The sequence below is a fragment of the Arthrobacter sp. K4-10C genome (assembly GCF_059090085.1).
Genome location: NZ_JBNHFI010000008.1, coordinates 1 through 56849, shown reverse-complemented (window position 1 = coordinate 56849; position 56849 = coordinate 1). Strand labels below are relative to the sequence as shown.

The following is a 56849-nucleotide window of genomic DNA, read 5'->3' as shown; positions in this document are numbered from 1 at the left end:
GTCAGCCCGAAGCGTTCCAGCATCCTCGCATAACGCGGGTCAGGGGTGGTGTGGCTGTTCAAGCCCAGGGGCGAGGTGGCAAGTGCCGCGACGCGGGCGCCGTTCTTCTGCGCCGCCTGGTCAGCAAGCGTCCTCCCGGCCCTGATCTGTTCCAGCAGGTTGCCGTACTCCAGGCAGGGCCGTGTCTGGGTCTCAATCTGCTCAAGCTTCAGCTCGGCACTCAGGCCCATTTCGTCGTCGTCGTAAACCGTCCTGTCCTCGGTACCGAGCGCATGCGGATCCGGCGCGGAATCGTCGGAAGCAACGCGCCGCCCGGACAGCAGTGCATCGGCCAGGGCAAGCGGCTCCCCAGTCTCCGGATCAACGATCAGGAGCTCTTCTTCCACGCCGAATGTACGCATACTCACATTCTGCGACAGGGAAGGGGTATTTGAGGCGGCCCCGCGGTTCATGACGAACCGTTAATGCTCAGTCCTGGAAGTACTCCACCTTGGCGCCGATGGTGTTCAGCCTTTCAGCCAGGTCCTCGTAGCCGCGCTCAATGACGTAGATGTTCCGCAGCTCGGAAACCCCTCGGGCGGCGAGCATTGCCAGCAGCAGGCACGCTGCCGGCCGAAGTGCCGGCGGGCAACCGACCTCGGCGGCGCGCCACTTTGTTGGTCCGTTGACATAGATCCGGTGCGGATCCAGCAACTGCACCTGTGCCCCCAGCCGGTTCAGCTCCGTCAGGTAAATGGCCCGGTTCTCATAGACCCAGTCGTGGATCATGGTCTGGCCGGTGGCGTTGGCGGCGATGACCGCAAAGAACGGCAGGTTGTCGATATTTAGCCCGGGGAAAGGCATCGGGTGGATCTTGTCCTCCGGCGCCCGCAGCTCCGATGGCTTGGTGGTGACGTCCACCAGCCGGGTACGGCCGTTACGCGCCATGTACTCGCCCGAAATTTCCAGCTGCTGGCCCATCTGGCCCAACGTTGCCAACTCAATTTCCATGAACTCAATGGGCACGCGGCGGACCGTCACCTCGGAATTGGTGACGATCCCGGCGGTGATAAGGCTCATGGCCTCGATGGGGTCCTCGGACGGGAAGTATTCGATCTCGGCGTCGATGACGGGACGGCCGGTGATTTTCAGCGTTGTTGTGCCCACGCCGTCGATGGTCACGCCCAGCATCTGCAGATAGAAGCAGAGGTCCTGCACCATGTAATTGGGGCTGGCGTTGCGGATAACCGTGGTTCCCTCGCGGTGGGCAGCTGCCATAATCGCATTCTCGGTAACGGTATCCCCGCGCTCGGTGAGGACGAAGGAACGGTCCTGGGCGTCCGCGGGCGGTGCCTGGACGGTGTAGAAGCCGGCAGTCGCTTCCACCGAAAGTCCGAACTGGCGAAGGGCCTGCATGTGCGGCTCGACCGTGCGGGTCCCAAGGTCACAGCCTCCGGCATAGGGAAGCCGGTATTCCGCCGTCTCGTCCAGCAAGGGACCCAGCAGCATGATCACGCTGCGGGTCCTGCGGGCGGCATCCACATCCATTGCACCGAGGTCCAGGACGGCCGGGCGGCGCAGCCTCAGGTCCGTGTCATTCAGCCAGTTGCACTCCACGCCGATGCTGGTCAGCACCTCAACGATCCGGTTGACTTCCTCGATCCGGGCCAACCGGCGGAGTACCGTGGTTCCGCGGTTGATCAGGCTGGCACAGAGAAGTGCCACGCCGGCGTTCTTGCTGCTGTTTACATCAACGGCGCCGGACAGGGTTCGTCCGCCCTCCACACGCAGGTGCGTCATCTGGGGTTTGCCCACGTTGACGATGCTCCTCTCGAAGATGCTTTCCAGGCGCTGGATCATCTTCAAGCTCAGGTTTTGCTTCCCCTGCTCCATCCGGGCGACGGCGCTCTGGCTGGTTCCCAGCTCGGCTGCCAACTGGCCCTGGGTCCAGCCCTTCTCGTTCCGGGCATCCCGCAGCATGGCGGCAACGTGCTCAGTAGTTTCCTGCGTCATGCTGCAAATATATCATGAATGAGCTATTTTAGCCTGGCTCGAACACATTGTCGGGAAAATTACCCGCCTTTACCCACTACATGCGATAGAAGATTCTTGAGAATAAATCCCCATTCTTGAGCATCCGGTCCTTGTTCCGCCAGCGCCCCGGCAGGACACTGGAATTGAACGGTTCTCCCAGCAACAACGGAGCCAGCATGCCCCGGTCCCAGCCCCACTCCCACCCATCCCCGCTCAGGGTGGCCTGGCTGCTGCTGGCAGCAGTACTGCTGCTTGTCGCAGGGGGTCCTGCTTCCGCGGCACCGTCCCCGGGCGAGGGCGGCCAGTCGAGGCTCGGCAATGACGTCTCCTGGCCACAGTGCAACAAGGAACTGCCGAAGGGGCAGGCTTTCGGCATCGTCGGCGTCAACAACGGACTGGCCAACAACACCAACCCTTGCCTGAAGGAACAGCTCCACTGGGCAGCCGCCTCGCCAGGCCTCCCCACCCAGCCGGCCGTGTCGCTGTACGTCAACACGGCGAATCCGGGCAGCGCGGGATCCTGGTGGCCGGTGAGCGATGAGTACCCCATTGGGCGGACGGTCCAGAACCCCTACGGCCCCTGCAGCGAAGGGGATTACGGCGCGGCCTGCGCCTACATGTACGGCTACGCCAAGGCCTACGACGACGCCTACATCCGCGGGATCAGCAACCCCGCCGACTACGTCTGGTGGCTGGACGTGGAAACCGAAAACAGCTGGTCCGGCGACAAGGACGCGAACCGGGCAGTCCTGGAGGGCATGACCGACTTCTTCCATAGCATCGACGTCAAGGGCGTTGGCATCTACTCCACCTCGCTGCAGTGGGGCCGGATCGTCGGAACTGTCAGCAGCTCCAGCAACCTCTACCCGCTGCCGAGCTGGCTGGCCGGCTCCCGCAACGCCTACCGGGCCGCAAGCGCCTGCTCAAAGGCTCCGTTGACACGCGGCGGCAAGGTGGTCCTGACGCAGTTCGTGTCAGGTGGCTTCGACTACAACTACGCGTGCAAGTAGGAACTTAGCTCCCCAGCCACACCATGTTCCACGTGCCGGCAGAGACTGCTGCCACAACTGCGAGTCCTGCCATCAGCAAGCCGCCTGACAGCACCCACGCATCCAGCGCACTGTAGGTGGAGGCGCGGGCCCAGGTGCGGGTCCCGCCGCCGAAGCCACGGGCCTCCATGGTGACGGCCAGCCTGGACGCCCGGCGGATGGCCTGCACCAGGAGGCCGAAACTCTGCCCCAGCGTGGCTTTCACCCGCTGGACCGCGTTGCCCCGGGAGCCTACGCCCCGGGCGCGGCGTGCCATGCCGATGGTCTGCCATTCCTCCGCCATCAGGCCCACGAGGCGCATGGCGGCCAGGGTACCCAGGACGAACCGGTGGGGCAGGTGTGCTTTCTGCGCCAGCGCGTCGGCGAGGTCGGTGGGATCAGTACAACTCATCAGCAGGACCGCGGGCAGCGCGATGGCCAGGCCGCGGAGCATGAACCCCACCCCCATCTCCAGGGAACCTTCGCTCATGGTCCAGATGCCGGCGTCGATGAGCGTCCTCCCGCTGTCCGGCGCCAGGATGGAGGTGCTCCAGCCACCCACGGCGGCGGCGACGATCAGCGGCCACCCACGCTGCCAGAGCAGTGTGAGCGTGAGGCCGGCAAGGGGGAACAGCAAGAACTCGAAGGCCAACGCCACCGAGGCCGACACCCAGTCGATGGACAGCGCCAGTACAACGGTGATGAGGACGACGGCGGCCAGCTTGCTGAGCGGATTGGCGCGGGTCAGCAGGGCGTGGTTGCCGCGCAGGTTCAGTTCCTGCCTCACAGGGCCACCTTTTCCGTCGTTGCCAGCTTCAGCTCTGTCCCGCCCAGGGCGGCGGTGAACTCGGTGTCGTGGGTCACGGACACTACGGCGGTGCCGGAATCAAGCAGTTCGGAGAGGAAGGACGCCAGCTCGGCCCAGGTGTTGGCGTCCTGGCCAAACGTCGGCTCGTCCAGAACCAGCACCTGCGGGCTGGCCGCAAGGACGGTTGCCACGGAGAGCCGCCGCTTCTCCCCGCCGGAGAGGGTGTAGGGGTTGGCATCCACCAGGGATGTGAGCCGCAGCCGCTCCAGCAGTTCGTCGACGCGGTCCTCGCCGTGGCCCAGGTGCCGCGGTCCGAACAGCAGCTCATCCAGCACCCGGCCGGTGACGAACTGGTGCTCCGGCTCCTGGAACACCGTTCCCACCCGCTCGATCAGCTGCTCGGCCTTCCATTTGTAGGGGTCAATCCCCGCGCCCCGGCTCAGGTCGGTCGCTGCCGAGACCTTTCCGGCGACCGGCTCCAGCAGCCCCGCGAGGGTCAGAGCAAAGGTCGACTTCCCCGCGCCGTTGGGCCCGGTAATTGCGAGCGCCTGCCCGGCCCGGACCTGCGCGGAGATGCCCTCCTGCACGGGGACCGGCGGAATTTTCCGGAATCCGCTGCGGCGGGGACGTTCCCTGGACACGGCCACTTTCTCCGCGGCCAGCAGGAGGTTTCCCGTGCCGGGGGCAGGAACCGCGGCACGCGCACGCGTGGCCGGCAGGTAACCGGGCACCCATACCCCGGCTCCCACCAGCATGGCGCGAGCCTCGCCAAGCACCCGGTCCGGCGGTCCGTCAAGGAGCACGGCGGGATCAGCGGCCGAGCCTGGCTGCAAGACCACAATCCGGTCCACCAGGTCCTTCCACACCGACACCCGGTGCTCCACCACCACCAGCGTTGCCCCGGTTTTGTCCAGGCAGCGTTCCACGGCGGCACGGACCTCGAGCACTCCTGCCGGGTCGAGGTTCGCGGTTGGCTCGTCCAGCAGAATCAACCCGGGGCGCATGGCAAGGATGCCCGCCAGGGCAAGGCGCTGTTTCTGCCCGCCGGACAGCGCCGACGTGGGGTGGTCCAGTGGCAGGTGGGAAAGCCCGACGTCGGCCAGCGCCTCGTGGACGCGGGTCCAGATGGCGCCGCGGGGGACGGCGAGGTTCTCTGCGCCGAAGGCGACGTCGTCCCCAACCCTCGAGAGGACCACCTGCGTTTCGGGGTCCTGCTGCATCAGGCCAGCGCGGCCGCGCTGCCCCCGGGGGGACCCGCCGTCGACCAGCAGCGAACCCGACTCGTCGGAATCGCTGGCCTCGCCGTCGTCGTTCGCATCACCCAGGACTCCGGCCAGGGCATGGAGCAGCGTGGACTTGCCGGCGCCGGAGGGGCCCAGCAGGAGCACCCGCTCCCCCGGCCTGATGTCCAGGTCAAGGCCGTGGACGGCGGGCTTGGGGCGGCCGGCGTGCCGCCAGCCCCAGCCGCGGGCAGTGACGGCGGCGGGACGCACGGCCCCGGCCACGCCCTCGTGGATTGGCGCCTGCATCAGGAGAAGACGGGCTCCGTTGCCGCCTTCCGGGAAGCGAAGGAGCTCAGGACGCCGGTCCTGGCCAGGCCGCGGGTGGCAATCCAGGACAGGGCGCCGGCGATGACCGCGCCGGAAATCGCGGTGAAGATGATGTAAGCCAGCTTGTCGCCGGCCGGGTAGGCGATGTTCCAGCCCCACGGCGCGAAGGAGTCGTTCAGGCCGCAAAAGAGGCCGGCGGCGGCACCGGCGAGCAGCGCGACCGGCAAGTTGAACTTCTTGTAGACGAAGACCGCGAAGATGATCTCGGCGCCGAGGCCCTGGACGAGGCCGGAGAACAGGACCGACGCGCCGTACTGTGAGCCCATCAGGAGCTCACCAGTGGCTGCGACGGTCTCGCAGAACAAGGCGGCGCCGGGCTTGCGGATGATGAGCATGCCCAGCACTGCCGGGATCATCCAGCCACCGGCAATCAGGCCGGTGAGCGGCGGGTAAACGGCGTTCATGGGCCCGGATACTGCGGCTGCTCCCTGGGACCATGCCCAGAAAATGACGCCGCCAGCGATGGCGATCAGGGCCGCCACCACGATGTCCACGACCCGCCAGGACTTGCTGGTGGTCTTCTTGATTGCTGCAGTGCTCATGGAATCCTCCTGGGAAACAGGAGGGGAAAGCACGGCAAACGGCACTTCACCGCTGCCGGACTTCGAGAACTCGACTCCCTTGCGCCGGTACTAACCGGATCAGGTTCGAGGGTCTGCGGCTGTCCGCACTCTCAGCGCCCACCTGCGGTTCCTGGCCTTGCCAGTTCCGACGGCGGCGCTCCCCTGTCGTTGTGTGTTGCTTGATTTGGATGATGCATTGGATTGCCCTGTTGGGCGTGGTCCAGTTTACACCTGGACAGGGGTAGATTGTGGGCCATGACTGCCAATCCGCCGCATGTGACTGACTACGATCCGGACTCCGACGCCGTACAGCCGGAGGGCTCGCTGCAGGCCCTCATCGGCCGCATCGAAGGCGAAATCCACGAACTCCAGTTTCCAGGCTTCTCGCTGGACGACGCCCTGAACCTTGGCCTCCTCCTCGTGGAACTCGGGAAGGAACGCGGGCTGCCCATCGCGATCGACATCACCAAGGGTGAACAGGTCCTGTTCCACGTGGCCCTGCCCGGCGCCACCCCTGACAACGAACACTGGATCCGCGCGAAGCAACGGACAGCCGCCCGGTATGAGGTGCCTTCCCTCCTGGTGGGGCTGCGCGGCCGCCTCCGCGGGGGCCGGATCGAGGACCAGGGGTGGTTCGATCAAACGAAGTACGCGGCACATGGCGGTTCTTTCCCCGTCTACGTGGAGGGCGTGGGGTCGGTAGCCACCGTCACGGTTTCCGGACTCCCGCAGGTGCAGGACCACGACCTGGTGGTGGAGGCGATGCGTGAGGTGCTGCGGTCAACAGGGGCAGACGGCGCACCATGACCGGCTGGCCGGCTGAGAACCCCGTCCGGGCGGCGGTGGACAAGGCAGAGGACGAGATGATTTTCATTGGCCCGGACCATCCCTACTATCCCCTGCTGGCCGAACTGGTGTCCGCCGTCGGCAAGGCATGGCAACAGGGGTACGAGCACGGCCGCAACGGCGGACAGCACCCCAACCCCTACACCTGGACCGGCCCGGCATAAGGGGACTGCACAGTGTTGGCTTCCGGATACCCCGGCGCGGAAACAAAGCTTGCTTAGCTTTTGATAGTAATCATGCTTACTATATTGTTTCAACGCGTTTGAGGAGTATGGGAACATGGCAGTCAGCACCCGCCCCACGGGCGTCCGAACCGCCCTGCAGTGGTCTGCCCTGACTTCGGCTGCCGTATTCCTGCTCGCAGGCATCCTTGGATTCGTTCCGGGCATCACGAGCAACTACGGTTCCCTTGGCTTTGCGGGCCCCGGTTCGGAAGCGCTGCTGCTGGGTATCTTCCAGGTATCCGTCCTCCACAACCTCGTCCATCTTCTCTTCGGCATCGCAGGGGTTTTCATGGCAGGCACCCACCGGCAGGCGAGGAACTTCCTCATCTATGGCGGGGTCATCTACCTGGTCCTCTGGCTGTATGGCCTCCTAATCGGAGACACCACACCCGCCAACTTCATTCCCGAGAACTCTGCGGACAACTGGCTGCACCTCATCCTGGGCCTGGCCATGATCGCCCTGGCCGTCCTGCTCTCCCCCCGCACCACCCCGGCAGGCCGCCGGGAACGCTGACCACCCCCACTGCCGCCAGTGCAGACGGCAATGGCACACATTACCCAGATCAAGGAGCACCCATGGAAATTCCGAAGCCCAGAGGCCCCATCAGCAGCGCCCTGTTCGACGTTCTGGCGGACGGCCCGGACGGCTCCGGCGAAGCCCTTGCGGGGCTGTCGGAACTGGTCCCGCAGCGCCTGGCGGAAACGGGAGACATCATCGGCGATGATGATGCCCAGCTGGCCCTCTTCTGCCTCTACGAGCTCCACTACTCCGGCCTGGCAGGAGTATCGGACGAATGGGAATGGAGCCCGGGACTCATCCAGGTCCGGCAATTGCTGGAGAAGCCGTTCGAGACGGCCCTGCGCGCGGCTGCCAGGGAGGCCGCCGGCGACCTGGACCTTCCGGCTGCGGCCGACCTGACCAGCGACGCGGTGGCGGACATCCTTTTCGGTCTCGCCGGCAGGGATACCGGCCCCAGCGTCTCCCGGTACGTGGCCAGGAAGGCAAGCCTGGACCAGCTCAAGGAGTTCCTGATCCACAAGTCGGTGTACCAGCTGAAAGAGGCCGATCCGCATACGTGGGCAATCCCCCGGCTCAGCGGCCGCCCCAAGGCAGCATTGGTGGAGATCCAGGCGGACGAGTATGGCGGGGGCCGCCAGGACCGGATGCACAGCGCGCTCTTCGCCCGCACCATGCGCGGACTGGGGATGGATGACCATTACGGCGCGTACGTCAACGCCGTCCCCGCGGTCTCCCTTGCTGCCGTCAACCTGATGTCCCTCTGCGGGCTGAACCGGCGGCTCCGCGGCGCCATCACAGGCCACCTGGCCATCTATGAGATGACGTCCTCCCAGCCCAACCGCCTGTACGGCAACGGCTTCCGCCGGCACGGCTTCGATAGCGACGTCACCCACTACTTCGACGAGCATGTGGAAGCGGATGCGGTCCACGAGCAGATCGCGGGCCGGGACCTTGCCGGCGGCCTGGTGGAGGCCGAGCCCGGGCTGCTGGATGACGTTATTTTCGGTGCGACAGCTGTCATGGCCATCGACGCCAGGATCTCCGCCCACCTGCTCGAGTCCTGGGAGAACGGCCGCCCATCACTCAGGGCGGCCGTGCCGGCGGCAGCATGACCGCCCCTGCCATCGGGGCATCCGGAGCCCAGCTCCAGGCGGAGTACATCCTGCCCCTGCGCTGGACCGATGATGCCGGACTCGCCGACCTGGTGGACTATCTGCAGCGCCTGGTGGCCTGGATCCCGGTCACCGTTGTGGACGGGTCCGGCCCGGAGCTGTTCGGGCGCCACAAGGAGCAGTTTCCGCCGCAGGTGCGGCACATCCGCGCCACGGGCCTGGCGGAGCCGGGAAGCGGCACCCGGCAGGGCAACGGGAAGGTCGCGGGGGTCGTCACGGGCGTGCACGCCGCCAAGGCGGAACTGCTGGTGATAGCCGACGACGACGTCCGCTACACGCGTGAGTCCCTCGCCGCCGTCGTGGGTCACCTCAGCGGCGCCGACGTAGTGCGGCCGCAGAACTATTTCGACCCCCTGCCCTGGCACGCCTGGTGGGATACATCCCGATCGCTGATCAACCGCGCCTGGTCCGCGGACTTTCCCGGGACCCTTGCGGTGCGCCGCAGCGCCCTCCTGGCCACGGAAGGCTATGAGCCTGTCCTGTTCGAAAACCTTGAGCTCATCCGGACCGTCAAAGCCGCGGGCGGAAAGGAGCTGGCAGTTCCCAACCTCTTCGTTGCGCGCAGGCCGCCCAAGGCCGGGCATTTCCTGAAGCAGCGGCTTCGGCAGGCCTACGACGACTTCGCTCAGCCCCGGCGCCTGGCCGCGGAACTCGCCCTGCTGCCGGCAGCCATCGGAGCGGCCTCCCTTCCCCGGAAGGCCCGCCTCGCGGCCTTCGCGGGACTGGCGTCCGCGGCGGTGGCCGCAGCGGAAACCGGACGGCGCCGCCACGGCGGAGCGGCTGTTTTTCCCCTTCGCGCCGTGTGGTTTGCACCTTTGTGGGCGGTGGAGCGGGCCGTCTGCATCTGGGGCGCCCTCGCGTTCCGCCTGGCCGGCGGCGTTCCATATGCGGGCGCCAGGCTTCGAACTGCAGCCCATTCGGAGGCTGAGCTCCGGCGCCGGCACGGGGGGAAGCTGCAGGCCTTCCGGGAGCAGCAACCAGCACCAGCTATGAAGGAGCAGCCATGAACCAGGACCAGCCCGAAAGCTCGATTGTGGTGTGCCCCGATGGCCCCCTGATCGTGCGGGGAGACTTTGAAATCGTCACCCCGTCAGGTGATCCGGTGCCGCGCGCACGGCAGACGGTGGCGCTGTGCCGGTGCGGGGCGTCAGCCATCAAGCCGTACTGCGACGGGACCCACAAGATGATCAAGTTCCGCACGGAGCCACCCGCCTCCTGAGTGGTTGCGGGGCCCTGACCCGCTGCCGGGCCCGTTCACCGGAAATTGCGGCAGGACTGTTGACACGCGAAGGCCGGCCAACAAGGATTGACCTTCGGAAAACGTTTTCTGATCGAGGAGGCCTGCGCGTTGCACACCCAGCAGACCGTCATAGACCGGGAAGCCCTGGTCCACCGCCACAACGTGGAACAGCGCAACCTCGATTCCCGCAGCCCCGTCTCCGTGGGCAACGGCGAATTCTGTTTCACCATGGACCTCACCGGTTTGCAGTCCCTGCCCGGCGAGTATCCGGTCGCCGCCCGGGAAGCGCTGCCGCCCGGCACCCTGCTGGGGACGCAGTCACAGTGGGGCTGGCATTCCATTCCTCCTGGGCAGGACTACACCCTGGCCGGCTCCACCGTCCTCTACGATTCCCCCCGCGGGCCCGTGCCGTACGTCGACATGGTAGGTGGCATTGTGGACGGGAGGGAAACCGGGACGTCGGAAGGCGAAACCTGGCTGCGCGCCAACCCGCACCGGCTGGACCTGGGCCGGATCGCCTTCACCCTGCCGGAGCGGGAAGCGCCGGGGCTGGCGCGGGAAGACATCGCCAGTCCCAGCCAGGTCCTTGACCTCTGGACCGGGACGGCCATCAGCAACTTCACCCTGCATGGCCGCCCGGTCAGGGTGGCCACCGCCTGCCATCCGGACCGGGACGAGCTGGGCTTTCGGATTGAATCCGTTGCCCTTCAGCAGGGCCTGGCCGTCTCGCTGGCGTTCCCGTACGGTTCCGGAGCCTGGCACAACGCCGCCGACTGGGCCAGCCCCGAGGCCCACAGCACCCGACTGGAGGAACTGCCTGCCACCAGCAGCGGACGGCAGTGGAGGATCACCCGGCAACTCGACGGCACCGGCTATCAGGTGGCGGTCCGGGGCGACGGCCTGGAACTGACGCAGGCCGGCCCGCACAGCGTCCTGGTCCAGGCAGGGGAAGGGCAGGACGTCCTGGACTTCAGTGTCCATTTCATCAGCACCGGCACCGGCGACTGCCTGCGGCGCGGCACCGGCGGCATCGGGAGCAGCACTCCGCAGGACGGAGACCACGGCGGCACGGCACCGGAGGCGGCCGTCGCTGGGCATCAACTCCTGGAGCCGGGCACCGCTGTCATCGAGGCCTCCCGCACTGCGTGGCCGGCCTTCTGGAAGTCCGGCGCCGCCGTCGAACTCTCCGCACCAGATGACCCGCGCGCGGCGGAACTCGAGCGCCGGACTGTCCTGTCCCAGTACCTGACCGCCATCAACTGTTCCGGGTCGCTGCCGCCGCAGGAGACAGGCCTTGTCTGCAACTCCTGGCGCGGGCGTTTCCACCTCGAAATGCATTGGTGGCATGCCGCCCACTTCGCGGCCTGGAACCGGACACGCCTCCTGCTCCCTGCCCTGCGCTGGTATGCGTCCATCCTGGAGCCCGCCCGTCAAACAGCGAAGGCGCAAGGGTTCGACGGCGTCCGCTGGCCCAAGCAGGTGGGCCCGGACGGGCGGGAGAGCCCCAGCCCCATCGGCACCTTCCTCATCTGGCAGCAGCCGCACCCCATCCACCTGGCGGAACTGGCGTACCGGACGGAGCCCTCGCGGGAACTCCTGGAGGAATTCGCGGAGATCGTGTTCGAGAGCGCCGAGTTCATGGCGGGCTTCGCGCACGCCACTGCCCGCGGCTTCGAACTGGGCCCGCCGCTGGTTCCTGCCCAGGAGAGCTACGAAACCATCAGGGGCACCGCCAGCAACCCCACCTTCGAGCTCGCCTACTGGCAGTGGGCCCTGCGCACAGCCAGCGCCTGGCGGGACCGCCTGGGACTGCCGCCCCGGGAAAAGTGGGTGGCGGTCGCGGACGGAATGGTCCGCCCCAAGGTGGTGGACGGCATGTACGCAGCCATCGGCGTCGAACCATTCACCATCCGCACCGACCACCCCTCCATGCTCTGCGCGCTGGGTGTGCTGCCGCAGACGGACATCATCGATCCCGCAGTCATGCGGGCCACGCTGGCCGGCGTCCTCGCGGACTGGGACTGGGACAGCACCTGGGGCTGGGATTATCCCGTGATGGCCATGACGGCGGCCAGGCTGGAAGACCCGGAGACCGCAGTGGACGCACTCCTGCTGGATGCGGCGAAAAACCTGGTGCTGCCCAACGGGCACAACCGGCAGACCGAATCGCTGCCGCTGTACCTGCCGGGGAACGGCGGCCTGCTGGCAGCCATTGCCCTGATGGCAGCCGGGTGGGACGGCGGTCCGGACCGGCACGCGCCAGGGTTCCCCGCCCACTGGACGGTCAGGTGGGAAAACCTGGTGCAGGCCCCTTAGGACCGGCGCATGCCCCTTGGGACTCATGCAGGCCCTTTCGGAAGGTCGCTGTCCGCCGTACGGCGGAGCATGGCCCGATAGTCCGGACCGGACGGCTAGGCTGGGTACAGCCCGTTTTCCGCCCGCAAGGAGTACTAGGAATGAACCTCTTCATCAAGCTGCTCGGCACCGGCGTAAGCCTTGGCGCCGGCCTGGTCGGCACCAAGCTGGTCAACGCCATCTGGGAAAAGACCACCGGCCGCAAGCCCCCTACGGGCAAGGACGAGGACGTCCCCACCAGCCTGCACTCAGCACTGACGTTCGCGCTGATTTCGGCGTCCGTCAGCACCATCATCCAGGTGCTCGCCAACCGGGGCACCCAGCGGGCCATCACCCGGTTCGCCAAGAGCCAGGACATCGTTTAGCCCCGGAGATTTAGCGCCCAGGGCCGTCGCCGGAGCCGTCCTCGCGGGCGGCCCTGGCGGCGGCTTTTTGCACCACTTCCTCCAGATCATCAGCTGCCAGGAGCTCGCGGTGCAGGTGCTTGGTGCGGTAGCCCGCCCGGCCCACCATGTGCGCGGAAACGGGCACGGTGAGTAGCTGGAAGATCCAGGCGACCAGCAGCACCGGCCACACCCACCAGGTCCGCATTTGCAGCCCGATGGACGCCAGCAGCAGGAACAGGCCCAGCACCTGCGGCTTCGTAGCGGCGTGCATTCGGCTCAGCAGGTCAGGAAAACGCAGCAGGCCAATGGCGGCACCCAGGGACATCAGCGCCCCCACCACCATGAACACGGCCGACACCAGGTTGATCCACCCGTCCACGCTGGTCAGGTCAAAGCTCCACGTATCAGGGCTCATTGGGCTGCTCCCTCCGGTCCGCCACGAACCTTGCCACCGTCACAGAGCCAATGAAGCCGATGAAGGAGATGGCCACCACCAGCATGAGGTTGTTGAGGTGCCTGTTCACTGCCATGTCGACGCACAACGCTCCGCCCAGGATGGCGAGCAGCACATCGGACGCGAGGACGCGGTCCAGCAGCGAGGGGCCCCGGGCGATGCGGATGATTGCCCCGCCGGCGGCCAGCGAAAAGATGACGGCCGTGATGGCCAGGACTGCCTGCATCATGCGGCTGCCTCCATCCGGACTGCTTCCAGTTCTTCGCGCGTGCCCATGATGCGGATCAGGCCGGCCTCGATAGACCTGACTTCGTTGCGCAGGTTTTCCACGTCGTCCGGGGTACTGATGTTGATGGCGTGCAGGTAGAGGGTGGACGTTGACCGGTCCACCTCCACCACAAGCGATCCCGGAATCAGGGATATGACGTGCCCGGTGGCGGTGACCAGCAGGTCCTGGTGGCTGCGCAGGGTGACCGCGACGACGGCGTTGGTCACCTTTGGTCCCCTGGCGATGGCCAGGTAGAGGATCTGGGCGCTGGCGATGACCACCTTGGCCAGGAACACCAGGGCGAACGGGATGGCGTGGAGGATGTTGAAACGGCCGCTGAGCTCCACCGGCGGAAGGTAGAACAGCCGGGCGACGGCGATTGCCAGCAGCGCTCCGAACAGCAGGTTGCCGGGGCTGAAGTCCTGCCAGAGGGCACCCCAGACGATCACCAGCCACACAAGGAGCGGCAGTTCCTGGCGCAGCGAAATGCGTTGGCGGGTCATTGTCCCCCTCCCGGGGTTCCGATTGGCGGCACTACGGTGTCCTCACCCATGACGGCCTGGATGTACGGCGCCCGGTCCAGCATGTCCTCAGCGGCCCTGTCCGACAGTCCAAAGAGGGGCCCGGCGAAGACGGTGAGCGCAACACCCAGTACCACCAGGCCGAGCGTCGAGCCCACCATGGTCCGCGGCATGAGCGTGGCTGAGGGGGTGGCACCGGTGCGGGCGGTGAGCAGCCTCCCGGTACGGCCGGACCCGCCATCCAGGGCCGTTGCCCCCCGAACCTGCCCGTCTGCCTGTTCGTCTTCGTCCGGCTCGGCCAGCAGCACCGGGTCCGGATGCTCGGCATCCGAGGGCCGGCGCCAGAACGCGCGGTTCCAGACCCTGGCCACCGCCAGCAGCGTCAGCAGGCTGGTGAGGACACCGCCGACGACGAGTGCATAGGCGAGGGGCGTTCCCAGCTCGATGCCGGCCTGCAGCAGCCCCACCTTGCCCAGGAACCCGGAGAACGGCGGGATGCCCGCCAGGTTCATGCCGGGAATGAAGAACAGCAGCGCCAGGACGGGCGAAAGCTTGGCCAGCCCGCCCAGGCGGTCCACGGAGGAACTCCCGCCGCGCCGCTCTATGAGGCCGGTCACCAGGAACAGGCTGGTCTGGATGGTGATGTGGTGCGCAACGTAGAAGACGGCCGCACCGAGCCCTGCCACCGAGGACATTGCCAGCCCGAACACCATGTAGCCGATGTGGCTGACAAGGGTGAAGGACAGTAGACGCTTGATGTCGCTCTGCGCCAGGGCACCCAGGATTCCCACCACCATGGTCAGCAGCGCCGCCACCATCAGGGGTGTGTTCAGCGAGTCGCCGGGAAACAGCAGGGTTTCCGTGCGGACGATGGCGTAGACGCCCACTTTGGTCAGCAGGCCGGCGAACACGGCGGTGACCGGGGCCGGGGCCGTGGGGTAGGAGTCGGGGAGCCAGAAGGAGAGCGGGAAGACTGCCGCCTTGATGCCGAACGCCACCAGGAGCATCACGTGCAGGAGGGTTCTGGTGCCCTGGTCCAGTTCGCCCAGTTTGAGGGCAAGGTCGGCCATGGTCACGGTTCCGGTGGCTCCGTAGACCATTGCGATGGAGATCAGGAACAGCACCGATGACACCACCGACACCACCACGTACGTGACGCCTGCACGGATGCGCGGGCCCGTGCCGCCCAGGGTCATCAGCACATAGCTTGCCGTCAGCAGGATCTCGAAGCCGACGTACAGGTTGAAGAGGTCGCCGGAGAGGAACGCATTGGACACCCCGGCAACCAGGATCAGGTACGTGGGGTGGAAGATCGAGACCGGTGCGTCGTGGTCGCCGTCCGCCATGCCCTGGCCGGTGGCGTACACCAGCACGGCAAGGCTCACCGCGGACGAGACCACCAGCATCAGCGAGGAGAACTGGTCCACCACCATCACGATGCCCCACGGCGGCAGCCACCCTCCGATGGTCACCGCAACGGTCCCGCCGTCCCACACATGGGCCAGCAGGAGGCATTCGAGCAACAGGGTCAGGGACAGCAGTCCGATGCTCACCATACGCTGGGCACGGGAATGCCGGATCAGCAGGAAGGTCAGGGCAGCGCCCAGGATGGGAAGTACGACGGCGAGCGGGGCAAAGCTTGCGATGTTCACTTTCCGCCTCCTTCCGGGCCGGGGTTGACGTTTTGGGAGCCGGGCTTTTCTTCCGCGGCGGCCTGCTCGGCCGGCATTTCACGGCCGCCGGCCACGAGCGTCGCCGTGGCTGGGGCATGCCCCGTGTCGCCGGACGGGCGGTGGTCGGAGATGTCCCGGCCGTCGCCGCCCAGCATCGTGAGCGGAAACTCGGAGGTCTCCGCGGGGATCTCGGCGTCGTCCTCGGCATCGAAGCTGGGGGTTTCGGCGACGCGGAGGTCTTCCACGTCATCCTGGATCTCGTCGCGGCGGGCCAGTACCCAGGTGCGGTAGATGATGCCGAGCATAAAGGCCGTGACCGCAAAGGAGATGACGATCGAGGTCAGGATCAGCGCCTGCGGCAGGGGGTCGTTGTAGTCTTCGGCCGCGATGTCCCTGGAGTACAGCGGCGCCAGGCCGGCGTAGCCGCCGGTGGCGAGGAGCAGCAGGTTGGTGGCGTTGGCCAGGAGCATCAGCCCCAGCAACACGCGCGTGAGGCTGCGTTCCAGGATGAGGTAGATTCCGCAGGCGTACAGGGCACCCATGACAATCAGCAGGGCCAGGTTGACGCTCATGCTTTGCCCTTCACGGTGGTTTCTGCGGGGATGCCGTCCGGTTCCTCATCCTCGGCGGGGGCGGCCGCCCGTTCCTCGAAGTGTTCGTCGATTTCGGCGCCGAGGCTGCGCAGCACGTCAAGCACCAGCCCCACCACGACGATGTAGACGCCGATATCGAAAATGGTGGAGGTGACGAACTTGATGTCGCCGAACACCGGCAGCCAGAACTGGATGATGGCCGTCTGGAAGACCTGGCCGCCCAGCAGCAGCGGCACCGCGCCCGAGGCCGCAGCAACCGCCAGTCCGATGCCCAGCAGGGCACCGGCGCTCACGGGGGTTGCCTCCCGCAGTTCGAACCGGCCGCCTGCCAGGTAGCGGATGGTCAGTGCCAGTCCGGCCGTTAGGCCGCCGGCGAATCCCCCGCCCGGAAGGTTATGGCCGGCCAGCAGCAGGTACAGGGAGAAGATCACGAGGGAGTGGAAGACCAGGCGGGTGACCACTTCGAAGATGATGGACCGGCGCTCCGGCGCCAGGGTCCGCCCGGCTACCAGCCAGGCGTCGCGGGTGGCGGAAGCGAACTTGCGGCTGATGGCCAGCGCGGCGCCGTCCCGGGAGCCGGGGTCGATGCCGTGGTGGCGCCCTACCGAGCCCTCGGCCACGGAGGCGGATGCCAGGATGCGGTCGCCCCGCCCGCGGACGAAGATCAGGCTTGCCACACCGGTGGCGGCCAGCGCCAGCACGGTGATCTCCCCGAAGGTGTCCCACGCCCGGATGTCCACGAGCGTCACGTTGACGATGTTCAGTCCTCCTCCGCCCTCATAGGCCAGCTGCGGGAACTGCAGCGAGACGGGGGTTGCGATGCGGGCTCCCATGGCGAAGATAGCGGCGAACACCATGGTGACGCCGAATCCCAACCCGATCAGGACCCGCACCACCCGGTATTTTCCGCCGGTGCGGTCGCGGAGTTCGGGTGGCAGGCTGCGCATGGCGAGCACGAATGCCACCAGGATGATCGTTTCAACCAGCATCTGGGTGAGGGCCAGGTCCGGAGCGCCCTGCAGGGCGAACATCAGTGCGATTCCGTAGCCGGTGACGGAGACCATCAGCACGGCCAGGAAGCGCTTGTTCGCCTTGACCGCGGCCAGGGCACCGATCACGATGCCCGCCCCCACCACGAGCTGGAGTGGCGAGCCCGGATCCACGAGGTACAGGTTTTCCGGAAGTGGCTTGCCGGCCATCAGGATTGCGGTCAGGGGAAGCACGAACGCCACGCTGAGGATGACGGCAAGGTAGTAGTACAGGGAGCCGCGCTGTGTGCGGCCGGTCACCCATACGGCCACGTCGTCGAGCGCGCCGATGGTCAGCTGGTAGGCGCGGTCCGCGTCCACCCAGTCGGGCACGAGGGACTGCAGCCGCGAGACGGCGTTGCGGCCCAGGTACATGGCCAGGCCCAGGGCGAAGGTGAGGGCGGTCAAACCCAGGGCCGGGGTGAAACCATGCCACAGCGCCAGGTGGCCTGCCTGCTCAGCCGGGGTGCCGGCGTCGGGCGCGGTGGAAGCGAACAGTGCCGCGTAGGGCTGGGCCCATGCATCCACCGGGACGGGCCACAGCCCGTACACGATGGTGAGGAGGCTGAGGAAGGCCGGGGCGGCGAGGAACGACGGCCTGACTGCTTTGAACTGGGTGCGCTCCACACCGGGCTTGGTGGCGAACGCTCCCCACATGAACCGCGCACTGTAGGCGAACGTGAGGATGGACCCCACAACGATTCCGGCCAGGACCACCGTTCCCCACTGTCCGGCGGCAGGGTTTGCGGCGCGGTGCACGAAGGCTTCCAACACGGACTCCTTGGCAACGAATCCGGCCAGCAGCGGAACGCCGGCCATCGAGGCCGCGCCGATGCCCGCCACGATGCCCAGGGCCCGGGACGAGCGGAAGACACCGGACAGCTTCCGCACGTCGCGCGTGCCGGACTGGTGGTCGATGATGCCCACCACCAGGAACAGGGTGGCTTTGAACAGGCCGTGGGCCAGCAGCATCGCCACTCCGGCCAGGGCCGCCTCAGGGGTGCCCAGCCCCACCACCATGGTGAGGAAGCCCAGCTGGCTGACGGTTCCGTAGGCGAGGATGAGCTTGATGTCCGTCTGCCGGAGGGCGCGGTAGCCGCCCACCAGCATGGTGGCCAGGCCCAGGCCGAGCACCACGGGCTGCCAGTACGCGGTGTCGGAGAAGCCCGGGGCGAGCCTGGCCACAAGGTAGATGCCCGCCTTGACCATGGCTGCCGCATGCAGGTAGGCGCTGACGGGCGTGGGCGCCGCCATGGCGCCGGGAAGCCAGAAGTGGAACGGGACCAGCGCCGATTTGGTGATGGCACCCACCAGGATGAGCACGACGGCGGTGCTCACCATGGCGCCGGATGCTCCGCCCACCAGCGCGGTAGCCTGGTCAAGGATTGCTGAGATGCGGTAGGTACCCGCGGCGTGCCCCAGCATGATCAGGCCCACGAGCATCGCCAGGCCCCCTGCCGTGGTGACCATCAGCGCCTGCAGGGCGGACCGGCGTGCCGCCAGCCTGGTCCGGGCGAACCCGATCAGGAGGTAGGACAGGATGGTGGTCAGTTCCCAAAAGATGAACAACAGCAGGAGGTCGTCGGCGACCACCAGGCCGAACATGGCGCCTGCGAAGGCCAGGAGCTGGGCCCCGAACGCCCCGAGGTCCTGGTCCTTCCGTTTGAAGTACCGGCCGCAGTAGAGCAGAACCAGGGATCCTACGCCGAGCACCAGCAGTGACATCACCCAGGCCAGGGCATCCATCCGGAACGCGAACTCGAGGTGCAGGCCGGGGATCCACGGAAAAACCTCTGCTACAGCCCCCGGTGCCGAGTAAACGGGGGCGTGCTGGAAGAGAAGCCACACGAAGGATCCGGCAGGAACAACAGAGAGTGCGTAGAACGCGTTGCGGCCCCAGGCCCTGAAGAGGAGCGGCGCCAGGACAGCCACCGAAAAGTGCACGGCAAGGACTGTAATCACTGGTTTCTCCGCAACGTCAGGAATTCGATTGTCAAAGTTATGGCCGGCGGCAAATAAGTAAGTTTCGGGAGTGGACAGTTTATCAAGCCTCTTTTGCCCGACGCACCGCGTCAGGTAGCATGGCCGCCGCCCTCCCGCGGCGTTCCGGGGCAGGGTTCCCGTTCCTGTTCGCCATCGGCGGATACGATGCATCGTATGAACAGCGCCAGCGCTCCCGGAGCCATGCAGCCGGTTTCCGACCTTGAATCCGGCACGCACGCGTCAAGCAAGGGCAGGATCCTGGCCTGGGCCTCCTGGGACTGGGGTTCCGCCGCCTTCAACGCCGTGATGACCACTTTTGTCTTCACCGTCTATCTGACGTCCAGCTCCTTCGGCGGGGAGGACCAGGCGTCCGCAGTGCTGGGCGGCGCACTCACGGTGGCGGGCCTCGCCATTGCCCTGCTTGCCCCGGTCACCGGGCAGCGTTCGGATGCCGGCGGCCGGCGCAAGCTGTGGCTGGGAGTCAACACGGCCGCGGTCGCCATCCTGACCGCCCTGTGTTTCTTCGTATTTCCGCGGCCCGAATTCCTGCTCCTGGGAGTGTCGCTGATCGCCCTGGGCAATGTCTTCTTCGAATTCGCCGGCGTCAACTACAACGCCATGCTCGCCCAGATCTCCACGCCGCGGAACATCGGCAAGGTCAGCGGCTTTGGCTGGGGCGCGGGCTACCTTGGCGGCATCGTGGCGCTGCTGATCGTGCTGCAGCTGTTCGTCCAGCCCAGCTTCGAGTGGTTCGGCGCCTCAACCGAGGAGAGCCTGAACATCCGGCTGGTGGCCGTCTTCTCGGCCCTCTGGTTCTTCACCTTCGCCCTGCCGGTGCTGTTCGCCGTCCCCGAACTGCCGCGAACGGACCAGGCCGGGAAGTTGGGGGTCATCGCCAGCTACGGACTGCTGGTCCGGCGCATCAAGGCGATCTATGCCACCAGCCCCCACACCATCTACTTCCTGCTCGCCAGCGCGGTGTTCCGCGACGGGCTCGCCGCCGTCTTCACCTTCGGCGGGATCATCGCAGCGGGGACCTTTGGCTTCGAACTGTCCCAGGTCATCTTCTTCGCCATCTTCGGCAACGTCGTGGCGGCGGTGGGGGCCGTGATCGGCGGGTTCCTGGACGACCGGGTGGGGCCAAAAGCGGTCATCATCGGTTCCCTGATGGGCCTCCTGGCCGCGGGCACCGCCATCCTTGCCCTCGGCAACGGGGACTACGCCTTTTTTGGCGTGGCGTGGGCCGGCAGCACCACGTTCTGGGTGTTCGGCCTCTTCCTCTGCCTTTTCGTCGGCCCGGCCCAATCCTCCTCGCGGGCATACCTGGCCCGGCTGGCGCCGCACGGCGAATCGGGTGAGCTCTTTGGCCTGTACGCCACCACGGGGCGGGCGGTCAGCTTCCTGGCTCCGGCCCTGTTCACGCTCTGCATAGCCGTGGCCACGCCGCTGGTGCCCGCCGGCGAAGCGCAGCGCTGGGGAATCCTAGGCATCATGGTGGTCCTCCTGGCGGGCCTCCTGGTCCTGCTGCCGGTCAAGTCTCCGGACAGGGCCTCCATCGCGGTTGTTCCGGCGGACTGAGCAGGTGGTCTGACCCGCCCCACATACCTCCATGGAAGACTAGGCTTGGATCATGAACGTGGATGAGACCGACCTCCCGGGACTGGGCCGGCGTAAGGATTTCATGACAGCATCCGGCCGCCGGATCGGCGTGGTGGAGCTGCGGGAGGGCCAGACGGAACTCATCGTTTCCACCTGGGACGATCCCGATACCTGCCAGGCTTCCATTCCGCTGACCAGCGATGAAGCCGCCACCCTGGGCAACCTCCTTGGCGGGCAGCACCTGGCCATGAAGCTGACGGAAGAGCACAAGGACGTCCCGGGCATCGTGACCAGGCAGTTCTCGATCGCTCCGGACTCCCCGTTCCATAACCAGCCCATGGGCAAGGCATGCATCCGCACCCGCTGCGGCGTCTCCATCGTTGCCATCATGCGTGAAGGTGAGGTGCTCCCGTCGCCGGGACCCGACGTCGTCCTCCACACCGGTGACCTGCTGATCGCAGTAGGAACCCAGGAAGGCCTCGATACGGCGGCCGATATCCTGCGCCACGGCTGAGCCCTATGGACCCGCTGGCCCTGACCCTCATTGAACTGGGGGCCGTTGTGTTCTGCCTTGGCCTTTTGGCCAGGCTGGCCGGACGGATCGGAATGTCACCCATCCCGCTGTACCTCCTGGGCGGACTCGCCTTCGGTGCCGGCGGCATCATCAAGCTCGAGGGCATGCACGAGTTTGCGCACCTTTCCGGGGAGATCGGTGTAATCCTGCTGCTGCTTATGCTCGGATTGGAATATACGGCGGCGGAGCTGTTCACCGGGCTGCGCCGCTCGTGGCAGGCGGGCGTGCTTGACCTGGTCCTGAACTTCCTGCCGGGGGCGCTGCTGGCCCTGCTCCTCGGCTGGGGCACGGTGGGGGCAATGGTGATGGGCGGCGTCACCTACATATCTTCCTCAGGGATCGCAGCGAAAGTCATCACGGACCTGGGCCGCCTGGGCAACCGTGAAACGCCCGTAGTGCTGTCCATCCTGGTGTTCGAAGACCTGGCCATGGCGGTCTACCTCCCCATCCTCACGGCCACCCTGGCTGGCGTCAGTTTCCTGGGCGGCCTCACCACGGTGGGGATCGCACTGGCGGTGGTCAGCCTGGTCCTGATGGTTGCCCTGCGGCACGGGCACCGGGTCTCCAAGGCCGTCCACAGCGAGAATTCCGAGGTGTTCCTGCTTAACGTCCTGGGCGCCGCCCTGTTGGTGGCCGGAGTGGCGTCCGCCATGCAGGTTTCGGCTGCGGTGGGGGCCTTCATGCTCGGCATCGCCATCTCCGGCGCAACCGCCCATAACGCGACCCGGATCCTTGAGCCGCTGCGCGACCTGTTTGCCGCGATTTTCTTTGTGGCTTTCGGGCTCAACACGGACCCGTCATCGATCCCGCCTGTACTCGGGTGGGCCCTGGTGCTGGCGATCCTCACGGCCGCCACCAAGATGGTCACGGGCATCTGGGCCGCAAGGAGCGCCGGCATCGCCCGGCGCGGCCGCTTCCGCGCAGGAGCAACGCTCATCGCGCGCGGCGAATTCTCGATCGTGATCGCCGGACTGGCCGTAACCTCGGGAGCGGTACCCGACGAGCTGGCGGCCCTCGCCACCGCATACGTGCTCATCATGGCCGTCGTGGGACCGCTGGCTGCCCGCTACGTGGAGCCGCTGGTCACGAGGTCTGCGGGAACCGCCGGAATCCCTGCAAAGGCCTAGGACCCGGTACACCTGGACAACGTGACATCCAGCCGTCGCGCCGGCTAGATGCTGGTGCGGTGGAAGTTCAGGTGGCTCCGGCTGGCGGTGGGGCCGCGCTGGCCCTGGTAGCGGTTGCCGTACCCGCCCTGGCCGTAGGGGTACTCTGCGGAGGATGTCAGCCGGAAGAAACACAGCTGCCCGATCTTCATGCCCGGCCAGAGCTTGATGGGCAGCGTGGCCATGTTGGACAACTCCAAGGTGACGTGCCCTGAGAATCCGGGGTCGATGAATCCGGCTGTGGAGTGCGTCAGGAGGCCCAGCCGGCCCAGCGAGGACTTGCCCTCCAGCCGCGCGGCAATATCGTCCGGAAGCGTGACCGTTTCGTAGGTTGAGCCAAGGACGAACTCGCCCGGGTGCAGGATGAAGGCTTCGTCCTCTTCCACTTCCACCAGCCGCGTCAGCTCCGGCTGCTCCTGCGCGGGGTCAATGTGGGCGTACTTGTGGTTATCGAACAGCCGGAAAAACTTGTCGATCCGGACATCCACGGAGGAGGGCTGCACCATCGCGGGATCGTAGGGTTCCAGGACGATCCGCTGGGAGTCTATTTCGGCACGAATATCGCGGTCAGAGATGAGCACCGTCCCAAATTACCGTATGGCTTATCCACACCAATATTTTCCCGTTGTTGCTGTGACCTCATGGGGCTAGTGTTGCTTCAGATACTCAGGCGCCGGATGGTCTCCCGGATGGCCCAACAGAGCTGGGGATGTTGTGAATAAATTGGTCGCGCCCTCTTTTATTGGTGCGCTCTGCGCCCTGGTGCTGGCTTCTTCGTCGGCGGGCACACTGTCCGCCCCCCTGCCCGGCACCGAACCCGGGGTGGCCGGTGCACAGAGCATCTCGCTGGAGGCTGCACTCCACGACGGCGGCGCGAGCACTGCCGGGAATTCCTCCGGCGGGTCCGGGCTCTCCCCAGCCGTGGAACCGGACATCCGTCCGGCGTCCCCGCCCACCGCCTCACCCGCTCCTGACGGCGGCGCGGCCACGGCTGCCGCCGCCACCACAAACACCGGGTCCGTCGCCGTCAGCGTCCCGCCGGCGACCGAAGCGGGTACCTCAAGCGGAGCCGCCACAGCGCCGGAAGTCCCCTGGATTCCGCCGCTGTGGGCCCCGGACGAAGAACTTGGGCAGTCCGCGCCGGCCCGGCCGGCTCCCGAATCCGCCTTCGCGGCGCCGGGCCCCGAAGCCCTCGTCAGGGATGACAACACCGCCGCGATCCTCACGGTATTCAACAGGATCAACGAATACCGCGTTTCCAAGGGCCTGACTCCTGTGAAGTACCACCCCACGGTGGCCGGACTGGCGCAGGAATGGTCGGACAGCATTGCCTCACGCGAAGTTATTGAACACCGTGCCAGCTTCTGGACTGATCCCCGCGCCATGAATCCGAACAACGGCGCCGGCGAGGTCATCGCCATCCGCACAGACCGCGATGCCGCACAACTGGTGGAATGGTGGAAGGGTTCTCCCGGCCACAACGCGACGCTCCTCGATCCGCGCTTTAATGTCATGGGCGCCGGAATTTCCTACACCAACAGCACTTACACCATCTGGGGCGTGGTGAACTTCTTCGGCTACACCACGCTTCCCGCCGGAACCGTAAATTCGCCCGGTGGTGCATCCGGCGGAGGTGGTGGCGCCGCCCTGCCCCCTCCCGCCCCCAGCATGTGCGATGCCCCGGTGCGGCACATGCCGCCCACGCTTGACCTGTCCGCCGCTGCCATCAAGGGCCCCGCCGACCTGGTGGCCGTAGACGCCGCCGGGCAACTCCTCAACCGTGCTTCCACCGGCGCGCGGACGTACGCCCCGGCAAAGGTGGTCGGCTCCGGTTTCGCGGGCACCAAGGAAGTCTTCATCACCGACTGGGACCGCGACGGCGCCTATGACCTGCTCACCCAGTGGACCAACGGGAACCTGACTTTTCACCGCGGCATTACCTCCGGCGGATTCCAGGCGCCGGTCACCCTCGGCTCAGGCGGATGGGACACGCTGACACTCGCAGTGGGCGGCTGGTGCGCGAATAACCGGATGCCCCAAATCCTGGCCCGGGACGCCGCCGGAAACCTCTACCTTTACCCCAACAAGGGGACGGGCGACCTCTCCGCGCGGACCCTAGTGGCAAGCGGGATGCCGGCCGGCCGCCTGACCATGGTCGATTACGACGCGGATGGTTTCCAAGACCTCCTGGCGCTCCGGACCGACGGTGCGGTGTTGCTGTACCGCGGCTGGGGAACCACCACGCTGCGGGCCGAAGCGAGGCCAACAGTCGCCACGGGCTGGCAGGATGTCACGGGCTTGAAGGCACTGCGGGATGTGACCGGACTGAACTCCACGGGCCTGGCGCTCCGCCGCGCCTCGGACGTTGTGCAGTACTGGGACCTGACGGCCGGAAGCCTGGCGTCGGTGTCGAACATCGCCGGGCCCTGGGCCGGCCAACGGCTGGCCCAGTAAGGAAGGGCACAGCAGGAACGGTGCAGTAGGAACAGCGCAGCAACAACCTAGATGGCCGGCTGGAGCTCCAGGACGTCCTTGAGCCGTTCCAGCTGGGCTACCTCTGCGCGGACGCTTCGCTGGACCATCTTGTTGAGCAGGCCCAGCCGGTCAAAGAAGGCAAAGCGCCCCTCGGCCTGGGCTTCAACCGCAAACCGGACCCTGGTTCCCGAACTTTCCGTGCTGAGGTAGTAGCCGCCGCTACGGTTTGCGGGACCCGAAAGGACACGGAACTCTATTTCGGCACCGGGCCTGGCCTGGGTGATCTCAAGGTCAGCCGGGATGCTCAGTCCGGACCGGCCCGCCACCATCTGCCGGTATACCGCCCCCTTGGCCTCGGCAGGACCCTGAAGCAGCTTGACGCTGCGGACACCGTCGCGCCAGAACGGAAGGTTGGTGGCGTCGAGCAGGTACAGGTACACAGCCATGGCGTCACGCCGGATGAGGACCTCGTGTTCTGCGAATGCCATGTAAATCTTTCCGTGGTTGACGTCGGCCTGCCGCAGTAGCCGCCTCCCCCTGACGCCGCAGCTTCCGGTTCAGGTTAACCAGCGCTCCTGACCCGCACCTAGCCGAGGGCGGGGACGTTATTGAAGAGTTACTGGATGACGCCGCCGGAATCAGGACACGACCGCCTGCACCCCTGGTTGGGCGGCTTGCGCCTCCAACTGCGCTAAGCTAAGTTCTGCCCCGCGCGAGCGGCGGCAGCGCGGCTGTAGCTCAATGGTAGAGCGCTAGCTTCCCAAGCTTGATACGCGGGTTCGATTCCCGTCAGCCGCTCCATGTCCCCGCAGAACGTTTGTTGCGCGGCCTAAGTTGCCGCTGCCCTGTTCTCTATCCGTGCCGGATGGCGGCTCTCTATCCGTACCGGATGTCGGCGGTCCTTCAGGTCCACCCGCAGCGTAAGCGCACCCTTCCGGGCCAGCAGGACGGCGACGGTCAATGCCGCGAGCGCCGGAACCCCGCCTGAGACCAGGAGTGCGACGTGCGGGTCGGCGTGTTCGGCGATCCAGCCCAGCATGGGTCCGCCCAGGGCCTGGCCGCCGATCAGCACCATGATGTAGAGGCTCACCACCCGTCCCCGGATACCCATGTTGGAACTGACCTGGACCAGCTGGTTGGAGCCGGTGAGGAACATCAGGCACCAGAATCCGGACAGGACCATCACAGCCCCGAACCAGGCCATGGAGGGCGCCAGCGCAGCGAGGCACAGTGTGGCGCCGTACATGCCTGCGCAGGACACCACCGACCGCAGCCGGAGCTGTCGGCGCCGGGTGGAAGCCACTGCCCCCGCCAGTGCGCCGAGCGCCACCAGGGCGTTGAGCAGTCCGTAGCCGCCGGCCCCCACGTCGAACACCTGATCGGCGAAGGCTGCGAGCACCACGGGCAGGCTCATGGCGAACACTGCAATGAAGCCTGCCATCAGCCACGGCCAGTAGATGGTGGGCTTGCCCAGCGCGTAGCGAAGGCCTTCGCGCAACATCCCCTTGCTCTTGGGCGTGGGTGCGCTGACGTGCAACTGGTCCTTGCGGAGGATCAGCAGCATGGCCACCGTGGAGCAGCAAGCAACGGCATTGGCGGCGAACGCCCAGCCGGCACCCACCGCGGTCAGGAGCAGCCCCGCAAGTGCCGGGCCAATCAGGCCGCCCAGCTGGAACGTCGTGGAGTTCACGCTGATGGCGTTCCGCAGGTACTTCGGGCCCACCAGTTCGTTGACGAAAACCTGGCGCGCAGGCTGGTCAAGGACAGTGACCAGTCCCAGCATCAGGGCGATCACGTAGACAAGCCACACCTCGATGGTTCCGGTAAGGGCGAGCACCGCGAGCACTGCGGCCAGGATTGCGGCCAGGCTTTGGCTCAGGATGAGGATCCTGCGCTTTGCGAACCGGTCGGCCACCATTCCGCCCCACGGCCCCAGGAGGAGGGAGGGCAGGAACTGCAGCGCCACGGTGATTCCCACCGCTGTGACCGAGCCCGAAAGCTGCAGCACCAGCCAGTCCTGGGCGATCCGCTGCATCCAGAGTGCGATGACGGCGATGAAGTGCCCGATCGCGAAGATGCGGAAGTTGGGCACTTTCAGGGAGATGAAGGTGTGCCGCCAGGGCAGGTGTTCCGGGACGACGGGCACCGGCTGGGTCTGGGTTCCGGGCACCGGAGAGTCCGGAGGGGCCGATTGTGTGGAGTCGATGACGGGCTGGGTTACGGTTGCCGATGACGGCGGTGGGGGTGCCACAGTGGTGTCCTCAATGTAGCTGGCGGCGTGGGATGCCCTTAACGCTAGGCTGGGGCCAGCCGATTATGGGGGCGTATTGTCCCTATAACTCGTATTGCAGTCCGTAATGCCATCCCCGTGCTGAGAGCCTCAGGAGTCCATGATGTTTGAACCAGCCCAGTTGCGCTCCTTCCTGGCCGTGGCTGAAACGCTCAGCTTCACCAAGGCCGCCGAGCGTCTGGGACTGGCCCAGCCCACCATCAGCCAGCACATCCGGAAGCTGGAGACGGCGGCGAAGCGGGTGCTGATCACCAGGGACACCCGGGACGTCCGCCTCACGGACAATGGTGATGCCATGGCAGGATTCGCCCGGAACATCCTCTCGGCACATGACGCCGCGGCACGCTACTTTTCCGGCTCAGCGATGCGCGGCCGCCTCCGGTTCGGCACCGCAGACGATCTTGCCATCACCGGCCTGCCCCGGATCCTCCGTGAGTTCAGGCAGATCTATCCGCAGATCAACCTCGAACTCACCGTAGGTCAAAGCGACCAGCTGTACCGCAAACTCAACGCCGGCCAGCTGGACCTGGTGTTCGTGAAGTGGGTTGCGGGCGCCAAGGATGGCACCGTAGTGCAGCACGACTCGTTTTCCTGGGTGGGGCTTGAGCAGACCGCCCTGGAACCCGGCACTCCGGTCCCGCTGATCGCCTACCCATCGCCGAGCCTGAGCAGGAAACTGGCCATCGACGCGCTCGAAGCCCACGGCAGGACATGGCGCATCACCTGCACCACGCGCCAGATCAGCGGAGTACTCGCCGCCGTGCGGGCCGGAATCGGGGTGGCCGTGATGCCGACGTCCCTGGTTCCCGAGGACCTCAAGATCATCACACGGCGCTTCGACTTACCAGCCGTGGGGGACGTGGACTTCACCCTGATCCGCAATCCGCTGGCCAATTCCGAGGTCATTGATGCCCTCACGCAGTCGATTGTGGGCCGGACCATCAACCGGCAGGGCTAGGATCCGCCCGGGAGCAGTGTGTCCGCTGGGAGCAAAGTGACGCGCGGGAGCTGCTATCCATTGATGTCAGAACGTTACCTAATCTATGCTGGTCTCCCATGGTCAAGCAGCCGGCCGGTTCAGCAATTCGGGCGCGCCCTCCACAAACAGGTTTCTGCGTCCGGGACAGGCAGCCAATGAAGACAGCCAAGAACACCCATTTCAGTGCGGCCCATGTACACCCGCACACTCCCGCGCGTCCCTCAACGCGCCAATCCATCCTCGGCGCCGGCGTTGCAACCACGGATTCCGGCTACGTGGGCAAGCCAACATGCGACAAGTGCCGCACGGACGAATTCATCTACCTCGAGTCCTACATTCCACCGACGTACCGGCGCGACGGTGCAGTAGCCACCCTTGGGGAAGTGGCCTATACCTGCACCCGCTGCGAGGACTTCTCTGCACACAGCGTTCCTGTGACGTGGACGCCGCCCGGGTGGTACCTGGGCTGACACCTGCCGGTCTCAAGCCGCGGAGCCAGCGCGGACACCAGACAGCAAACAAGGCCGGGCGGCCACCGGAAAGGTGGCCGCCCGGCCTTGCGTTTGCCAACCCCCTTGCCTGCAGCAGGGACCCGGCGGGTCAGATCAATGCATCCGAGAGGTGGTTCGGAGTGCCGAAGCGGTGCGCGGTGATGCTCACGGCCTGCTCGTGCAGGAACGGCAGCAGTTCCACGCGGCCTGCCTCGGTGACCGGGTGGGCGTACACGGCCAGGTCCGGCCGGCCGCCGGTAGCTTCGGCGAGCGCGGAGGCATCCCCGCCGATCAGGCGGATGCGAGCACCGGACAGCTTGCCCGCGGAGGCGAGGCGTCCGGCGGAAGCCAGCCAGCCGGCGTCGGACTCCACCGTCACGTCGATGTCCAGCGCCGTCAGCACCGGGCGCAACTGGGTGGGAAGCTCGACGGCGGTGGACACCGTGAGCTCCGAACCAACCAGGACGCCCGCTGCCACGGTCCGGATGAGGTGCGCGAGCGGCGCACCCTCGGACAGGCGGATAGTGACCGGAAGGCTGCGGTAGCGGAAGATGTTCCGTTCCGCGCTCAGTCCGGACACGTCCTTGGCGTTGCCGAACTCTTCGGCCCAGGCTTCGGCGTCGGACGCGAGGGCGCGCTGGACGGACTCAAGCCCGGCCGGCTCCAGGAGTGCCCCGGCGGCGTTGATGATGCGGCGGACACCCGGGTGGGAGACAGACGCCGTGGCCATGCTGCGGGAGGAGGCCCAGCCGCCCAGGCCGGCCAGGTAGTTGGGCCCGCCGGCCTTGGTGCCGGCACCAACCGCGGACTTCTTCCAGCCGCCGAACGGCTGGCGCTGCACAATCGCGCCCGTGATGCCGCGGTTGACGTAGAGGTTTCCGGCCTGGATGGAGTCCAGCCAGATGCCCAGCTCGTCTGAGTTGAGGGAGTGCAGTCCTGCGGTCAGGCCGTACTCGATCTGGTTCTGGATGGCGATAGCCTCTTCGAGGGTGTCTGCGGTCATCACTCCCAGGACCGGGCCGAAGAATTCGGTCAGGTGGAAGTAGGAACCGCGCTTGACACCGTAGCGCACGCCCGGGCTCCACAGCTTTCCGGTGTTGTCCAGCTTCTTGGGCTCAACGGCCCAGTTTTCACCTTCGCCGAGGGTGGTGAGCGCGTTGAGGAGCTTGCCGTTGGCTGGCTCGATGATCGGGCCCATCTGGCTGGTGGGATCCTGCGGGTAGCCCACCTTCAGCGAGGTCACGGCATCAATCAGCTGGTTGCGGAAGCGCTTGGACTTGGCCACCGAGCCCACCAGGATCACCAGCGAGGCTGCGGAGCACTTCTGGCCGGCGTGGCCGAACGCGGAGTAGGCCACGTCCTTGGCTGCCAGGTCCAGGTCCGCACTGGGGGTGACGATGATGGCGTTCTTGCCGCTGGTCTCAGCGAGGAGCGGCAGGTCCTTGCGGAAGGAACGGAACAGTTCGGCGGTCTCATAGCCGCCGGTGAGGATGACACGGTCCACGGCCGGGTGGGAGATGAGCTGCTTGCCGAGCTCCCGCTCGCCCAGCTGCACCAGGGTCAGCACGTCGCGCGGCACGCCGGCCTCCCAGAGGGCTTCCACCATTACGGCGCCACTGCGGGCGGCCTGCTTGGCGGGCTTGATGACGACGGCGGAACCGGCGGCGAGTGCCGCCAGGGTGGACCCTGCCGGGATGGCAACCGGGAAGTTCCATGGCGGCGTGACAATGGTGAGCTTCGCCGGGACGAAAGTGGCGCCGTCGACCTCGTCCAGCTTCCGCGCAGACTCGGCGTAGTAGTGGGCAAAGTCCACTGCCTCGCTGACCTCGGGGTCGCCCTGGTCGATGGTCTTCCCGGTTTCGCTGGCCATGACCTCGAGCAGGTCCGCGCGGCGGGCCTCCAGGACATCACCGGCGCGGTGCAGGATCTCGGCGCGCTCGTCGCCGGACATCGCTCCCCAGGCCTTGCCCTTTTCCACGGCGGTTTCAATCACCATGTTCAGGGTGGCCTCGTCCCTGATCGATGCGGCCGCCACCGCCGCGTTTCCGAGGGAGGAGGACGGAATGCGGTCCAGGATGGCCCGGCCCCAGACGCGGTTCGCGGGCAGGGACGGGTCCGTGTCCGGGGTGTTCACGAAGCCGTTGTGCGGCATGGGAACGGGCGGCAGGTTGCGGTTCTGCTGGCGGTTGGCCGACGGAACGCTGTTGTCCAGTGCCTCGAGCGAGGAGAGGAAGCGCTGCTTCTCACGCTCGAACAATGATTCGTTTTCGCTGAGTTCGAAGACGGCGGACATGAAGTTGTCCTGGCTGGCGCCCTCTTCGAGGCGGCGGATCAAGTAGGCGATGGCGACGTCGAACTCGGCCGGGTGCACCACGGGGGTGTAGAGCAGCAGCGAGCCCACGTCCTTCTTCACGGCCTCGGCCTGGCCCTGGGCCATGCCCAGGAGCATTTCGAACTCGATGCCCGATTCCACGCCGCGCTGCTTGGCAAGGAGCCAGGCGAAGGCGATGTCGAACAGGTTGTGGCCGGCAACACCGATTCGGACGTTCTTGATCCGCTCCGGGTGCAGGGAGTAGTTGATGACGCTCTTGTAGCTGGTGTCGGAGTCCTGCTTGGTGCCCCAGGTGGCCAGCGGCCAGTCGTGCAGCGAGGATTCCACCTGCTCCATGGGCAGGTTGGCGCCCTTCACCACGCGGACCTTGATGCCCGCGCCGCCATTGGCGCGGCGCCCGGCTGCCCAGTCCTGCAGGCGGATCATCGCGGAGAGTGCGTCCGGCAGGTAGGCCTGGAGCACGATGCCGGCCTCAAGGTTCTTGAACTCGGGCTTGTCCAGGATCCGGGTGAAGACCGCGATGGTCATGTCCAGGTCCTTGTACTCCTCCATGTCCAGGTTGATGAACTTGGCTTTCCGGCCGCCGGTTGCGAAGGAGTTGGCCCGCTGGAACAGCGGGGTGAGCTTCTCGACGACATGTTCAACAGCTTCGTCGAAGGCCCAGGCGGAGTGCGGGGCCACGGTGGAGGAAACCTTGATGGAAACGTAGTCCACGTCGGGGCGGGCCAGCAGCGTGTGGGTGCCTTCGAGCCGGCGGGACGCCTCGTGCTCGCCAAGCACTGCCTCGCCGAGCAGGTTGACGTTGAGCTTGACGCCGTCCTTGCGGATCTTGGCGATTGCCGGGCCGAGCTTGGCGTCGGTGGCATCCACGATCAGGTGGCCGACCATTTCGCGGAGGACCTTGCGCGCGATGGGGATGACAACCTGCGGCATGACCGGGGCCATAGTGCCGCCCAGGGCTACGGCGCTGCGCATGTACCAGGGCAGGAACGCCGGAACCTTGGGGGCGAGCCTGGCGAGGTTGCGGGCGGCAACGTTCACGTCCTCGGGCCGGACCACGCCGTCCACGAAGCCGACCGTGAAGTCCAGGCCGTTGGGGTCCTTCAGGACACCGGCCAGCTGCGCGGCGGAAGCGTCAACGGGAACCTTGGATGCCTCGGTCAGCCAGCGGCGGACCAGGGCAACTGCATCGTTTGCCAGCGCCTTGGCCTGCGGGACATCGACGTCGACAGTCTTCGGCGCAACGTCGGTGGCAACTGCTGGCTCCATTGCTACGTGAGTCATGGCTTTTCTCGTTCTTTCCTGGGGTCTGGAGTGGTCTTATCAACCAGTATGAGCCTGCGCTCACATAAGATAAAGCGATGTTTTCTAAGCAATACAGGTTAGAAAACATAACGTTTCTGAGGATCCCGAAAGCATACCGGCACTCCCCCAAAACCCTCTCTCACCTCCTGCGCTCAAACCACAAACGCTCTCTCACCTTTGGCGGCATAACGACGAACCCTCCCGCACATGATGTGCAGGAGGGTTCGTCGAAAACGGGCCAAAAGCGAGAGAGCGTCGCGGAAAAACGCGCCAAAGCTGAGAGAGCGTCAGCCGATGGGGCGGTGCATCTCCACGATTTCCTCGTGCCGCGGGCTGTTCGGGTTCATCAGCGAGTTCCGGCGGCCGTAGAAGAAGTAGATGGCCAGGCCGATGACCAGCCAGACGCCGAACCGCAGCCAGGTTTCCCAGTGGAGCTGGAACATCAGGAACGCAGATGCCAGGACACCGAACGCGGGAATGACTGGCATCAGCGGCAGCCGGAAGGTGCGCGGCGCGTCAGGGCGCTTGTAGCGGAAGATAATCACCGAGAGGCAGACGACGACGAACGCGGCCAGGATGCCGATGTTGGTCAGGTCTGCCACTTCCTTGATGGGGAACACACCCGCCAGGAACGCGGAGGCGATGCCGGCGATCCACGTGACGCGCTGCGGGGTGCCGTGGCTGTCCACCTTCGAGAACCAGCCGGGCAGCAGCCCGTCGCGGCTCATGGCGAACCACACGCGGGTGACGCCCAGGAGGAAGGTCAGCATCACGGTCAGGATGGACAGCACAGCGAACACGGAGATGATGGTGGCGATGACGGGCAGTCCCACACCGGTGAAGGCTGAGGCAAAGCCGGCCGTGGGGTCGATGTCCCTGTAGTTCTGCATGCCCGTCAGGACCAGGGTGGCGGCAACGTAGAGCAGCATGGCGATGATGAGGGACAGGATGATGGCCTTGGGCATGTGCTTCTTGCCGTCGGTGGCCTCCTCGGCGGCAGTGCTCATGGCGTCATAGCCGAAGACGGCGAAGAAGACCGTTGCCGCGCCGGCCAGGACCGGACCGAAGCCGCTGGGCATGAACGGGTTGTAGTTGTTGGTGTCGATGTAGAAGACGCCCAGGCCGATGATGAAGAGGATCAGGACCACCTTGATGGCCACGGCCACCAGTTCGAACCGCCCGAAGGCCTTGGTGCCGCGGGAGAGAATCCAGGTGACCAGGAGGCAGACCAGGATGGCGGGGATGTTGACGATGCCGCCCTTGCCTTCGTCCGCCGTCGACGTCATCCAGGCGGGCATGTGGATGCCGATGCCGGAGAGGAAGGCGTCAAAGTATCCGGAGATTCCGATGGCCACCACGGCAACGATCGCGATGTACTCCAGCAGCAGGTCCCAGCCAATGAACCAGCCGACGATTTCGCCCAGCGCCACGTAGCCGTACGTGTAGGCGGAGCCGGCACGCGGGATCATTCCCGCGAACTCTGCATAGGACAGTGCCGCGGCCGCGGAGGCGAGCCCGGCAACCAGGAACGAGATCAGCACCGCGGGCCCTACTCCGGGTGTGCCTTCACTTCCGGCCGCCACCAGCCCCGCGAGGGAGAAGATGCCGACGCCGATGATGCCGCCCACGCCGATGGCGGTGAGCTGCCACAGCCCGAGTGACTTGAACAGGCCACTGTGTTTGTTTTCTTCCTCGATGTCGTCGATGGGCTTGCGCCGCATGATCGACGGGCTCATATCTCTAGTACTCATCAGGAACTCCTGCTTGGGGTGCGACCCCGCCGCGGCACGCCAGAGAATGGCTGTGACGGGGGTAACTCGATCCCAACAGTATGCAAGCCTCCTTGCATTAGATAAAGTGAGCACTTCTAACCTATATTCGTTAGTTTCGATAAGGAATTCCTATGCTCGATGTCCGCAGGCTCCGGCTGCTCCGGGAATTGAGCATCCGCGGGACGCTGGCTGAGGTGGCTGACGCGCTCCAGTACAGCCCGTCGTCGGTATCGCAGCAGCTGGCCCTCCTGGAAAAGGAGGTGGGCGTGGAGCTGCTCCGGAAGACCGGTCGGCGGGTGCAGCTGACGCCGCAGGCGGAGGTGCTGGTGGCGCACACGGCGCAGCTGCTGCAGACCATGGAGCAGGCCGAGGCAGACCTGGCAGCATCCCTGACAACAGTCACGGGAACCGTTCGGATTGCCGTGTTCCAGTCCGCGGCCCTGGCGCTGATGCCGGACACACTCACCCGGATGTCCGCCGCTTACCCGGAGGTCCGGATCGAGATGATCCAGCGTGAACCGGAAACGGCGCTCCATGAGACATGGGCCCGCGACTTCGACCTCGTCATTGCCGAGCAGTATCCGGGCCATGCGGCGCCCCGCTATCCGGAGCTTGACCGGATCAAACTGACCACGGATGCCATCCGGCTTGCGGTTCCACCGAAGTCCGACGGCGGGCCCGCGATACGCGGGATCGAGGACACCGCGGAACTCGCCTGGGTCATGGAGCCGCGCGGTGCCGCGTCGCGCCACTGGGCCGAGCAGGCCTGCCGCAGTGCCGGCTTTGAACCGGACGTCCGCTTTGAAACCGCCGATCTGCAGGCGCAGATCCGCCTGATCGAGTCCGGAAACGCCGTGGCGCTGATGCCGGATCTCGTGTGGACGGGCCGGGGCACCACTGCCCAACTGCTGGAACTGCCGGGCAAACCACACCGCACAGTCTTCACTTCGGTGCGCCGCTCCAGTGCAAAACGTCCCGCCATCCTTGCCGCCAGGGAGACCCTCGCTGCCGCCGCGGCCGCCATCGCAGGGGACGACGGCGGGTGACCAGCCGCCGTCGTACGCTTACCTTCCGGGCGCGGGGACTGCGCTCCTCCGCGCGCCGCGACTACCCGCATCACTGCGCCGGGACGGCCACTGCATGCCTGTTCCCTACGTCACTGCGCACGCAGGCGCCCGGCGCTAGACTGGTGCAGTTATGAATCGAACAATGTTCAAGTCCAAAATCCACCGGGCCACCGTCACGCACGCGGACCTGCACTACGTGGGTTCGGTCACCGTTGACCTGGACCTGCTGGAGGCTGCGGACATCCTGCCCGGCGAGCTTGTCTCGATTGTGGACATCACCAATGGCGCACGCCTGGAGACCTACACCATCGCCGGCGAGCGCGGCTCGGGCGTCATCGGCATCAACGGTGCTGCTGCGCACCTCATGCACGAAAATGACCTTGTCATCCTCATTACCTACGCGCAGATGACCACCGAAGAGGCGAAGGCGTACGAGCCCAAGGTGGTCCACGTGGACGAAAACAACAAGGTGGTCCAGCTGGGCAACGATCCCGCAGAGGGCATCACGCCCGGCCTCCTGCGCCCGCCCTTCGCACTGAACAACGCCGAACTCTAACCGGGGCGTGGTCTCCGGTTCACTGCCCCGCTGCACCCTGCAGGTTACTCATTGCTAGGAGTGCTGGCGGGCTTCTTTGTGGTGTGGTGCATCATCCTGGTGGGCTGGTTCGTGGGCCGGCAGAAGGTGCTGGGGGAAAACGCCAGGCCGGTCCTCAGCTCCCTCACGTTCTTCGTGGCAAGCCCCGCGCTGCTGTTCGAAACACTCAGCAAGGCCCGCCTGCAGGAAGTGTTCGCCGCACCCCTGCTGGTCACGGCCGTGGCGGCAATCACCACCGCCGCGCTCTTCTTCACCATCGCCAAGTTCTGGCTCAAACGGCCGCTGCCCGAATCCCTGATGTCCTCCATGGCGGCGTCACTGGCCAACTCGGCGAACCTCGGCATCCCCATCGCCGTGTACGTCCTGGGTGACGCGAGCTACGTGGCCCCGCTGCTGATTTTCCAACTCGCCTTCTTCACGCCGCTGTTCCTGATGATCCTGGATTCGAGCACCAGTTCGCACCGCACCACGCCCTTGAGCTTTGTGTTCATGATCCTGCGGAACCCCATGATCGTGGGCTCAGCGCTGGGCCTGGTGGTGGCCGGTACAGGGTTCAAGGTTCCGGAACTGGTCATGGAGCCCATCCACCTGATCGGCGGGGCCGCCATCCCGGCGATGCTGATCGCGTTCGGAATGAGCCTCAACGGCACCCGGCCGCTGCAGGCCTCGACCGCACGCCGGGTGGACACGCTGCTGGCCAGCGGCTTCAAACTGGGCGTCCAGCCCGCGCTGGCATACATCTTTGCCCGCTTCGCCCTGGGCATGGACGGGCACGCACTTTTCGCCGTCGTCGTCACGTCCGCGCTGCCCACCGCCCAGAACGTCTTCGTAGCTGCCAGCCGATATAAGACCGGGCTTACCGTAGCCAAGGACACCGTGCTGGTCACCACCGTGGTGGCTGTGCCTGCGATGATCGGCGTCGCGCTGCTGCTCACGTAAGGACGCCGGGCCAGACCGGATCGGAACGCACAATGAAGGTGGAGTACTGATGGGAACCATCCTTGACACCGTGGTGATCGGCGGCGGAGCCATGGGTTCGGCCGCCGCGTGGGCGTTGTCGCGCCGCGGCCGGCAGGTGACTCTGGTGGAGCAGTTCGGGCCCGCGCACCGGATCGGGGCGTCGCACGGCAGCACCCGCAACCTCAACCCCGGCTACCACCGGCCGGAGTACGTAGCCATGGTGGCCGAAGGGCTTGCCCTCTGGGACGAGCTGGAGCAGGAGAGCGGCGAAAAGCTCCTGGACCGCACCGGAATCGTCACCCACGGCCCCGAGCCCATGCTTCCCGAAATCGCCGCCGCCCTCACGCAGGCCGGCATCCGCGCCGGGTTCGTCCATCCGGAGGAAGCGGCGGAGCGGTGGCGCGGCATCCGCTTCGACCAGCAGGTCCTGCACATGCCCGACGGCGGCCAGCTCAACCCGGAGGCCGCGCTTCCCGCCCTCCAGCGGCTGGCCATTGCCCGGGGCGCCGACATCCGGCACCACACCAAGGTGGTGGGCTTCCACGTGGAGGACGACGGCGTCCGGCTGGTCCTCAAGTCAGCTTCCGGTACCGAGACGGTCACCGCGGCCCAGGCAGTGGTGACGGCGGGCGGCTGGACGCAGAAGCTGCTGGGCGCGGCCGACAGGTTGCGGATCCCGCAGCTCACCGTCACGCAGGAGCAGCCGCTGCACTTCCGGATTGCGGACGAAGGCGCGGTGTGGCCCGGCTTCAACCATTATCCCGGCACCGGAACGGACTATCAGGGCTGGTACTCGCCCGTGTACGGGATGCTGACGCCCGGCGAAGGGGTTAAGGCCGGCTGGCACGGCGTTGGGCCGGTGGTGGACCCGGACCGCCGGACCTTCCAGCCCGAGCCCGTGCAGCTCGCTGCCCTGCAGGACTACGCCCGGACGTGGCTGCCGGGGGTGGACGCCGACTCCTTCGAGGCCGTCAGCTGCACCTACACCACTACCCCTGACGAGGACTTCGTCCTGGACAGGATCGGGCCGGTGGTCATCGGCGCCGGCTTCTCCGGGCACGGCTTCAAGTTCACGCCCGTGATTGGCCGGATCCTCGCGGACCTTGCGACCGGAACGCGCCCCGCGCCGGAGATTTTCCGCGCTTCGCGGTAACGGTCACGGCTGGCGGGGGTTGGCCTCGGCGTCGGTGAGGACAGGCTCTCCGTTTGCCTCGCCGTCGGCATCCCGGGCAGGGCCGGGCGCGTTGGCGCCGGGGGTGTTGGCCCGGACGGCAGGCATGGCCAGCACCGCCGCCACGGTGAGCAGGCCTGCCACCAGGGCGGCCAGGAAAACGGCTCCGGACGCGGCCACCACCGTTTGGCCGTTACCCTCCCCGCCGGGCGTGCCGGCATAGATCGCATTGGCCACTGCACCGAATACTGCCACGCCCAAAGCGCTGCCGATGGACCGGGCAAACATGTTGGTGCTGGTGACCACGCCGCGCTCGTTCCACGGGACGCTGGACTGGGCGGCGATGAGGGTTGGGGTGGCTACCAGGCCCAGGCCAAGCCCGACGACGAAGCAACTGATGGCCACCAGCGCCACGTCGGGAGCGGCTGCTGTCAGCGACAGGAGCAGGAGTCCCGCGACGGTGACGCAGATGCCGATCAGTGCCGTGGCTTTGAACCCGATGCGCAGGTACAAGCGGCCGGCCTGGGAGGCGCTGATCGGCCAGCCGACGGTCAATGCCGCCAGGGCCAGCCCGGCAACGAGGGGCGAAGCGGATAAGGCGCCCTCAAGGAAGGTGGGGACGAACGAGGTCAGGCCGATCAGGACCGCACCCACGCCAAAGGAGACGAAGGCGGTCGTGCCCAGCAGCCGACGGGAGATGACCCATGCCGGCAGGATGGGCTCGGCCGCCCGCCGCTCCACCAGGAGGAACAGGACCAGGAGCGCCGCGCCCACAGCGAAGACGCCGATGCTGACGGGCGAGTTCCACTCCCACGCCTGGCCGCCCTGGAGAGCGCCAAGGATCAGCAGTCCAAGTGAAACTGCCAGCAGGGCCGCGCCGGCGTAGTCCACCCGATGCCTGGCCCGCTCCACGTTCTCGTGCAAGGTCCGGACCAGCATCCACCCGGCCAGGAGGCAGAGCGGGATGTTGACCAGGAAGATTCCACGCCAGATCCCCAGGGCGGAGAAAATCCCGCCGAGGCTTGGCCCTACGACGGAGGAGACCGCCCATACGCTGGCCAGGTAGCCCTGGACCTTGGCGCGTTCCTCCAGCGAGTAGATGTCGCCGGCGATGGTGATCGAGACCGGCAGCACGGCCCCGGCGCCGAGTCCCTGCAGGGCGCGGAACGCGATCAGGGCGGGCATGCTCCAGGCGATGCCGCAGAGGACTGACCCGAGCAGGAACAGCCCGATGCCCGCCAGGATGACTGGTTTGCGGCCGACCATGTCCGAGAGCTTGCCGTATATGGGCACGGAGACGGCCTGCGCCAGCAGGTAGGCGGAGAAGAGCCACGGGAACGACGAGAACCCGCCCACGTCGCGGACAATCGAGGGGACGGCGGTGGCCACGATGGTTGAATCAATCGCCACCAAACCGGTCGAGAGCATCAGCGCAACGAGGATGGGCCCGCGCTTGGAGCGGAACCCTACGCCGTCGTTTTGGGAGCTGCCTTGGCTGCCGCGCATCAGACCCTGGCCAGCCCTGCAGCCTGGGCCAGCAGCTCAACGGACCGCAGCCGTGCCTCGGTGCCGGTGCTTTGGTGCGCCACGATGAGTTCATCGGCATCGGCGTGCCGGCCGAAGCTGTCCAGGTAGTCCAGCACGACGTCGGGTGTACCGACGGCCGAATAGGTCATCATCTGCGAGACGTGCTGGCCCTGTGGCGAGTCGAGGATCATGTCCGCCTCGTCGTCGGTGAACTCGCGTCCGCCGCCGAAGAACAGGGAAACCCTGGCGCGCTTGGTGGCCTGCATCATCGCCTGCGCCTCCGAAGCGGAATCAGCGGCGATCACGTTCACGCCGGCGATGACGTGCGGAGCGTCCAGCTGTGCCGAGGGCTTGAATTCACGGCGGTAGATGGCGACGGCGTCCTGCAGCGCGTTCGGCGCAAAATGCGAGGCGAAGGCGTATGGCAGGCCGAGCTGTGCGGCCAGCCGGGCACCAAACAGGGATGAGCCCAGGATGTAGAGCGGAACGTTGGTGCCCTTGCCCGGGGTGGCTTCAACCCCCTGGATCCGGGTGGGTCCGGTGAGGTAGCCCTGGAGCTCCAGGACGTCCTGCGGGAAGCTGTCCGCAGACATCGGGTCCCGGCGGAGGGCACGCATGGTGTTCTGGTCGCTGCCGGGGGCGCGGCCCAGGCCGAGGTCGATGCGGCCGGGGTGCAGGGTTTCCAGGGTGCCGAACTGTTCGGCGATGGTCAGCGGCGAGTGGTTGGGCAGCATGATGCCGCCAGCGCCCAGCCGGATGGTTTCCGTGTGCGCGGCCACGTGGGCAATCAGCACGCTGGTGGCCGACGAGGCGATGGAGGACATGTTGTGGTGCTCGGCGTACCAGACCCGCCGGTATCCCAGCCGCTCAGCGCTCTGCGCCATGGCCACGCTGCCCGCGAAACTCTCCGCCGCCGTCTGGCCCTTGCCAATCGTTGCCAGGTCAAGGATGGAGAGGGGAAGAGTCACGGTGGGTGCCGACCTTTCAGGACGTTACGTAGTTTTTGCCCGCCGGGTCGCAGCGGACACTCAGTGCATAACCACCGCGGTGCCCGGCTTATTTCGGCCTGCGCCGGAATACTCAGCACACTGATGAGGTTGCCGCCCCTGTGTACCTATCCGGCAAAGACAGGAGCAACACCGTGGCAAACATTCTGATGGTTGTTTCAGCAGCAGATTCGCTCACCATGAAGGACGGAAGTCAGCACTCCACCGGTTACTGGGCGGAGGAACTGGTGGTCGCCCACCGGACCCTGATCGACGCCGGCCATAGCGTCGCCATCGCCACTCCCGATGGCCGCAAACCCACGGTGGACCGGGTCAGCCTGGCTGCCGAAGCGGCCGGCGGTGAGGAGCGGGCGAAAAGTTTGAGGGACTACCTGGCTTCCATCGACGGCGAACTGACGGAACCGCTGGTGCTGGCCGACGTCGACGTTGCCGCCTATGACGCCGTGGTGATGCCCGGCGGGCACGGGCCCATGGCCGACCTGTACCAGGACGGGGACCTGGGAAGGCTCCTGGCGGCCGCGGACAAGGCAGGAAAGGTCATCGCGCCGTTCTGCCACGGTCCCGCCGGGCTGCTGAGCGCAACGGACGACGGCGGCTCGTTCACTTTCAGGGGCCGCCGGCTCACCGTGTTCAGCAACGAAGAGGAGTTGGGCGGCGGCACCGGCGAAAACACGCCGTGGCTGGTGGAGGATGTGCTGAAGGAGAAGGGCGCCGTGGTGGAGAACGGACCGGCCTGGAGCTCCCACGTGATGCGCGACGGCAACCTCATCACCGGCCAGAACCCGCAGTCCAGCGAGGACGTAGCCAAGGAAGTCATCAAGGCCCTGGGCTGACGCCTTACGCGTGGGCTGATACACGAAGGGGCACGGCCGTGGTGGCCGTGCCCCTTCGCTGCGGCGCACGTCGTTGGGCGCCGGCCTTCGCGGTCTAGACGGTGCAGCCTCCGAGTGCGATGGTTCCGTCGATCGCCGCGATCTGCTTTTGGACCTCACCCAGCTTGGCGACCAGCCCGTTGACCATCGCCTTCTGCGCAGTGATTGCTTCCTTGTTGGCCTTCTTTTGGCCTTCGAGTGTCCGCAGCGTTGCCTGGGCATCGGTTACCTGCTTGTCCAGGGCTGTCAGCTGTGACTGCAGGGCTGCCAAGTTGGCTTCAGCGGCGCTGATGTCGCCGTTGAGCTTTGCGAGCTGGTCAGCCAGTGGGGCAACCCGTTCCTGCAGGGACAGAATCTCGTCCTCCTTGGCGGTGATCTTGGCATTGATGGCGGTGATTTGTGAGACAAGGCCCTCGGCAAGAGTGTTCAGGGCAGCCACCTCAACCTCTTTGGACGCGGCGGCCTCGGTTGCATCGTCCAGGGCTGCCTGAAGGCCTGAATATTCGTCCTTCAGCATTGAAATCTCGGACTTCTTGGCCTCTACAGCCGCGTTGGCCGCGGTGAGGTCATCTTCAGCCTGGCCTAGGGTGTCTCTCCTTGCATCCAGTTCCGCGCGCTGATCGATAATGTCCTGCTGCGCTTTCTCCGCGCCCGCGATCAGCGGAGGAAGGGCAGCTTCCAGGTCCGATACGACCTGCTCCTGGGCGGTGACTGCGGCGGCCGCCTCCAATGCAGACCGTTCCAATGCCGGGAGATGGCCCTCAAGGGCCATCAGCTCCATCTGCTTGGTGGCAACCTTGGCGTGCGCCGCATTCACGGCGTCCTGCAGCAAAGGCACCTGGGACTTCAGCAGGTCGATGTCGGCCTGCTGAACCGTAACTGCGGAGTTGGCTGCCGTGAGGGCTGCCTGGAGCGGTGCGACATTCTGCTGCAACGAGCTGCTTTCCTGCTGTTTGGTGACCAGCTGTGTGTTAAGCGCCGCCACCTTGTCAGTCAGAATCTTCAGGTCACCCGAAAGCCCCCCTATCAGGGTGTCCTTGTCGGTGATCTGCGTGTTGAAGGAGGCGAGGTCCCCCTCCATTACGGCCAGCTGGGCCTGCAGCTCCCGCTTTTTGCTGGAATTGCCCTTGATCGCGTCAATATCCTTTTGGAGTGTCGCGATTCTGCCTTCGAGGTCAGACTTGTTTTTTACGAGCACGGCGAGTTCGGACTGCGCCTGCGTCAATTGGTTTTGCTTGGCCGCAACACTGGCGTTCAAGGTAGTGATTTGTCCCTGAAGGGTGGCGATCCCTGCGCTGACCGCTTTGATCTTCGCGTTGTTGTCATCCACTGCCTTTGCTGCCGCCGCCGCAGTCGCCTGCAAGGTGGCAAGCTCGAGTTGTGCGGCCGCAATCGCGGCGTTCTTGGCATCGACGGCGGCTTTCGTATCGGCGGCAGCGGATTGCAGGGCCGTCAGTTCGCCCTGGGTGGCGGTGATATGGGCCAACTTGTCATTAACAGCCGCGTCCGCGGCCTCCGCTTGCGCTTCCAGCCCGGTCAGCATCTCCGTGGCTGTGGCAATCTTGTCCTTCTGGTCCCTCAGGGCTTGATCTGCAGTGGTACCGGCCGCTTCCAGAGACGCGAGTTCTTCTTCGGCGTTCGCGACTTCCTGCCGGGCCGCGACGACGGCGTCTGCAGCTTCCTCTGCCTCCCCCACCAGGACTGCCAGCTGGTCCTCAACAGCTTTGATTTCCGCTCCCTTGGCAGACAAATCGGTCGCTGCCTTTTCCTCAGCCTGCTGCAAAGCATCAAGTTCACCCTGGGCCCAGGCAATCGCCGCAGTGTTGGCCTGTTGGTCTGCAACCAACTTAGCTGCGTCGCCCTGCAGGGCTTGCGACGCCGCCAGGGCCGCTGCAAGGTCCTCCTCCAACGGTGCCAGTTTGCTCACTACTTCTGCCTTCTGGATCTCCAGGGCGGCAAGGGCAGTCTTTGTATCGGTTTCGGCAGCCGCCGCGAGCTCGACTTTCGTGGTCAGCCCGGCCAGCTCGGTTGTTGCGGTGGTGATGGCAGCCTCCAGCCGCTTTTCCTCAGCTTCAAGGCTGTCGAGCAAGGCCTGGGCTTCCGTCACCTGTCCGGACAAGGTTTTTGCCTGGCTTTCGAGCCTTGCCTTCTCGGCCTGCAGCACCGCGATGGCGTCCGCGTTCCTTTTCGCCGCTGACCTCAGAAGGTTCTCCTGGACAGTTCCACGATGGGCCAGCTGGTTCACCACGCCGTTGCAGATGCTGGAATTCGATGTGGTTCCTGCGGCGGATGCGGGCTGGGCCAGGACCAGGCTGCCGGTCAGCAGGCCCGGCAAGACAACCGCGGCAGCAAGGCGCCGCGAGAGGACCGGCTTTGACGGGGAAGTGCGCATGTGAGCTCCTGAGACCGATAAGCGGCCCATCGCGGCCGCTGCTGGATCAACGGTAAGTTGCGCCCTGGGTGGAGAACACGCGTAATCCGCCACCTGTCTTTGCCCACTGAGTACTCGTTTTCCTCGGCGGCCGACGCCGCACACTACTTGGTGTCGGCCGCGGCACGGCCTCGAATATGACCGCCGCGGTCGCTCGGTTAACCGCTATCACAAGGAAACCGGCAACCGTCGCGGCATTGGCCGCAGCGCTGCTGGGGCTGGCTGCCTGCGCTGATCCGGGCGCGACGGCGGCGACAGCACCGCCGTCGTCATCCCCCGCCGCCGCTGGCGGGAAGGCATTCAGCCTGTCCCCCGAGCAGGACCGCATCAAAGTCCAGGCAGACCCGGATGCAGCCGCGCTGGTGACCGACGCCATCAAGGCGGACGGCAAGCTGACAGTGGTGACCACCGGCGGCACGGCGCCGCTCAGTATGTTCGCCACGGACAACAAGACACTCATTGGCAACGAGGTTGACCTCGCCTACGCCGTGGGCGGGACGCTGGGGCTGGAGGTGGAGGTCCTGCCCGTGGCGTGGGCTGACTGGCCGCTGGGCGTCGAGTCGTCGAAGTACGAGGCTGTGCTGTCCAATGTCACCGTTACCGAGGCCCGCAAGGAGAAGTTCGACTTCGCCACCTACCGGAACGATCTGCTCGGCTTCTACGCGAAGAGCGGCTCCAATATCGGCGAGATTCTTCACCTAAACCCCGCGCAGGGTCATGCCGACCTTCAGGGTGGCATTCCCAACGTGCTGATGCTCGATGCCGTTGCTTCAGACCAGGCAGCATTCGCCCTCATTCAGTGCCTCCGCCGGAACTAATGTTCCGGGCTTGGCCCCACCCCTTGAGGGGCGGGTTGAGCAGGGTACGCGCGATTCAGCATGGTCGTGCGACGCGGAGCACCGGCTTGCCCTCAACCTCGATGACCTGCGCGCCCTTGTCCAAGGCCTCACGCCCAAAGGCGTGCGGGTGGAGTTCGTCAAAGAGCAGCTCGTCTTCACCGGCGAGGACTCCCCCATGGCCAACCTCCTGCTCTCCGACATGGGTGCCTTCGCCGAATTCGAACGCTCCCTTATCAGGGAACGCCAGGGGGAAAGCAACGCCGGCCCTCGGTACGCCATGACTGTGCAGTGTTTCATTGGTACCGCACTCTTCTAGTCCGGGACCAGTGTCTGCTCTCTTTCCTAACTCAAATAGCCGGTCCTCCACGCACCGACTTCGGCGCGTGGTCGGTCGCGGAAGTGGACCGGCAGGGCAGCAGATCTTATTTAGGCCGCAATAACGGCCCAGTAACACCCTCGGTGTTAATTCTGTCCCAGGAAGGGTGCGGAGCAAACCGGCTGTCCTGGGAGCTCAAACCGGCTCTCCTCAAGCTCGAACCAGCAGAATCGACCAGAACGAAAGAAGCGCCGCGGACAGCCTTTTGAAAGGGGGCGGGTCGGGTGAGACGAGATGAAGCCGTGAACACGCCCCGACAACCTGATAGCACGACGTATCAGCCGGCGCCAGAACACTCACCTGAAGAGAACCAGGGCTTTCCCTTGGATATCAGTGCGCTCAGACACCCTGCGGAGTACAGCAGACTGATACTGGCCGTAACCGCAGCCGTCATCGCCTTGGGCGCTCTCGTGTTATTCGCCATCATTGTGTACTCCACCCAGCCTTTAGTCCTTTTCGTCCTAGGCATGGTTCTCCTAGTGCTGGCGATCGCGTCTATTTGGCTGCTCTTGATGGTCGGACGGGCAAGAATGCTGGGCAACCATCTTCTCGTGTCCTATGAATCCCTTCCTGAATTGCAAGAGGTAGTGGATACAGTTCGGGATCGTGTGGGCTACATGCGTCGCGTCGACATTTACGTCTCGGACTTCGCGACCGATCCGGTCGTCCTGGCCACCTTCATGGGAACCCGCATCCTTATCCTTAAGGCGGGGACCGTCGCGGACCTTCAGACGGAGGAAAACCATGCGCAATTGGAGTTTCTCCTAGGGTCGATCTTCGGAGCATTGAAGGCACGGCACCAGCAATTCATTCTGCTCAGCGTTTTACTTGAGTTTGAAACCAAGCTGAAGGTCCTCAATCCATTCCTCGCCCCCTACTTCAGGGCGACCGTCTACACCGGGGATCAAATCGGCGCTGCCTGCTGCGGCAGCGTGTCGGCGTCCTTGGCGATGATGCACCGTCTGATGGTGGGTAAGGAGCTTGCTTCCAACGTCTTGTTGGAAGGCGTGCTGAACCAGGCGCTCGAGGTCCGGAAACGTCTTCTTCCGAGGCTGGAGCAGTTAAGTTCGACCTCGCCTCACTTGACCAACCGATATCTGAATCTCCTCGCCTTCATGGCTGAGAATTTCCCGAAAGAAACCAAGACTTATCTGGATTCGTTCGAGGACCCTACACGCGAGCTTCTCACTGCAGTGAACGAAACATCGCTTCACCGTAGGAGTCCTTCGCGTCGGCATGGTCTGATGACGTCGGTGGCAGCACTGATAACTGCCGTTGTTCTCGTCCTGCTTGGAGTGGGTATGGGGCAGTGGCGGTCAGAAATCATCGCAGCGATGGAACCAACCCCAACGCCGTCGCCACAACCGGAACCTGAACCCAGTCCGACGCCAGCGGAACCTAAAGCGTCCGAGCCACCGGACCTCTGGTCCCGGTATTCGCTGCTTGGAACCATCCCAGACGAAGTGGAACCATGCCGGGACGTGTCCGTGGAATCGGGATTCAGTCAGGGGGCTCGCCTGGCGCTGGAATGCACCTCCGAAAATTTGGATTCATTAGTCTACATAGAATACGAATCAGCGGCGGATATGGGATCTGCCTACGCTTTCACGGTCCCTGGTAGCCTGCCCGGATCCGACTGCAGCATTCGCGCGTCTGGCCTAAGCTACAACATGAGCACCAGTCATGGCGTTCGGGAGCTCTCGTGCTACGAAAATCAAGCCGGAGCAATCGTCTTCGTGTGGACCTCCACCGTGAACTCACTGCTGGGCGAATCACATGTGCTAGGCATCTGCACCAGCAACTCCCTGGCTTACTCCCGCATGTACGCAGTCTGGGAAGCTCTGGTAACTCAGGGATCCTAGAGTTGATTCCGACGGGACGCCGAGCGCCGACCGTCATCAAGCTACGCCCTCTCGGGTGACGTAAGGCAGGAATAGTCTGGTCAGCGGGCAGCAAAAACAATACTGATGCACTCTCCTGGGCTGCTAGATCCGGCTGCAATAAAGTTGATCCTGCCATCCTCTTGGAGGCTTAGAGCCGAGGCATCGCTAATGCCTGAAGTGACAGGGCGCCTGCGGCAACGATAGCGGCGACGCTGCGAAGTACCCGCTCCAAGGTTTTTCATGATTGTTTCCATTGGATGCGCTGTCTTTCTGCTGGACCAACTCGCCGTCGAGTACGACACCCGTTACGGCGACCTTTTCGGCCGCAAAGCTGCCGCAGAAGAGCTGAACCGGTATCCGGCTGAGGAATTCGCAGGACCAGGCCGTGCGCTCCTGGTGATCCAGGAGGACGGGGAATCGATCGCGGGCGGGGCGTTCCGCCGGTATGACGCGACCACCGCCGAACTGAAACGGATCTGGACGCACTCGGGACACCGCCGTCGTGGCCTTGCCCGGCTGGTGCTCGCAGAGCTGGAGGCCCTGGCCGGCCGGCGCGGATACACCCGGATCTACCTCACCACCGGCCCGCGGCAGCCCGAAGCGAAGAACCTCTACCTCCGCACCGGCTACCAGCCGCAGTTCGATGTGCATGCCGACCCGGAGGCCGTGGGCATCCTGGCGTTCACCAAGGACCTTCCCGCGGCGTCGCAGAACTGACCTTCCCGGTACCGCCGCTCCGGCACCGGCCGCCGCTAAGCTAGCGCCATGGCCAAGAAAACCACAGCAGAGAAGCTTGCCACCATCCAGAAGGGCTACACGCTGGAGGGCGCCACCATCGAACTGGGGGCCGCCATCATCGACGGCGGGCTCCGCAAGGACGCCCCGGTGCGGCTGCCGCTGGCCATGATGAACCGGCACGGGCTGGTGGCCGGAGCCACCGGCACGGGCAAGACCGTCACGCTGCACATGATGGCCGAACAGCTGTCCACGGCGGGGGTTCCCGTTTTCCTCGCGGACATCAAGGGCGATCTCTCCGGGCTGGCCACGGCGGCCACCGGCAGCGAAAAGCTCACCGCCCGGACCGAAAGCATCGGCCAGCTCTGGCAGGGCCGGACGTTCCCGGTCGAGTTCCTGGCGCTCGGCGGCGACGGCAACGGCGTCCCGGTCCGCGCCACTGTCTCGTCCTTCGGCCCCATCCTGCTCTCGCGCATCATGGAATTGAATGACACCCAGGAGTCCAGCCTGCAGCTGGTGTTCTATTTCGCGGACAAGAACGGCCTGGAGCTCATCGACCTCAAGGACCTTCGGGCCGTGATCCAGTTCCTCACCTCCGCCGAAGGCAAGGACCAGCTGGAGGAGCTCGGCGGGTTGTCCAAGGCGACCGCCGGTGTGATCCTGCGGGAACTGGTGAACCTCGAGGCCCAGGGGCTGGAGAAGTTCTTCGGCGAACCGGAGTTCGATACCGCCGAGCTGCTGCGCACCGCCCCGGACGGCCGTGGCGTGATCACCTGCCTGGAACTGCCCACGCTCCAGACCAAGCCCATGCTGTTCTCCACGTTCCTGATGTGGCTGCTCGCCGACCTCTTCGAGGACCTGCCCGAAGCCGGCGACCTGGACAAGCCCAAGCTCGTGTTCTTCCTGGACGAGGCCCACCTGCTGTTCAACGGCGCATCCAAGGCGTTTCTGGAGGCGATCACCACCACCGTCCGGCTCATCCGGTCCAAAGGCGTGGGCATTTTCTTCGTTACCCAGACCCCCAAGGATGTCCCGGCCGACGTCCTGGGCCAGCTGGCCAACCGCGTGCAGCACGCGTTGCGGGCCTTCACCCCGGAGGACGCCAAGGCCCTCAAGGCCACAGTGTCCACGTTTCCGGTCAGTGACTACGACCTCGAAGAAACCCTCACCTCCGCCGGCATTGGTGAAGCCGTCATCACCGTCATGAATGACAAAGGCGCCCCCACGCCTGTGGCCCATACCCGGCTGCGCGCACCCGAGTCCGTCATGGGCCCCAGCGATGAAGCCCTGGTCCGGAGTACCGTGGCCGGCTCCGCCCTGCTGCCCAAGTATGGAACCGCCGTGGACAACCCGTCAGCCTACGAGAAGCTGACCGGCAAGGCGGCGGCACCCACCGGTCCTGCGGCGCCCGGCGAACCCCCGGTTCCGGCATCCGACCCGCGCACCGGCGCCAACGCCACGGATATCGACGCCGAGGCCCGCCGCATCGAAGAGGAGATCCTGGGCAGGCCCAGCAGCAGGACTGCTCCGCACCGGGACAGCCCCGAGCGGACGCAGGATGCGCCCCGGCCATCCCGGCAGGAAGCGGGCGGCGGGGTGATGGACGATCTGGGCGGGGTCCTCGGCGGCGCACTCGGTGGCGGCCTGAAGAGCATGGCGCGGTCCATCGGAACGCAGCTGGGCCGTGAACTGCTGCGGGGGGTCTTCGGCACGTCGTCCCGGCGCCGCCGCCGCTAAGCTAAGCGCCGCCCAGGCGCCCTTGGCACCGTGCCGGGCGCCGTCGTCGGACGTTTTCCCACGTTTCTGCCCCAAGGAGGGGAGACGCCAACTTTAGTGTGCGTTCGCACTAACGTTACTGTAAGGAACGTGCAGATGAGTCAAGCGTTGGTGAGGATAGCGGCCGGATGGCTGCTGGGCCTCATGCTTGCCGTGGCCGGAGCCGTCGTTGCCGTGAACCTGGTGAACAACACCGTGGCAGGCCCGCAGCAGCCGGTCCGCGAGTATCTGGACGCCCTCCAAAGCGGTGACGGGGGCAAGGCTCTGGGACTGCTGCGCGCCACCGTTCCGCCAAGCAACGCCGCCATGCTGGACGGAACCGGGCTGCAGACCGCGGCATCCCGCCTCACTAACGTGGCGGTCGGCGAGCCAGAGGAACGCCCCGGCGACCAGGTCATGGTGCCGCTGGAGTACACCATTGACGGAAGCAGGCTCCGCACCGAATTCCTGCTGGAAAATACCGGCACCGAATGGATCTTCTTCAACACATGGGCTTTCGTCCCCACCCGGCTGCCCACGCTGGACATCACCGTGGTCAACGGCAACCAGGCCAACGTCAACGGCGTCCCGGTAAACATGCCGAACGGCCGGAACTCTTTCGCAGTTTTCTACCCCGGTGAGTACGAGGCAGCCCTGAACGGCGAGTACTTCTCCGCCCCCGCCACCCGGGCCACGGTGACAGCCCGCGACGTTCCCGTGGCACCGCTCAACCTGCTGACCCAGGCCACGGGCAAGCTGAAGGAAGATGTGGCGGACAAGGTCAAGGAGTTCCTGGACGGCTGCGCCGCGGAAGCCGTCAAGGAACAGAAGCTCCAGCCGGACTGCCCGTTCTACTACGCGAGCAACAACATGGTCCAGGACGGCAGCATCAAGTGGACCGTCACGGAGTACCCCAATGTCTCCATCGAACCCTTCGACGGACGCTGGGTCGTGGCCCCGCTGGACGGCAAAGCCAAGGTGGAAGCGCTCCAGCAAAACTCCTTCACCGGCATCTGGTATCCGTTGGAGGAAGAGGTGGACTTCAGCTTCACCACCCGCCTGGACGTCTCCGGCGACGCAGTCAAAGTCACCCCAATGCTGAGCTTCTAGGGCGGCTGGCGCCGCACTGGCCCAGTTTTAAGCGAGTTCCTGACGCCTCACCAGGCTCCCTGGCCTGGGTCGCGTCGATAACTGGGCTGGTTCGGTTGGGGCCACCGGAGCGACCCCCGGGCCAGCACCTCCTGTACCTGCGCCAGAACGGACCCGGGTGCATGAACTACGTCGTCGTAGAAGAACCTGAGCACCGGCATCCCCTGCAGTATTGCCGCATTATCCCTGCGGCGGTCCTTCTTAAACTGACGTGCTTCAAGGTGGAAGGCAATTCCGTCAATCTCCACAATGAGGAAACCCTCCAGGAGGAAATCCACGCGCCCGACCCCGTCGATCCACACTTGTGTCTCGGTGGCGATGCCTGCATCCCTGAACAGCACCCGGGCCAGCGTCTCAAGGAGTGAGTCCGCTCCGGGCTCCATTTTGGACACCACGTTCCGCGCCTTGCCGCAACGTTTGCCAGGAAGATGCCGGAGTAGAAACGCCGGATCAATGTCCCCTCGGTTGTAGGCACATTCCACCATGACCAGAGATTCAAGTTCCGGCAGGCAGAGCAGCGCATGCAGCAGTACATCAGGAAGAGCTGCGAGAGTGCCGTGGCGGGTTGGCTGTGTCAGTGCAAGACGATGGCTGACACAGCCGAGGACATGTCGTCCGTTACTTTGCCAATAGTGGGGCACCGCAGGCGGGCGAAGCTGCCAGAGCCCGTATGCCGGGGCTGCGGACACGCATGTGAGGAGACCCCGGGCGCGCCCTGCGGCCACGAACTCCGGGTCAGCGCCGGCAACGGCCAGCAGCCCTCGCTCCAGTCGGACAACTTCGCCGCTCCGTATTGCCCGGCGAAGGCCTGTATCGGTTGCACCTGCGGCCAGCACATCCCGGGTCAGCAGCACGCCTCCGCCCGATTTGAGGATGTCTGCCGGGTCCATTAGGCCAGAGTGGACCGCAACCCCCGGTTGCAGACAGTCAGGAACCGGGTTATGTGCACAAGTCAGCCTCCGGCTCGGCTCCTGACTGGCCCACTTTTGACGGCGTGAGAAGCAGAACTGGCCCGGTTCCCAACCTTCAAGGGTCGAGAACCGGGCCAGTTCAGCACCGAGGCCGGCGCGTCAGTCCATGCCGCGAAGGTCGAGTACCAGCTCAGTATCCCCGTCACTCTGCAGGACCACCGGGATGCCCCAGTCCTGCTGGTAAAGGTGGCAGGCTGCGTGGTCCGGGATCTCGCCGTCCTCGGTTTCGGGGCCGTCGCAGGCAGCAGCGCGGGCGGTAATGTGCAGCACGCCCTCCGGAACCTCCGACGAGAGCTCCACGGTGCGGAGCAGGCCCACCGACGTCCCCCCGCCGGACACCAGGAGCTCCGGCGGGGTGGAGGAGATCTTCATCTGCGTGGGATCGCCCCAGCGGTCGTCCAGCTTCTGCCCGGTGGGGGCGGTAAATCGGACCGTCAGCTCCAGCGGGCCCGGCGCCACCGGACTCTTGGGCCGGTGGGTCTGGGATGCGCCCTCGTCCACCTGCTGCGCTTCCTTGGGAATGGGGACGTACACCAGTTGGTGCTGGTTGGCCTCCACCACTACCAGCAGCGGCTCCGAACCGGCGGACTGGGTGTGGTCCACAATCACGTCCGACGGCTCGGCGAGGCCGCGGGCCAGGGTCGAGACGGTCCCGGCCGCAGGGTCGTAGCGGCGCACAGCTCCGTTGTACGTATCCGCGATGGCCACGGAGCCGTCGGGGAGGACTGTCACGCCCAGCGGGTGCTGCAGGCGTGCCTCGGCCGCCGGGCCGTCGCGGAAGCCGAAGTCGAACAGGCCCTTACCGACGGCGGACTCCACGGTAACGGTGCCATCGTCGCCGATAACCAGCTTGCGGAGCGCCGACGTCTCCGAGTCAGCCACCCAGATGCTGCCGTCGGCGTCCTCGGCCACGCCGGAGGGCTGCGCAAACCAGGCCTCGTGGGCGGGACCGTCCAGGAGCCCCTCCAGGCCGTTGCCGGCAATAATGTCCACTTCGCCGGATACGGGGTCGAAGCTGAAGATCTGGTGGGTGCCGGCCATGGCGATCACCACGGCATTCAGCTTGCGCGACCACACCAGATCCCACGGAGAGCTCAGCGAAACCTCGAGGGGATGCTCGCTTAGCCGGCCGGTGAAGCCGGCAGCGTCCTCGTCCACGCGCGCCGGACCTGTCTCCAGCAGCCGCTGGACGCCGTTCCCGGCCAGCGTGGAGGCCTTGCCGTCCGTGAGGGACAGCCCGCGCAGGCGGTGGTTGACGGAGTCGGCAATTACGACGTCGTAACCCACCTTGGCTGCCACGTCTTCCGGCAGCAGGACCAGGCCCTGGGGTTCGTTGAACTGTGCGGTGGCCGTGTCGCCTGCGGCCGGGCCGTCCGCGTAGCCCTTGGTGCCGGAGCCGAAGGTGGCCAGGACCGTCCGGAAGTCGGTAGCGAGTTCCACCAGCCGGTGGTGCCCGGTGTCGGTGACCAACCAGGATCCGTTGTCTGCAGCGTCCTTTACTGCGGCACCTGCTGCCGCGCCGCCGTCGGATGCTTCATCCGCACCGGAACCGCGGCCGGCGGGAAGGAAGAGCGCTTTGCCGGGGAACCGCAGGGTGCCGGAGGTGGGCTCGGGCGCCACGTAGGGGCCGGAGCCGCGGTGGAGGGTGCCCTTGGCCTCGTGTTCGGCGATGAGCTCGGGGATCAGCACTCCCAGCCCGTCCGCATGGCCCTCACCGGAAAGGTGCGCCACGATGTAGCCTTCGGGGTCGATGACCACCAGGGTGGGCCAGGCACGGGCGGTGTAGGCCTTCCAGGTGTCCAGCTCCGGATCGTCCAGGACGGGGTGGTGGATCTCGTAGCGCTCCACGGCCGCGGCCAGGGCCACTGGATCCGCCTCGTGCTCGAACTTGGGCGAGTGGACGCCGACGGTCACCAGGACGTCCGAGTACTCCTCCTCCAGCGGGCGCAGCTCATCCAGGACGTGCAGGCAGTTAATGCAGCAGAACGTCCAGAAGTCCAGCAGCACGATCTTGCCGCGGAGGGCCTCAAGGTCCAGTGTTTTGCCGCCGGTGTTCAACCAGTTGCGGCCCACCAGTTCAGAGGCGCGGACCCGGGCGTGGTTGCGTACGGTTTCGCTCATCAGCGTCCTTCCAGCTTGTTGCGTTCAGCCAGCTTGGCGTCGCGTTCGGCCAACTTGGCAAACATATCGTTGTAAGCGGTGAGATCGGCGTCGTTATTCCTGTCGGCTGCCCGGTCCACCCGCTTGGTTTCGCGCGCGTCGGAACGGGACCACATGATGGCGACGCCGATGGCCACCAGGAGGGTGGGCACCTCCCCGATGCCCCAGGCCACTGCTCCGCCGATCTGCTGGTCGGCCAGCGCGGACTGGCCCCAGTCCCGGCCCAGGTTGCCGAAGTAGTCGGCGGCCAGGAGGTTGGTGCCGCCCATGATGGCGACGCCGAAGAACGCGTGGAAGCCCATGGTGGCCAGCAGCAGAACCAACCTAAGGGGGTAGGGCGCCCTGCGGGGCAGCGGGTCCGTGCCGATCATGCTGAGCACGAAAATGTAACCGGTCAGCAGGAAGTGCAGGTTCATCAGCTCGTGGCCCACATGCTCGCGCATCGCGAAGCCAAACAGGTCCGAGTAATAGAACAGCACGATCGAGCCGGCAAAGTTGGCCGCCGCGAAAAGCGGGTGCGTGACCACCTGGGAGAACTTCGAGTGCACGAAGACCAGGATCCACTCCCGTGCTCCCCGCGAACCGTCGCCGCGGGGCTGCAACGCGCGGAGTGCAAGGGTGACCGGGGCGCCCAGCACCAGGAAGATGGGGGCCACCATGGTCAGTGCCATATGGTCCACCATGTGCGCGGAGAACAGGATGCGGCCATAGACCGACGGCGGACCGGAGGTGATATAGGTCAGCACCAGCAGGCCGATCACCCAGTTCACGGACCGGAACCACTGCCACGAGTCACCCCGGCGGTGGACCTTCAGCACGCCAAGGACGTAGGACACCAGCCCAAACACGGCGACGGCGATCCACAGCCAGTCCAGCCGCCATTCGGTCAGCCAGCGTTCCTGCGTGAGCTCGGGCGGTAATTCGTAGCCGGTCAGGATGAAAGCGGGCGAGGCGTCGGGCGCGTACGTGGTTGGCTGTGGCGGGGCCGAACGGCTTAGGGCCACGGCGACTCCGGACGTTGCGCCCATCACCAGCAGTTCCGCGAGGACCAGCTGCCAGAGGACCCGCCGGGATGACATGGCGGAACCCTTGCGGCCCAGCTGCGGGATCACCCACTGGCGGTGCATGAAGCCGATCCCGCCGAGCACCACGGTGGCGGCAGTCTTGGCCAGGATCAGCTGCCCGTAGGCGGAGCCAAAGAGGTCAGCCCAGTTGGTGATGCGGATGCTGGCATTGATGACACCGGAGGCTAACACCAGCACGAAGGCGAATCCCGCGAGGCTGGAGAACCTTTTGAGTGTGGCCTCGGTGATGTCTGCGGCGGATCCTGCCTTGGACCCTGCCTTGGATCCCGTCAGGATCCCGGAGAGCAGGGCCAGCAGGATAATGCCGCCCACCCAAATGCTGACACCCACCAGGTGCAGGCCCAGGGAGTTGATTGCACCCTCATGGTCCGAAGAGCTTGAGGAGTGTCCGATCAGGGCCGTGGGCACGAGTCCTATGAAAGCCAGGATCAGGGTGAGCGCCAGGCCGCCAAGCGATCTGACACCGAACAGTGCTGTGGTGACCACCGCCGCGATGATCGTGACGGTCAGCCAGGCGCGGCCGGTCTCGATGTCTGTCATGAAGTACACGAGGGCCTGCGTGAACTCGGGATCACCAGAGAGCCCCTGCCCCGCTACGTCAGCGTAGGTGAGGACCAACACTGCGATTGCCGACAGCGTCCAGGCAGCACCGGCGGCAGCTGCTGCGGCCAGCGCCCTGCTGAAGGCGGGATGTTCCGGCCCTTCGCTGCCATCGGTCTTGGCCCTGCTGCGGGGTGCCAGGCTTTTCGGCAGAATGACGACGGCGAAGATCAGGCCGCCGATAACCGTCGCCAGGGATACGTTGTGGATGGCCTTGCTGACAGGGAGTCCCCAGCGCACCAAAGCGCCGGGATCGGCCACGCCGCGGGTCGCGGCCGCACCGGAAAAGATCAGTGCCGCTGCCAGGCCCAGGAACAGGGTTGCCAGTCCCGCGAGCTGCCATGGCGTGGAGATGCCCAGGGCGCCGCTGCCCTGACCCCTTGTGCCTTTGCCGGCGGGCAGGGGTGCGGTGGATTGGGATTTTGCGGCAGAAGACACCATTCCATTGTCCGCTACGCCCGCCCGGGCCGCGAATCCGCTGATCACCGGGGCTTGATAGCAAAAGGGGCGGCAACCGGATGGTTGCCGCCCCTTTTCCGAGCCGGTCCGTTCACGACGGTGACGGGCCGGGAGGAAGAAGCTTTACTTCTTGTTGGAGACCGCAGCCTTCAGCTTGGAGCCGGCGGTCAGCTTGACGCTGTGGCCTGCTGCAATCTGGATGGTCTCGCCCGTCTGCGGGTTGCGGCCGGTGCGTGCTGCACGGTCGGTGCGCTCGACGGCGAGCCAGCCCGGGATGGTGATCTTCTCGCCCGCGGCGACAGAAGTCTCGAAAACCTCGAACAGTGCGTCGAGGACGGAGTTGACGGCTGCCTGGCTGGTGCCGGCCTTGCCCGCTACCTCTGCAACAAGTTCACTACGGTTCTTAGCCATTTATGTCCTCCTGGACGGTCATGATTCTGGAGCCTGTACGCGGCATGCGCACAAGCCACTGTTCGAAAACTTACCAGCTTGGGCGGTGGAGGACCGCAAATTCCGCGTGTTTCCGCGACTTTTTGAGGTTAATCACCGGATTCTTGAGGGTTTTCAGCACCATAAGCCCGTCGATGCCTGCCGAATTCCCGCCTTTGGCCGCCGTCCCGGCAGTCTTGATCAGCCCTGCGGCAAGCCTCTTGTCCCCGCTCAGATCCGTCCACCCCACCCAACGCTCTCTCGCGTTTGGCGGGTTTCCCCCTGGACGCTCTATCAGGTTTGGCGGTTTTCGGGGGGACGCTTTCTCGCGTTGGGCGGGCGTGTGGTGTTGGGGGTGGGTTTTAAATGTGGGAGGCCCCAACCGTGTGGTTGGGGCCTCGACCGTGATGTGTTGTCCGGCGGTGTCCTACTCTCCCACACCCTCCCGGGTGCAGTACCATCGGCGCTGTGGGTCTTAGCTTCCGGGTTCGGAATGGGACCGGGCGTTTC

Annotated in this window: 48 protein-coding genes, 1 tRNA gene, 1 rRNA gene, 3 pseudogenes and 1 riboswitch (1 of these 54 running past the window's edge); of the genes and pseudogenes, 27 read left to right on the top strand and 26 right to left on the bottom strand. The window is 65.8% G+C overall.

The window, feature by feature from the left end; translation table 11 throughout:
• Together AC5RUU_RS12470 and AC5RUU_RS12465 are read right to left on the bottom strand one after the other, a co-directional pair.
• Positions 1 to 401, bottom strand: the 5' end (the start) of a protein-coding gene (locus AC5RUU_RS12470; RefSeq protein ID WP_493975519.1) for a glutamate--cysteine ligase. The gene continues 829 nt to the left of window position 1, outside the view; 401 of the gene's 1230 nt are visible here — the first part of the coding sequence; its start codon is at positions 399 to 401; its stop codon lies off the left edge, out of view.
• Between the two features lie 67 nt (positions 402 to 468).
• Positions 469 to 1992: a UDP-N-acetylglucosamine 1-carboxyvinyltransferase gene (locus AC5RUU_RS12465; protein ID WP_493975518.1), complete on the bottom strand. Its 1524-nt coding sequence runs from the start codon at positions 1990 to 1992 to the stop codon at positions 469 to 471.
• Positions 1993 to 2189: 197 nt separating this feature from the next.
• Here AC5RUU_RS12465 and AC5RUU_RS12460 point away from each other — a divergent pair, with 197 nt between their 5' ends.
• The gene (locus AC5RUU_RS12460; RefSeq protein WP_493975517.1) at positions 2190 to 3023 is read left to right on the top strand and encodes a glycoside hydrolase family 25 domain-containing protein; all 834 of its coding nucleotides are present in this window, start codon (positions 2190 to 2192) and stop codon (positions 3021 to 3023) included.
• 4 nt (positions 3024 to 3027) lie between these two features.
• Here AC5RUU_RS12460 and AC5RUU_RS12455 read toward each other — a convergent pair whose 3' ends face one another.
• From AC5RUU_RS12455 to AC5RUU_RS12445, 3 genes are read right to left on the bottom strand one after another with little or no spacing between them, the layout of a single operon-like run.
• Complete coding sequence (locus AC5RUU_RS12455) at positions 3028 to 3828, bottom strand: energy-coupling factor transporter transmembrane component T family protein (RefSeq protein WP_493975516.1); 801 nt, start codon at positions 3826 to 3828, stop codon at positions 3028 to 3030.
• Positions 3825 to 5378, bottom strand: a complete 1554-nt coding sequence (locus AC5RUU_RS12450; protein WP_493975515.1) for an ABC transporter ATP-binding protein — start codon at positions 5376 to 5378, stop codon at positions 3825 to 3827. The genes AC5RUU_RS12455 and AC5RUU_RS12450 overlap by 4 nt, the downstream gene beginning before the upstream one ends.
• A complete protein-coding gene (locus AC5RUU_RS12445) occupies positions 5378 to 6001 on the bottom strand; it encodes an ECF transporter S component (protein ID WP_493975514.1) in 624 nt (207 codons plus the stop codon). The genes AC5RUU_RS12450 and AC5RUU_RS12445 overlap by 1 nt, the downstream gene beginning before the upstream one ends.
• Positions 6002 to 6059: 58 nt before the next feature.
• Positions 6060 to 6196: riboswitch (TPP riboswitch) on the bottom strand.
• 81 nt (positions 6197 to 6277) lie between these two features.
• On the opposite strand from AC5RUU_RS12445, the gene AC5RUU_RS12440 reads away from it, so the two are divergent.
• The 8 genes from AC5RUU_RS12440 to AC5RUU_RS12405 all read left to right on the top strand — a co-directional run bounded on the left by AC5RUU_RS12440 (position 6278) and on the right by AC5RUU_RS12405 (position 12744).
• Positions 6278 to 6829, top strand: a complete 552-nt coding sequence (locus tag AC5RUU_RS12440) for a heme-degrading domain-containing protein (RefSeq protein ID WP_493975513.1) — start codon at positions 6278 to 6280, stop codon at positions 6827 to 6829.
• A complete protein-coding gene (locus tag AC5RUU_RS12435) occupies positions 6826 to 7032 on the top strand; it encodes a hypothetical protein (RefSeq protein ID WP_493975512.1) in 207 nt (68 codons plus the stop codon). The genes AC5RUU_RS12440 and AC5RUU_RS12435 overlap by 4 nt, the downstream gene beginning before the upstream one ends.
• A gap of 115 nt (positions 7033 to 7147) precedes the next feature.
• On the top strand, positions 7148 to 7606 hold the full coding sequence (locus AC5RUU_RS12430) for a DUF4383 domain-containing protein (RefSeq protein WP_493975511.1): 459 nt from the start codon (positions 7148 to 7150) through the stop codon (positions 7604 to 7606).
• Between the two features lie 62 nt (positions 7607 to 7668).
• Positions 7669 to 8724 carry an iron-containing redox enzyme family protein gene (locus tag AC5RUU_RS12425; protein ID WP_493975510.1) on the top strand — a complete coding sequence of 352 codons (1056 nt, stop codon included), beginning with the start codon at positions 7669 to 7671 and terminating at the stop codon, positions 8722 to 8724.
• On the top strand, positions 8721 to 9791 hold the full coding sequence (locus AC5RUU_RS12420; RefSeq protein ID WP_493975509.1) for a glycosyltransferase family 2 protein: 1071 nt from the start codon (positions 8721 to 8723) through the stop codon (positions 9789 to 9791). Before AC5RUU_RS12425 ends, AC5RUU_RS12420 begins: the two co-directional genes overlap by 4 nt.
• Complete coding sequence (locus AC5RUU_RS12415; protein ID WP_493975508.1) at positions 9788 to 10003, top strand: CDGSH iron-sulfur domain-containing protein; 216 nt, start codon at positions 9788 to 9790, stop codon at positions 10001 to 10003. The genes AC5RUU_RS12420 and AC5RUU_RS12415 overlap by 4 nt, the downstream gene beginning before the upstream one ends.
• 129 nt (positions 10004 to 10132) lie before the next feature.
• The gene (locus tag AC5RUU_RS12410) at positions 10133 to 12340 is read left to right on the top strand and encodes a hypothetical protein (protein WP_493975507.1); all 2208 of its coding nucleotides are present in this window, start codon (positions 10133 to 10135) and stop codon (positions 12338 to 12340) included.
• Between the two features lie 140 nt (positions 12341 to 12480).
• Positions 12481 to 12744, top strand: a complete 264-nt coding sequence (locus AC5RUU_RS12405; RefSeq protein WP_079595394.1) for a DUF4235 domain-containing protein — start codon at positions 12481 to 12483, stop codon at positions 12742 to 12744.
• A gap of 10 nt (positions 12745 to 12754) precedes the next feature.
• Here AC5RUU_RS12405 and mnhG read toward each other — a convergent pair whose 3' ends face one another.
• Genes mnhG through AC5RUU_RS12375 form a run of 6 tightly spaced genes read right to left on the bottom strand, consistent with a single transcriptional unit; the run spans position 12755 to position 19264 of the window.
• Positions 12755 to 13180, bottom strand: a complete 426-nt coding sequence (gene mnhG / locus AC5RUU_RS12400) for a monovalent cation/H(+) antiporter subunit G (RefSeq protein WP_493975506.1) — start codon at positions 13178 to 13180, stop codon at positions 12755 to 12757.
• A complete protein-coding gene (locus tag AC5RUU_RS12395) occupies positions 13170 to 13448 on the bottom strand; it encodes an MrpF/PhaF family protein (RefSeq protein ID WP_493975505.1) in 279 nt (92 codons plus the stop codon). The genes mnhG and AC5RUU_RS12395 overlap by 11 nt, the downstream gene beginning before the upstream one ends.
• Positions 13445 to 13990, bottom strand: coding sequence for a Na+/H+ antiporter subunit E (locus AC5RUU_RS12390; protein ID WP_493975504.1), 546 nt, complete (start codon positions 13988 to 13990; stop codon positions 13445 to 13447). The genes AC5RUU_RS12395 and AC5RUU_RS12390 overlap by 4 nt, the downstream gene beginning before the upstream one ends.
• Positions 13987 to 15660: a Na+/H+ antiporter subunit D gene (locus AC5RUU_RS12385; protein ID WP_493975503.1), complete on the bottom strand. Its 1674-nt coding sequence runs from the start codon at positions 15658 to 15660 to the stop codon at positions 13987 to 13989. The genes AC5RUU_RS12390 and AC5RUU_RS12385 overlap by 4 nt, the downstream gene beginning before the upstream one ends.
• A complete protein-coding gene (locus tag AC5RUU_RS12380; protein WP_493975502.1) occupies positions 15657 to 16253 on the bottom strand; it encodes a Na(+)/H(+) antiporter subunit C in 597 nt (198 codons plus the stop codon). Before AC5RUU_RS12380 ends, AC5RUU_RS12385 begins: the two co-directional genes overlap by 4 nt.
• A complete protein-coding gene (locus AC5RUU_RS12375; protein WP_493975501.1) occupies positions 16250 to 19264 on the bottom strand; it encodes a Na+/H+ antiporter subunit A in 3015 nt (1004 codons plus the stop codon). Before AC5RUU_RS12375 ends, AC5RUU_RS12380 begins: the two co-directional genes overlap by 4 nt.
• A gap of 195 nt (positions 19265 to 19459) precedes the next feature.
• On the opposite strand from AC5RUU_RS12375, the gene AC5RUU_RS12370 reads away from it, so the two are divergent.
• From AC5RUU_RS12370 to AC5RUU_RS12360, 3 genes are read left to right on the top strand one after another with little or no spacing between them, the layout of a single operon-like run.
• On the top strand, positions 19460 to 20863 hold the full coding sequence (locus AC5RUU_RS12370; RefSeq protein WP_493975500.1) for an MFS transporter: 1404 nt from the start codon (positions 19460 to 19462) through the stop codon (positions 20861 to 20863).
• A 52-nt stretch (positions 20864 to 20915) separates the two neighbouring features.
• The gene (locus tag AC5RUU_RS12365) at positions 20916 to 21398 is read left to right on the top strand and encodes a cation:proton antiporter regulatory subunit (protein WP_493975499.1); all 483 of its coding nucleotides are present in this window, start codon (positions 20916 to 20918) and stop codon (positions 21396 to 21398) included.
• 5 nt (positions 21399 to 21403) lie between these two features.
• Positions 21404 to 22585, top strand: coding sequence for a cation:proton antiporter (locus tag AC5RUU_RS12360; RefSeq protein WP_493975498.1), 1182 nt, complete (start codon positions 21404 to 21406; stop codon positions 22583 to 22585).
• 44 nt (positions 22586 to 22629) lie between these two features.
• Here the strand turns inward: AC5RUU_RS12360 and dcd are convergent, their stop codons facing one another.
• Positions 22630 to 23205 carry a dCTP deaminase gene (dcd, locus tag AC5RUU_RS12355; RefSeq protein WP_258803862.1) on the bottom strand — a complete coding sequence of 192 codons (576 nt, stop codon included), beginning with the start codon at positions 23203 to 23205 and terminating at the stop codon, positions 22630 to 22632.
• 133 nt (positions 23206 to 23338) lie between these two features.
• On the opposite strand from dcd, the gene AC5RUU_RS12350 reads away from it, so the two are divergent.
• Complete coding sequence (locus AC5RUU_RS12350) at positions 23339 to 25078, top strand: CAP domain-containing protein (protein ID WP_493975497.1); 1740 nt, start codon at positions 23339 to 23341, stop codon at positions 25076 to 25078.
• A 47-nt stretch (positions 25079 to 25125) separates the two neighbouring features.
• On the opposite strand, the gene AC5RUU_RS12345 is transcribed toward AC5RUU_RS12350, so the two are convergent.
• Positions 25126 to 25587 (bottom strand): SRPBCC family protein, encoded by a 462-nt coding sequence (locus tag AC5RUU_RS12345; protein ID WP_493975496.1) that lies wholly within the window; start codon positions 25585 to 25587, stop codon positions 25126 to 25128.
• A 239-nt stretch (positions 25588 to 25826) separates the two neighbouring features.
• Here AC5RUU_RS12345 and AC5RUU_RS12340 point away from each other — a divergent pair.
• Positions 25827 to 25900: transfer RNA gene (locus AC5RUU_RS12340), tRNA-Gly, on the top strand.
• Positions 25901 to 25928: 28 nt separating this feature from the next.
• Here the strand turns inward: AC5RUU_RS12340 and AC5RUU_RS12335 are convergent.
• Positions 25929 to 27350: an MFS transporter gene (locus AC5RUU_RS12335; protein WP_493975495.1), complete on the bottom strand. Its 1422-nt coding sequence runs from the start codon at positions 27348 to 27350 to the stop codon at positions 25929 to 25931.
• 142 nt (positions 27351 to 27492) lie between these two features.
• Here AC5RUU_RS12335 and AC5RUU_RS12330 point away from each other — a divergent pair, with 142 nt between their 5' ends.
• Both AC5RUU_RS12330 and AC5RUU_RS12325 read left to right on the top strand, forming a co-directional pair.
• Positions 27493 to 28347: a LysR substrate-binding domain-containing protein gene (locus AC5RUU_RS12330; RefSeq protein ID WP_493975700.1), complete on the top strand. Its 855-nt coding sequence runs from the start codon at positions 27493 to 27495 to the stop codon at positions 28345 to 28347.
• Between the two features lie 176 nt (positions 28348 to 28523).
• The gene (locus AC5RUU_RS12325) at positions 28524 to 28838 is read left to right on the top strand and encodes a hypothetical protein (protein ID WP_493975494.1); all 315 of its coding nucleotides are present in this window, start codon (positions 28524 to 28526) and stop codon (positions 28836 to 28838) included.
• A 130-nt stretch (positions 28839 to 28968) separates the two neighbouring features.
• Here the strand turns inward: AC5RUU_RS12325 and AC5RUU_RS12320 are convergent, their stop codons facing one another.
• Both AC5RUU_RS12320 and AC5RUU_RS12315 read right to left on the bottom strand, forming a co-directional pair.
• Positions 28969 to 32475: a proline dehydrogenase family protein gene (locus AC5RUU_RS12320; RefSeq protein ID WP_493975493.1), complete on the bottom strand. Its 3507-nt coding sequence runs from the start codon at positions 32473 to 32475 to the stop codon at positions 28969 to 28971.
• Between the two features lie 308 nt (positions 32476 to 32783).
• Positions 32784 to 34247: an amino acid permease gene (locus AC5RUU_RS12315; protein ID WP_493975492.1), complete on the bottom strand. Its 1464-nt coding sequence runs from the start codon at positions 34245 to 34247 to the stop codon at positions 32784 to 32786.
• 152 nt (positions 34248 to 34399) lie between these two features.
• Between AC5RUU_RS12315 and AC5RUU_RS12310 the strand changes: the two genes are divergently transcribed.
• From AC5RUU_RS12310 to AC5RUU_RS12295, 4 genes are all read left to right on the top strand, one after another.
• Positions 34400 to 35314 carry a LysR substrate-binding domain-containing protein gene (locus AC5RUU_RS12310; RefSeq protein ID WP_493975491.1) on the top strand — a complete coding sequence of 305 codons (915 nt, stop codon included), beginning with the start codon at positions 34400 to 34402 and terminating at the stop codon, positions 35312 to 35314.
• A gap of 151 nt (positions 35315 to 35465) precedes the next feature.
• Positions 35466 to 35891 carry an aspartate 1-decarboxylase gene (gene panD / locus AC5RUU_RS12305; RefSeq protein WP_493975490.1) on the top strand — a complete coding sequence of 142 codons (426 nt, stop codon included), beginning with the start codon at positions 35466 to 35468 and terminating at the stop codon, positions 35889 to 35891.
• 51 nt (positions 35892 to 35942) lie between these two features.
• Positions 35943 to 36869 carry an AEC family transporter gene (locus AC5RUU_RS12300; RefSeq protein ID WP_493975489.1) on the top strand — a complete coding sequence of 309 codons (927 nt, stop codon included), beginning with the start codon at positions 35943 to 35945 and terminating at the stop codon, positions 36867 to 36869.
• Between the two features lie 49 nt (positions 36870 to 36918).
• Positions 36919 to 38043: an FAD-dependent oxidoreductase gene (locus AC5RUU_RS12295; RefSeq protein ID WP_493975488.1), complete on the top strand. Its 1125-nt coding sequence runs from the start codon at positions 36919 to 36921 to the stop codon at positions 38041 to 38043.
• 3 nt (positions 38044 to 38046) lie between these two features.
• On the opposite strand, the gene AC5RUU_RS12290 is transcribed toward AC5RUU_RS12295, so the two are convergent.
• Both AC5RUU_RS12290 and AC5RUU_RS12285 read right to left on the bottom strand, forming a co-directional pair.
• Positions 38047 to 39567, bottom strand: coding sequence for an MFS transporter (locus AC5RUU_RS12290; protein ID WP_493975487.1), 1521 nt, complete (start codon positions 39565 to 39567; stop codon positions 38047 to 38049).
• Positions 39567 to 40556 carry an LLM class flavin-dependent oxidoreductase gene (locus AC5RUU_RS12285; protein WP_493975486.1) on the bottom strand — a complete coding sequence of 330 codons (990 nt, stop codon included), beginning with the start codon at positions 40554 to 40556 and terminating at the stop codon, positions 39567 to 39569. The genes AC5RUU_RS12290 and AC5RUU_RS12285 overlap by 1 nt, the downstream gene beginning before the upstream one ends.
• Positions 40557 to 40729: 173 nt before the next feature.
• Here AC5RUU_RS12285 and AC5RUU_RS12280 point away from each other — a divergent pair, with 173 nt between their 5' ends.
• Positions 40730 to 41428, top strand: a complete 699-nt coding sequence (locus AC5RUU_RS12280) for a type 1 glutamine amidotransferase domain-containing protein (protein ID WP_493975485.1) — start codon at positions 40730 to 40732, stop codon at positions 41426 to 41428.
• Between the two features lie 94 nt (positions 41429 to 41522).
• On the opposite strand, the gene AC5RUU_RS12275 is transcribed toward AC5RUU_RS12280, so the two are convergent.
• Positions 41523 to 43859, bottom strand: coding sequence for a coiled-coil domain-containing protein (locus AC5RUU_RS12275; protein WP_493975484.1), 2337 nt, complete (start codon positions 43857 to 43859; stop codon positions 41523 to 41525).
• Positions 43860 to 44035: 176 nt separating this feature from the next.
• Here AC5RUU_RS12275 and AC5RUU_RS12270 point away from each other — a divergent pair.
• The 6 genes and pseudogenes from AC5RUU_RS12270 to AC5RUU_RS12245 form a co-directional block, all read left to right on the top strand.
• Positions 44036 to 44576, top strand: a pseudogene (locus AC5RUU_RS12270) (transporter substrate-binding domain-containing protein); the annotation flags it as partial.
• A gap of 81 nt (positions 44577 to 44657) precedes the next feature.
• Positions 44658 to 44999, top strand: a pseudogene (locus AC5RUU_RS12265) (recombinase family protein); the annotation flags it as partial.
• Between the two features lie 338 nt (positions 45000 to 45337).
• A complete protein-coding gene (locus AC5RUU_RS12260) occupies positions 45338 to 46975 on the top strand; it encodes a M48 family metalloprotease (protein ID WP_493975483.1) in 1638 nt (545 codons plus the stop codon).
• 261 nt (positions 46976 to 47236) lie between these two features.
• A complete protein-coding gene (locus AC5RUU_RS12255; protein ID WP_493975482.1) occupies positions 47237 to 47713 on the top strand; it encodes a GNAT family N-acetyltransferase in 477 nt (158 codons plus the stop codon).
• A 48-nt stretch (positions 47714 to 47761) separates the two neighbouring features.
• Positions 47762 to 49468, top strand: a complete 1707-nt coding sequence (locus AC5RUU_RS12250) for a helicase HerA-like domain-containing protein (RefSeq protein WP_493975481.1) — start codon at positions 47762 to 47764, stop codon at positions 49466 to 49468.
• 135 nt (positions 49469 to 49603) lie between these two features.
• Positions 49604 to 50596 (top strand): hypothetical protein, encoded by a 993-nt coding sequence (locus AC5RUU_RS12245; RefSeq protein ID WP_493975480.1) that lies wholly within the window; start codon positions 49604 to 49606, stop codon positions 50594 to 50596.
• A 47-nt stretch (positions 50597 to 50643) separates the two neighbouring features.
• Here AC5RUU_RS12245 and AC5RUU_RS12240 read toward each other — a convergent pair whose 3' ends face one another.
• From AC5RUU_RS12240 to rrf, 7 genes and pseudogenes are all read right to left on the bottom strand, one after another.
• Positions 50644 to 51030 (bottom strand): endonuclease domain-containing protein, encoded by a 387-nt coding sequence (locus tag AC5RUU_RS12240; protein WP_493975699.1) that lies wholly within the window; start codon positions 51028 to 51030, stop codon positions 50644 to 50646.
• A gap of 363 nt (positions 51031 to 51393) precedes the next feature.
• Positions 51394 to 51525 (bottom strand): annotated as a pseudogene (locus AC5RUU_RS12235) (type IV toxin-antitoxin system AbiEi family antitoxin domain-containing protein); the annotation flags it as partial.
• A 180-nt stretch (positions 51526 to 51705) separates the two neighbouring features.
• The gene (locus tag AC5RUU_RS12230; RefSeq protein ID WP_493975479.1) at positions 51706 to 53727 is read right to left on the bottom strand and encodes an NHL domain-containing thioredoxin family protein; all 2022 of its coding nucleotides are present in this window, start codon (positions 53725 to 53727) and stop codon (positions 51706 to 51708) included.
• The gene (locus tag AC5RUU_RS12225; protein WP_493975698.1) at positions 53727 to 55892 is read right to left on the bottom strand and encodes a bifunctional copper resistance protein CopD/cytochrome c oxidase assembly protein; all 2166 of its coding nucleotides are present in this window, start codon (positions 55890 to 55892) and stop codon (positions 53727 to 53729) included. The genes AC5RUU_RS12230 and AC5RUU_RS12225 overlap by 1 nt, the downstream gene beginning before the upstream one ends.
• Before the next feature lie 141 nt (positions 55893 to 56033).
• Positions 56034 to 56321 carry an HU family DNA-binding protein gene (locus AC5RUU_RS12220; RefSeq protein ID WP_009358243.1) on the bottom strand — a complete coding sequence of 96 codons (288 nt, stop codon included), beginning with the start codon at positions 56319 to 56321 and terminating at the stop codon, positions 56034 to 56036.
• A gap of 70 nt (positions 56322 to 56391) precedes the next feature.
• Positions 56392 to 56589: a hypothetical protein gene (locus AC5RUU_RS12215; protein WP_493975478.1), complete on the bottom strand. Its 198-nt coding sequence runs from the start codon at positions 56587 to 56589 to the stop codon at positions 56392 to 56394.
• A 164-nt stretch (positions 56590 to 56753) separates the two neighbouring features.
• Positions 56754 to 56849: ribosomal RNA gene (rrf, locus tag AC5RUU_RS12210) — 5S ribosomal RNA — on the bottom strand; the annotation flags it as partial.

Excerpts from the sequence above, each read along its gene's own strand:
- AC5RUU_RS12465 (WP_493975518.1), bottom strand. The coding sequence starts at position 1,992 with ATGACGCAGGAAACTACTGAGCACGTTGCCGCCATGCTGCGGGATGCC.
- AC5RUU_RS12460 (WP_493975517.1), top strand. The coding sequence starts at position 2,190 with ATGCCCCGGTCCCAGCCCCACTCCCACCCATCCCCGCTCAGGGTGGCC.
- AC5RUU_RS12450 (WP_493975515.1), bottom strand. The coding sequence starts at position 5,378 with ATGCAGGCGCCAATCCACGAGGGCGTGGCCGGGGCCGTGCGTCCCGCC.
- AC5RUU_RS12445 (WP_493975514.1), bottom strand. The coding sequence starts at position 6,001 with ATGAGCACTGCAGCAATCAAGAAGACCACCAGCAAGTCCTGGCGGGTC.
- AC5RUU_RS12440 (WP_493975513.1), top strand. The coding sequence starts at position 6,278 with ATGACTGCCAATCCGCCGCATGTGACTGACTACGATCCGGACTCCGAC.
- AC5RUU_RS12435 (WP_493975512.1), top strand. The coding sequence starts at position 6,826 with ATGACCGGCTGGCCGGCTGAGAACCCCGTCCGGGCGGCGGTGGACAAG.
- AC5RUU_RS12430 (WP_493975511.1), top strand. The coding sequence starts at position 7,148 with ATGGCAGTCAGCACCCGCCCCACGGGCGTCCGAACCGCCCTGCAGTGG.
- AC5RUU_RS12425 (WP_493975510.1), top strand. The coding sequence starts at position 7,669 with ATGGAAATTCCGAAGCCCAGAGGCCCCATCAGCAGCGCCCTGTTCGAC.
- AC5RUU_RS12420 (WP_493975509.1), top strand. The coding sequence starts at position 8,721 with ATGACCGCCCCTGCCATCGGGGCATCCGGAGCCCAGCTCCAGGCGGAG.
- AC5RUU_RS12415 (WP_493975508.1), top strand. The coding sequence starts at position 9,788 with ATGAACCAGGACCAGCCCGAAAGCTCGATTGTGGTGTGCCCCGATGGC.
- AC5RUU_RS12405 (WP_079595394.1), top strand. The coding sequence starts at position 12,481 with ATGAACCTCTTCATCAAGCTGCTCGGCACCGGCGTAAGCCTTGGCGCC.
- mnhG (WP_493975506.1), bottom strand. The coding sequence starts at position 13,180 with ATGAGCCCTGATACGTGGAGCTTTGACCTGACCAGCGTGGACGGGTGG.
- AC5RUU_RS12395 (WP_493975505.1), bottom strand. The coding sequence starts at position 13,448 with ATGATGCAGGCAGTCCTGGCCATCACGGCCGTCATCTTTTCGCTGGCC.
- AC5RUU_RS12390 (WP_493975504.1), bottom strand. The coding sequence starts at position 13,990 with ATGACCCGCCAACGCATTTCGCTGCGCCAGGAACTGCCGCTCCTTGTG.
- AC5RUU_RS12380 (WP_493975502.1), bottom strand. The coding sequence starts at position 16,253 with ATGAGCGTCAACCTGGCCCTGCTGATTGTCATGGGTGCCCTGTACGCC.
- AC5RUU_RS12370 (WP_493975500.1), top strand. The coding sequence starts at position 19,460 with ATGAACAGCGCCAGCGCTCCCGGAGCCATGCAGCCGGTTTCCGACCTT.
- AC5RUU_RS12365 (WP_493975499.1), top strand. The coding sequence starts at position 20,916 with ATGAACGTGGATGAGACCGACCTCCCGGGACTGGGCCGGCGTAAGGAT.
- AC5RUU_RS12360 (WP_493975498.1), top strand. The coding sequence starts at position 21,404 with ATGGACCCGCTGGCCCTGACCCTCATTGAACTGGGGGCCGTTGTGTTC.
- AC5RUU_RS12345 (WP_493975496.1), bottom strand. The coding sequence starts at position 25,587 with ATGGCATTCGCAGAACACGAGGTCCTCATCCGGCGTGACGCCATGGCT.
- AC5RUU_RS12330 (WP_493975700.1), top strand. The coding sequence starts at position 27,493 with ATGTTTGAACCAGCCCAGTTGCGCTCCTTCCTGGCCGTGGCTGAAACG.
- AC5RUU_RS12325 (WP_493975494.1), top strand. The coding sequence starts at position 28,524 with ATGAAGACAGCCAAGAACACCCATTTCAGTGCGGCCCATGTACACCCG.
- AC5RUU_RS12320 (WP_493975493.1), bottom strand. The coding sequence starts at position 32,475 with ATGACTCACGTAGCAATGGAGCCAGCAGTTGCCACCGACGTTGCGCCG.
- AC5RUU_RS12315 (WP_493975492.1), bottom strand. The coding sequence starts at position 34,247 with ATGAGTACTAGAGATATGAGCCCGTCGATCATGCGGCGCAAGCCCATC.
- AC5RUU_RS12310 (WP_493975491.1), top strand. The coding sequence starts at position 34,400 with ATGCTCGATGTCCGCAGGCTCCGGCTGCTCCGGGAATTGAGCATCCGC.
- panD (WP_493975490.1), top strand. The coding sequence starts at position 35,466 with ATGAATCGAACAATGTTCAAGTCCAAAATCCACCGGGCCACCGTCACG.
- AC5RUU_RS12295 (WP_493975488.1), top strand. The coding sequence starts at position 36,919 with ATGGGAACCATCCTTGACACCGTGGTGATCGGCGGCGGAGCCATGGGT.
- AC5RUU_RS12290 (WP_493975487.1), bottom strand. The coding sequence starts at position 39,567 with ATGCGCGGCAGCCAAGGCAGCTCCCAAAACGACGGCGTAGGGTTCCGC.
- AC5RUU_RS12275 (WP_493975484.1), bottom strand. The coding sequence starts at position 43,859 with ATGCGCACTTCCCCGTCAAAGCCGGTCCTCTCGCGGCGCCTTGCTGCC.
- AC5RUU_RS12255 (WP_493975482.1), top strand. The coding sequence starts at position 47,237 with ATGATTGTTTCCATTGGATGCGCTGTCTTTCTGCTGGACCAACTCGCC.
- AC5RUU_RS12250 (WP_493975481.1), top strand. The coding sequence starts at position 47,762 with ATGGCCAAGAAAACCACAGCAGAGAAGCTTGCCACCATCCAGAAGGGC.
- AC5RUU_RS12245 (WP_493975480.1), top strand. The coding sequence starts at position 49,604 with ATGAGTCAAGCGTTGGTGAGGATAGCGGCCGGATGGCTGCTGGGCCTC.
- AC5RUU_RS12230 (WP_493975479.1), bottom strand. The coding sequence starts at position 53,727 with ATGAGCGAAACCGTACGCAACCACGCCCGGGTCCGCGCCTCTGAACTG.
- AC5RUU_RS12225 (WP_493975698.1), bottom strand. The coding sequence starts at position 55,892 with ATGGTGTCTTCTGCCGCAAAATCCCAATCCACCGCACCCCTGCCCGCC.
- AC5RUU_RS12220 (WP_009358243.1), bottom strand. The coding sequence starts at position 56,321 with ATGGCTAAGAACCGTAGTGAACTTGTTGCAGAGGTAGCGGGCAAGGCC.